Genomic DNA, 53,711 nt, shown 5'->3' with positions numbered 1-53,711 from the left:
GATTATGAAGAACAACCTGCGTTTCGTCAACAGGTCAGCGAAGTTTTTTTCGCCGCGGTCAGCGCTGAAAAACTCCTCAGCCCGACCACCCATCAACCCCGCAACCCTTGTCGCTGCTGCGTTTGCAGCGCGGTTTGTGTTGCGAGGGGGCGAATATTAAGGGAGCCAACGCAGGCTGGCAAGGGGTTTGTCATCAAAATTTCAGATTTTTCTGGAAATGACGATTACGGCACCTCAGCAGCGCGATGTCGGGCCCCTATATATAGAATCATCAATCCGGGACCGGTTCCCGCCCTCCCATCTCCAGAGGACACTCACCCATGACCATTGAAGCAACCTGGCTGGCCGCCTCGGGCGCGAGCGCCTGCGACCTGCGCAACGAGACCGCCACCTGGCGCGCGGACCTGGACGCCCCTGCAGGCGACCCGTCGCTCCCTAACCCCCATGACCTGCTCGACTCCGCGCTGGCCGCGTGCACCACGCTCACGCTCCAGGTGTACGCCAAGCGCAAGGGCTATGACCTACGCGAGGTGCACGTCTCGGTGCGGCACGAAGAGGCGCCCGGCACCTACAAGATGATCCGCACCGTCAAGATCGATGGAGAGCTGCCGCCGAACGTGCGCGAGGATCTGCTGCGCGTGGCCAACAAGTGCCCGGTGCACAAATCCCTGTCCGCCCAGATTTCGATCGAAACCACGCTGACCGCCTAAAGGCACCGCCATTCATTGACTCGACAAATGATAATGGTTATCATTTGAGTTCTCGGGTTTCTGACACGACCTGAGTCAGCAAATGGGTTACCGGACACGACTCGTGTCCGGCCTTTTTTGCTGGCGGCCCCAAAGGCCGATCCCGCCGTCATCATCCTGACCCACCGGTCGCGCAACGTTGTCCTACAGCGCGATCCACATCCCAAGCGCGAAACGCATCCCTCATACGTAGGGCTCCCTCGTCTCATTGGTTCGCTCGCCAACCAAGCCTGTGTTGTAACGCGCTCCGAACGCCACTTGGGCGCTTTCGTGGCCATGTACTGCGGCTTAACATGAAGCCAAAACAAGACATGGCAGCCAGCAGCAGGGAAGCATTGGAGCGGGGACATCTTGGCGAACTACATCGAAGAGTATTGCGCGCGAATCCGACGCGGCGGCGCGCGAGCCATTGCGGACAAACCCGTGATGGTGGATCAGGACGGGACGTACACCATGGCTTACGTGCCGTTCGAACATCGGAACGCCGATGCGCGCCTGGTGCTGGTCAGCACCACGCCGGGCCACACCCACGTGCGGCTCGCCGCATCGGTCACGGAGGAACTGCTGCTCGCGCATACGCCCGGGCGGAGCATCCAGCGCGAGAACAAGCGGCGTGTGGAACTGGGCGGCCGACTCGTGCGGCCCAACCTGATCCGCATGCTCGACCACTTCCGCGTGCCCGAGCTGATTGGGCAACCCCATGCGGCAGCCTTGTGGAACGATGGGTTCGACGCCATCCAGCCGCTTGCCCTGCTGCCCCATGCCACCACGCGACGCGGGCTCGCATTCGACGGCCCGCTCGACGAACTGCTCGATGTGCCCATGCTCCGCGCCGTCTTCGAGTCGCTGTTCCTCGCGCGGCTCGGCCAGTGCCATCGCCAGGCACTCTTTATAGGACTGGGGCGCACGGCGTGGGCGGGGCTGCGGCATGCCGCCGGGTTGGGTCTGATCGATCGGGGCCAGATGCTGGGGATGATGCCGGTGCCCGCGCGCGCCGGCAGCATGGTGCGGTATTTCCTGCGCGAGATAACCGCCAACGACCTGTCGCCCAATGATCCCGTGCGCCACCGCATCGCGTGGCTGGACGCCGCGCACGCGGAGATGGAAGCCGGCGTGCGCCGCGTGCGTGCCGCCACGGGGCCGGCCAACCAGCCGGATCGGCTGATCGCCTGATACCCGCTGCAGTGTGACGCTGGCCCCACCTAAGTAGGGATCAGCGGCGCCCCCATGTGCCGATAACACTTCTTGAGGATTCTGACCTCCTCGCATTCCCGATTTGCGGCCCCCCATGTTGGTGGAGGGCCGCTATTTTTTTGGGATGGTCCGTATCCTATGAGTGACATAAAATGTCACGCGAACATGATCTGGATCTAATGCGGCGCAAATGGGGAAATTTCACGCAGCGATTGCGGAAATTTCCCACAAATTAAGCGACGCTATCTCCATATACTGCCCAGTCAGTGATGACCCCTGGCCAGCCGCTCACGCGGCACGGCCACAAGGCAGTAACGCATGACCACCATCCTGATCGTCGACGATCACCCCGCGCTGCGGCTTGCCATGCGCGCCCATCTCTCCCAGTTGCTGGGCGTGAATGTACTGCTGGAAGCCGACAACGGCCAGAGCGCCATCGAGGCGGTGCGTCGACATAAACCCGACCTCGTCGTACTCGACCTCGACATCCCCCGCATGAGCGGGCTCGATGCCACGCCACGCATGCGCGCGCTCCATCCGGCCGTGCGTATCCTGATCCTGACCGCCCAGAATCCCACGCCGTTCGCCGCGCGCGCCTACCAGGCCGGCGCGCAGGGCTTCATCAGCAAGACGCAGGACATGGATGCCATCGTCCGCTGCGTGGAAAGCGTGCTCGGCGGCTTTACCGTGTTCCCGAACGGCGCGAGCGCCAATCCCGCCACGGCCGTCACGTTCAGCGACCCCTCGCACGAGTCCCGCATGGTCAGCGACGATGAAGGCCTGCGCAAACTGTCGGACAAGGAGGTCGTCATCCTGCGCATGCTGGCACGCGGCATGAGCAACAAGATCATCGGCAACGCGCTGTTCATCAGCAACAAGACCGTCAGCAGCTACAAGGCGCGCATCATGGCCAAGCTGCGTGCCGAATCCCTGGTCGATCTGGTCGATTTCGCCCGACGTTGCCAGCTCACCCCGTGACCCGCGCCGGGGCCCGCCGCGTGTTGCCCCGCGCCGAACGCGAAGCCATGGGCGCGGCAGTGGCCAACGCGGCGCGGGATGACCCCGTGCTCTACCGGATGCTGCTCGCCCGGCTGATCGAGACCAACGAGGCGGACATGGCCAACCTGCAGCGGACGGTGGCGATGCGGGACTGGACCGGCGTGCAGCGCACCGTGCACCGCATCAAGGGGAGCGCTGCGCTGTCCCGCTGCCCGACGCTGGTGGCGGCGGGCAAGTCGCTGGAGTCCGCGGCGCGGCAGGGCAAGCCTGCCGTGATCGACGCGCTACTGCCGCGCTATGTCGCCATCGTGACCGAATTCAACGACGCGCTGATCGCCCTGCAGGCTGCCGCGCCCGCCGCCTGCCATCCCGATCCGGCCGAAGATACGTCGCCGTCCAGCCACATTCAGTGAATTTGATGACCCTGCCTACATCATGGCAGTGCAAGGCGCCGGTGGCACTGGCACACTGTGGGTCCATCCGGCCGCCCCCTTCTTTTCGCGCCGGACCCTTTTTCTGGCGGGAGACATGTCGTGGGTGATTTGCAGGCCTTGCTGGACAGCCACGGGCTGTCCCTGGTGTTCCTGAGCGTGCTGGCCGAGCAGGCCGGCCTGCCGGTGCCGGCCTATCCGATGATGTTCGTGGCGGGTGCGCTGTCGATGCAGGAGTCTGGTCCGTCGATTGGCGCCGTGCTGTTCGCGGTGATCTCCGCCTGCCTGATCGCCGATACGGCGTGGTACTTCGCCGGCAAGCGGCTGGGCCAGCCGATGCTGCGCACGATCTGCCGCGTCTCCCTCTCCCCCGACACCTGCATCCGGCAGACCCAGTCGCTCTACCTGCGCGTAGGCCCCCGCTCGCTCGTCTTCGCCAAGCTGCTGCCCGGCGCCGGCGCGCTCTCGACGGCCATGGCCGGCATGACTTCCACGCCGTTCATGACCTTCCTGTTCTACGACGCCCTCGGGGCGCTGGTCTGGGCTGGCGGCGCGCTGCTGGCGGGCGTGGTGTTCAGCGATTTCGTCGATACGATCCTGGCCGCCTTCAGCACCTACGGGCATATCGCCGTGCTGATTGCCGGCGGCGCCTTCGCGCTGTTCATTGCCTGGCGCTTCTGGCTGCGCTGGCGCATGCTGCGCCGCACGGGCCGGATTCCGCGGATGACGGTGATGGAGCTGGAATCGCGCCGCTCGACGGGCGCGCCGCCGCTGGTGGTGGACGTCCGCGCGCATGGCGTCGCTCCCATCGAGCGCATTCCCGGCGCGCTGGTCATGGAGCTGCACGCGCCGCTGGAAACGCTGGGCGAGCATTCGCCCGAACATGACATCGTGATCTACTGCGCCTGCCCCCATGAGATGTCCGCCGCCGTGCTGGCGGAGCGGCTGCGTGTGGCGGGCTACCGCCACACCTGGGCGCTGGCGGGCGGGTTCGACGAATGGAAGCGCCTGCAGGGCGCCTTGTCGACCCCGGCCGATGAGGCCAGCAACGACGCGGCCGACCCCGCCAAGCAGGCCTCCGCGCACTAATCCACCCGCCGTACCCCCGGAGCAACCGCCGCTTCCTATACTTGGCGCAGGCCATTGTGCAGGGAGGGCGGCATGCCAGGCGAAGACCCGGGTTGGGACGATGAAGCCGCGCGCGTGGCGCACCGCCGGCGCATGCTCGATATTCCCCGGCACAGCGCCGGCCAGACCTACGCGCTCGCCCTCTCCGGCGGCGGCATCCGCAGCGCCACGTTCTGCCTCGGCGTGATGCAGGCGATGGCCGAAGCGCCGAATCCCGCCCAGACGCCCGCCCGGACGCCCCTCGACACCCCGCCCTCCCCCACTGTCGCCGGCACCCAGTCGCTGCTGGCCCAGTTCGACTATCTCTCCACCGTCAGCGGCGGCGGCTACCTTGGCGCGTTCTTCGTCAGCCTGTTCGTGCCCGGACGGCTGCGGCGCGGCACCAGCGCCGTGCAGGCCGCGCAGGATGCCTACCGGACGATGCAATACGAACCGCCGGGGCGCATCCACACCTCGGTCTCCTATGCCGAGACCCCGGGCCGGGCCGCCGTGGCGTGGCTGCGCGAGAACGGCCGCTACCTCACCCCCACCGGCGCGGGCGACAACCTCTACGCCGCCGCCGTGGTGGTGCGCAACTGGCTGGCCATGCAATATGTGATTGGCAGTGCACTGCTGGTGCTACTGGCCGCGCTGGCGCTGGGGCTGCACCTGGCCACGGGCGCATGGCACGGACTCGCCCGCAACGAGATGGACCTGCTCCACGCCGCGCGCCTGGCGTTCTACGACGAACGGCTGGCCATCTGGTGGAGCCCCTTGCTCTGGCTGCCGGTGGCCTCCGCGCTGCTGTTCGCCGTGCCCCCCGGCATCGCGTTCTGGCTGGTCTACCCGCGTTCGGACGACCCGCGCCAGCCCGTGCGGGTGCTGAACAACGCCGTGCTGCTCGCGGCGCTGATCGGCGCGGCCTTCCTGGCCACCGCGTGGTGGTTCCAGCAGCTGCAGCCGTCGCCACGGCTGGCCTACGCCTGCTTCGCCATCGGCATCCTGGCCTGGCTGGGCGTGGCGTCCTGCCTGGTCATGGTGATGCCGGCCCCGCGCTCGGTGACCATGTTCCGCGTGCGCGCCACGCGGGCGCTGCGCACGGCGATGGGGGTCACCGGCGCGCTGGCCGCGCTGGGCCTTGCCGATACCGCCGCGCGCACCTGCTATCTCTATAGCTATCTGACCGTGCATCCGTGGGGCGCGCTCGGCCCGGCCGGCACGCTGGGCGTGCTGGTCTGGCTGGTCCGCTATGGCGCCAATCTGCTCGATAACGGCCACAAGGGCGCCGGCGATTCGTCCTGGCGCGCGATGCTGAACCGCCTGCCCGTCTCGCTGCTGGCCGGGGCGCTGGCGGCCGTGCTGGCATTGCTCGTCTTCGTGCTCTGGTCGTGGATCGTGCTCTGGGTGCGGTGGGATGGCGGCGAGCCGGTCGACTGGCTCGTCTTCGGCAAGGCCTGGACCACGCCCGCGCTGGCCGTGCTGACGGGGCTCGCGCTGGTCATGGCGATGGTGGTGGGGCGCTTCGCGGGCTTCCTGAACCTGTCCACGCTCCAGTCGTTCTACGCCTCCCGGCTCACGCGCGCCTATCTGGGCGCCTCCAACGGTAACCGCTTCACCGCCACGGCGGGCAGCCCGGACGCGCGGCAGCGCTTCAGCGTGGCCGAGCCCGCCCCGGACGACGCCCTGAGCCTCAACGACTATTACGATCCCCGCGTGCTGGCGCCGCTGCACCTGATCAACGTCACGCTGAACCTGACCGTCGATCCGGCCGAGCAGCTCGTGCAGCGTGACCGCAAAGGCAAGCCGCTGTGCGTCTCGCCGGGCCCCGCGCTGGCCCAGCCGGGCGCCCCGCAGCAACTGCCCGCCGATACCTACGTGCGATTCAGCGTCGATGGGCGGCCTTGCTGCGCGATGTCGCAGGAACGCACCTTCCGCCGTCATCCCGGCGAGATGGCCCACGCACGCACCGTGGGCGACTGGGTGGCGATCTCGGGCGCCGCCATCTCCACCGGTCTCGGCCGCGCCTCCACGCTGGGCACCTCGCTGCTGATGGGGTTCGCCAACCTGCGGCTCGGCGTCTGGTGGCCATCGCGGCTGGATGCTGGCAGCGGGCACGCCCCCATGCGCCGGCGCGGCGCGGCGGGGCGCGCGCGGCCCACGCTCGGCGTGCTGACCGGCCTGTTCCGCACGCAGTACTACCTCGGGTGCGAACTCGCCGCGCGCTTTCACGGCACGCGGCGGGGCTGGCAGTACCTGTCCGATGGCGGCCATTTCGAGAACACCGCCGTCTATGAACTGCTGCGCCCGGAGCGCCGCGTAGCGCTGATCGTGCTGTGCGACTGCGGCTGCGACGCCGACTACCGCTTCAAGGATCTCGCCAACCTGATCCGGCTGGCCCGCATCGACTTCGGACTCGAAATCGTGGTGGACACCGCCGCCGCGAGCGACCCGGTGCTCAAGACCGTGTTCGGCACCATGGATGACTTTGCCGCGGACGCCAGCCCGGAGAGCCGGATGAAGGTCGGGCTGCTGCTCAATGCCTACGTGGCCGGCCAGGGCGGCGCCCCGGACGCCCCGCCAGTCACCCGCATCATCCTGCTGAAGCCGCGCCTCACGCCCCCCGCGCCGGCCGATGTGCGCCAGTACGGCGCCGTCCATCGCGACTTCCCGCAGCAAGGCACCGCCGACCAGTTCTTCGATGAAGCACAGTGGGAGAGCTACCGCGCGCTGGGGTTCGACATCGGCCGGCGCATTGCCCAGGGGCCCGTAGCGCAGCGGCTGTTCGGGTAACGCGCGTAGCCCCACGGTTAGCAGGGCTACTCGGCGGGCGCCAGCACGATTCGGCGCACGTGACTACCATAGCCCCGTTCCCGTCTCCACATGGCGCGCCGGTCACCCCGGCCGCGCCCCGCATCCATGATTCCGTATTCCCTGCTCGACCTTTCACCGATCGTGGAAGGCAGCGATGCCGGCCAGGCCATGCGCAACACGCTGGACCTGGYGCAGCACGCCGAACGCCTTGGCTATCGCCGCTTCTGGCTGGCCGAGCATCACAACATGCCCGGCATTGCCAGCGCAGCCACGTCCGTGCTGATCGGCTACGTGGCGAATGGCACGTCCACCATCCGCGTCGGCTCGGGCGGCGTGATGCTGCCGAACCACTCGCCGCTGGTGATTGCCGAGCAGTTCGGCACGCTGGCTGCGCTGTATCCGGGCCGCATCGACCTCGGGCTGGGCCGCGCGCCCGGCTCCGACCAGGCCACGGCGCGCGCGCTGCGCCGCCAGCTCAGCCACGACAGCGCCGACACCTTCCCGCAGGATGTGGAAGAACTGCAGGCCTATTTCGATGAGGTGCGCCCGGGCCAACGCCTGCGCGCGGTGCCCGGCGCGGGCCTGAAGGTGCCGCTGTGGCTGCTCGGATCGAGCCTGTTCAGCGCGCAGCTGTCCGCCGCGATGGGGCTGCCGTTTGCGTTCGCGTCGCACTTCGCGCCCGGCTTCATGCGCCAGGCCGTGGACCTGTACCGGCGCACCTTCCGCCCGTCCGAACAGCTCGATCGCCCGCACGTGATGCTCGGCGTCAACGTGTTCGCCGCCGACACCGGTGACGAGGCGCGCCGGCTGTTCTCGTCGCTCCAGCAGCAGTTCCTGGCACTGGTGCGCGGCACGCCGGGCCAGCTCAAGCCGCCCGTGGACAACATGGACCTGCTCTGGGACGCCAGCGAGGCCGACCACATCCGCCGCTCGCTGGCCGTCTCGGTCGTGGGCGACCCCGCCGCCGTGCGCGACGGCCTGCAACGTTTCGTGGATGACCTGCGCCCCGACGAACTGATGCTGACCGGCCAGATCTACGATCACGCGGCGCGGCTCAAGTCGTTCGAGATTGCCGCGAAGGCGGTGCGCGCCCTGTCGCTCTCGCCCACGCAACTGGCCTGAACCGTCAGCGCCAGAAAGCAAAAACCGCGGCCAAGGCCGCGGTTTTTGTTTGCGTACGAGCCGGATCGATCAGGCCGTCGCCAGCCGGAACGCCGACACCGCGCGCATCATCGACTGGGCCTGCTCGGCCAGCGAATGGGCGGCGGCAGCCGCTTCCTCGACCAGTGCCGCGTTCTGCTGCGTCACCGAGTCCATCTGCGTCACGGCCTGGCCCACCTGCTCGATGCCGGTGCTCTGCTCGGCGGAAGCCGCGCTGATCTCGCCCATGATGTCGGTCACGCGGCGCACCGCACCCACCACCTCGTGCATGGTCTCGCCGGCCTTGGCCACCAGCAACGAGCCGTTGTCCACCTGCGCCACCGAGTTGTCGATCAGCGTCTTGATCTCCTTCGCGGCGTTGGCGCTGCGCTGGGCCAGACTGCGCACCTCGCCCGCCACCACGGCGAAGCCCCGGCCCTGCTCGCCGGCCCGCGCCGCTTCCACGGCCGCGTTCAGGGCCAGGATGTTGGTCTGGAAGGCGATGCCTTCGATCACGCCGATGATGTCGACGATCTGGCGCGAGGCGTTGTTGATCTCGCCCATCGTCGCCACCACCTCGCTGACCACCTCGCCGCCACGATTGGCAATGTCCGAGGCATTCACGGCCAGCGCGCTGGCCTGCCGCGCGTTGTCCGCGTTCTGGCGCACGATGCCGGTCAGCTCTTCCATGCTCGACGCGGTCTGCTCAAGTGCCGAAGCCTGCTCTTCGGTGCGCTGGGAGAGATCGGTATTGCCCGCCGAGATCTGGTCCGTGGCCGTGGCGATGGAACCCGCCGCGCCGCGAATCTCGCCCAGCGTGCCCGCCAGGCGGGTCTGCATGCGCTGCATGGCGGCCAGCACGCTCTGCTCGTCGCCAGCGCGCACGGTCACCGGCACGGTCAGGTCGCCGCCGGCGATGCGCGTGACCGCTTCCACCGCGTAGGCCGGCTCGCCGCCGAGGCTGCGCTTGACGGTGCGCATCAGCCAGAGCATCACCGCCGCGATCAGCGCGCCAATCAGCAGCGTGCTGACGAGGGCGTTGATCAGGTTGGCGCGGAACGCGTCTTCCACATCGACCAGGAACACGCCGGTGGCCACGAACCAGTCCCAGTCCGCCACGTAGCGGCCGTAGGTCAGCTTGCGCTGCGGGTTTTCGGTGCCGGGCAGGCGGCCACGGTAGGTCGAGAAACCAGCCTCGGGGCCCGTGGTGCGGCGCGCGCCTTCCAGGATCGCGCGGTAGACGTAGACGCCATCCGGGTCCTTGAACTCGCCGACCTGGTTGCCTTCCGTCTGCGGCAGGCCCGGGTTCAGGATCACCTGCGGCTTGGAATCGATGATGAACAGGTAGCCGTTCTGGCCGAAACGCATCGCGCGCAGCGCGTCCTTGGCGGCGGTCTGGGCGTCTTCCTTCGACATCTGGCCCTTGGCGGCACGCGCCGCGTACAGCTTGACGATGCCCTCGCCGGTGGCGACCAGCGACTGCAGGCTCTCGCGCCGCTCGCCCATCATCACGGACCTGGTGTGGAAGGCGTTCCAGGTGCCGAGCGCGAGCAGCAGCAGCCACATGACGGCAAGCGCCGCCCAGAGTTTGGTGTTCAGAGTGAGACGGTTCATGATCGGGAGGCTGTTGGGAATTCCCTGGGATTAACGACGCCGCAGCCACATTCCCTTAGCTTCCGTTAGCACCAGGGGGCCAAGATGGGCGATGATCGGGAAAATTGCGCCGCACTGTCCACCTGGAGCCCCCTGCCATGACCGCTCAGCCATCCGCCGCCTTCTCCTTCATCGATCCAGACCCCGCCGAGGCCGATCCGCTGCAGGGCGAGCTGGCGCTGCTGGACCACGCCGCCCTGCGCGGCCCGGTGGCGCAGTTGTGGGAGGCGCCGCTGTCACTGGTGATTCCGCGCAGCTACCTGCGCCAGCCCGGCATCGAGGCCGCCCGCGCGGACTTTGCCGCCCGGGGCTGCCCGGTCTGGCTGCGCATGTCGGGCGGCGGGCTGGTGCCGCAGGGGCCGGGCATCCTGAACGTGAGCCTGGCCTACGCGGTGCCGAAGGGCGCGGCTACGTGGATGGAGCCCGTCTATATCCACCTGTGCGATGTGCTGGCGGACGGGATGCGCCAGCTGGGCGTGGAAACGCACTGGCAGGCGGTGGAGGGGTCGTTCTGCGACGGGCGCTACAACCTGGCCTGGGGGCCGGGCGATGCAGCGCGCAAGATCGCCGGCACCGCGCAGTACTGGCGCCGCGCGCCGGCCGCCGCGCAATCGGACGATGGCCAGCGCCATCTGGTGCTGGCGCACGCCATCCTGCTGGTGAGCGCGGACCCGGTCGAGATCAATGCCCGCGCCAATGCGTTCGAGGCGGCCATCGGGAGCGGCCGGCACTACGACCCGGCCAAGGTGGTCAGCGTGCGCGAGGCGGCCGGCATCGAGGACGATCCCCAACTGACGTCGCGCGTGGCCGAGGCGATCCGCGCCGCCATCGCCCGCACGCCGCCGCCGGGCGCCTAGCGCGCCGTGAAGCGGATGTCGCCGTACCAGGCGCGCGCGTTGGCGCCGGTGTTGTCGGTATCGGTCATCAGGCCATAGCCCAGCAGCTTGCCGGGCTTTTCGCGGAAGACCTTCTGGAAGTCCGCACTCACATTGCGGCGCAGCTTCTGCCATTTGCCGGCATCGGCCGCGCCGCCCACCACAATCATCTGCACCCGGTTGGTATGCGGATTGGCGATGACCGTGCCCACCGGCGCGCTGTTGGTCCAGATATACATCAGCGTGGCGTAGGGCAGCTTGTCGCCGACCGCGCCCGAGATGGCCATGCCGGCGCGCTCGCCAATCGACAGGTTGCTGCTTTCGCCGTCGAAGAAGAACACCAGCCGGGCGGGGGCGTCCTCGCGCTTGGCGTCGCGGTTGTCGGCGTCCGGGATCGGGCCGGCCACCTTCCAGCGCCATTGCACCACCGGCGTGGCCGCGAGGTCGAAGTCGCCGGCGTGGATCAGGCCGGAGGCGGCGCCGGTGGCATCGGCCTCGAGCACCGTGGTGCCCTGGTCGGCCACCAGCGCGTAGCGCGTGAGGGCCTTGCCGCTGACCACGGGCTTGTTCTGCCAGCCCTCCGGCAGCGCGCCGCCGGGCCGGCTGGCCGAGAAGGCAACGCCGGGCTCGTCGGCACGGGCCGCCGTGGCAAGGGTCATGGCCGAGGCCGCCACCATGGCGGCGAGCATCGGCAATATCGGACGAGTAAGACGAAGGACCGGGGCGCGCATCGTGACCGCCTTTTTTTTGGTGACGGGTGAAATTCAGATCATTCGCATGGACTGCTCAGTCCATTGTAGAAAGCGCCGCCGGCCCGCACCGTGCGGCGTAGGCCGAAATCGGCTTCGGACGGACGCTGACAGGATCTGGCGCGCCCTTGCCGCAAGTACCGCATCCGCCACTTCACATACCTGCTTACAAACTGGGCCACGGCCGGGCCGCAGGCCGGTGGTATCGTGCTGCCTCGCGCGGTGCGGGTCTGGCCGCGCGCCGTCATCTCCGCTCCCCTGATTCCCGCATGCGTGCTGCTGTCGTTCGATCCCTGTTGTCCGCGGTCCTGATGTTGGCCGCGCCCGTGTCCGTGCTGGCCGACGGCACCTTCCCGGCGTCCGAGACCCCGGAGCCGCCTGCCGCCGTCACGCCGGTGGCGTTCGCCAAACCCACCGCCAAGCTGCCGCCGCTGCGCTTCCTGCTGACATTCGACGATGGCCCGGACGCCGGCCCGGATGGCAGCACGCCGCTGATCCTGCGCCAGTTGGCCGACAACCCGATTGCGCCCGGCATCAAGGCCATCTTCTTCGTCCAGACCGCGCATCCGCGCCGGGGCGGCGGCGCGGCCGGGCGCGCCCAGATGCGCGACACCTGCGCCGCCGGCCACCTGCTCGCCGTGCACAGCGGCGTGGTGGAGGGCCATGTCTCCCATACCAAGCTGGCGCCGACCGAGCTGGCGGCGTCGCTGCGCGCGGGCGAGGCGGACATCGCCGCCCAGTGCCGCCACGTGGCACAACTGGTGCGGCCGCCCAACTGGGCCTATAACGATGAGACGCGGGGCGTCTACCAGGGACTGGGCCTGGGCATGCTCATGGCCGACGCCAACGCGCGCGACGGCAAGATCTACGGCTGGCACATCAGCCTGCGGCGGCGCTCCCATATGGTGAGCGAGCTGGAGCAGGTGCGCGCGGCCATCGGCGCGCGGCGGCTCCAGCCGGTGAACGGCGTGGTGCCGGTGGTGGTGAGCTTTCATGACACCAACGACTACACGGCGTCGCACATGACCGAGTACCTCCAGATCCTCGTCGATGCCGCGCGCGAGAACGGCCTGCCGCTGGCCGATCCGCCCTTCTATACCGACGCCCGCGCCGCCGAACGCGCCGCTTTGGTGCGTGCCAGGGACGGCGACTACGCGCGGCAAAGCTGGCCCTGACCGGCGCCTGCTCCGGCAGGGCCCAATCGGCCATGCGGCACCGCACGAGGAATTCGTAGAAGTGCTACGCTAACGGCCCGTGGTGCCCTAACCGGAGAATCACCGTGCCCCGCAAGACCCCCATCGAACGCTATCGCAACATCGGTATCAGCGCGCATATCGACGCCGGCAAGACGACGACGACCGAGCGCATCCTGTTCTACACCGGCGTGAACCACAAGCTGGGCGAGGTGCATGACGGGGCCGCCACCATGGATTGGATGGAGCAGGAGCAGGAGCGCGGCATCACCATCACGTCGGCCGCCACCACGGCCTTCTGGAAGGGGATGGCGGGGAACTACCCCGAGCATCGCATCAACATCATCGACACCCCCGGCCACGTGGACTTCACCATCGAGGTGGAACGCTCCATGCGCGTGCTCGACGGCGCCTGCATGGTGTACGACGCCGTGGGCGGCGTGCAGCCGCAGTCGGAAACCGTCTGGCGCCAGGCCAACAAGTACAAGGTGCCGCGCATCGCGTTCGTCAACAAGATGGACCGCGTGGGCGCCGACTTCTTCCGCGTGCAGACCCAGATCGCCGATCGCCTGAAGGGCAACGCCGTGCTGATCCAGATTCCGGTCGGCGCCGAGGATCATTTCCAGGGCGTGGTCGATCTCGTGAAAATGCGCGCCATCGTCTGGGACGATACGAGCCAGGGCGTGCACTTCGAGTACACCGACATCCCGGCCGCGCTGCAGGCCACCGCGCAGGAATGGCGCGAGAAGATGGTCGAGGCCGCCGCCGAAGCCAGCGAGGACCTGCTCGAGCGCTACCTGAGCGGCGAGCCGCTGACCGAGGAAGAGATCAAGGCCGGGCTGCGCAAACGCACCATCGCCGGTGAAATCGTGCCGATGCTATGCGGCAGCGCCTTCAAGAACAAGGGCGTGCAGGCGATGCTGGACGCGGTGATCGACTACCTGCCGTCGCCGGCGGACGTGCCCGCCATCCTCGGCCACACCGAGGACGACAAGGAAGCCGAGCGCCACCCGAACGACGACGAGCCGTTCTCGGCGCTCGCCTTCAAGATCATGACCGACCCGTTCGTCGGCCAGCTGATCTTCTTCCGCGTGTATTCGGGCGTGGTGAATTCGGGCGACACGGTCTACAACCCGGTCAAGTCCAAGCGCGAACGGCTGGGGCGCATCCTCCAGATGCACGCCAACGTCCGCAACGAGATCAAGGAAGTGCGCGCCGGCGACATCGCCGCGGCCGTGGGCCTCAAGGAGGCCACCACGGGCGACACCCTGTGCGATCCCGACAAGGTCATCATCCTCGAACGCATGACCTTCCCGGAGCCGGTGATCTCGCAGGCCGTGGAACCGAAGACCAAGGCCGACCAGGAGAAGATGGGCATCGCCCTGAACCGGCTGGCCCAGGAAGACCCGTCGTTCCGCGTGGCGACCGACGAGGAGTCCGGCCAGACCATCATCTCGGGCATGGGCGAGCTGCACCTGGAAATCCTGGTGGACCGGATGAAGCGCGAGTTTGGCGTGGAGGCCTCGGTCGGCAAGCCGCAGGTGGCCTACCGCGAGACCATCAAGAGCACCGCCAAGGACGTGGAAGGCAAGTTCATCAAGCAGTCGGGCGGGCGCGGCCAGTACGGCCACGTGGTGCTGAACCTCGAGCCGATGCCGCAGGGCGGCGGCTATGCCTTCGTCGATGCCATCAAGGGCGGCGTGGTGCCGCGCGAGTTCATCCCGGCGGTGGACAAGGGCATCAAGGAGACGCTGGAAGCCGGCGTGCTGGCCGGCTACCCGGTGGTGGACGTGAAGGCGACGCTGGTGTTCGGCTCGTACCACGATGTGGATTCGAACGAAAACGCGTTCCGCATGGCGGGTTCCATGGCGTTCAAGGAAGGCATGCGCCGCGCCAAGCCGGTGCTGCTGGAGCCGATGATGTCCGTGGAGGTGGAAACGCCCGAGGAATTCACCGGCAACGTGATGGGCGACCTCTCCTCGCGGCGCGGCATGGTGCACGGCATGGAAGACATCGCGGGCGGCGGCGGCAAGATCGTGCGCGCCGAGGTGCCGCTGGCGACGATGTTCGGCTACTCCACCTCGCTGCGCTCCCTCACCCAGGGCCGCGCCACCTTCACGATGGAGTTCAAGCACTACGCCGAAGCCCCGGCCAACGTGGCCGAGGCGGTGATCAGCTCGCGCAAGAACTGAGCACGGGTGTTCTCCCCTTCCCGGAGGGAGCGGGGAGAACACCATGCGCCACCCGCCATCGATTCATGGCATGATGCTCCGGCGGCCACACGCCGCCTCATCCACTGCTACGGGAGCGCACCATGATGGCATTCCTCGGTACTGTGCTGGTTGGACTTGTCGTGGGGCTCATCGCCCGCGCCATCAAACCTGGCGACGACAAGATGGGCTGGATCATGACGATCCTGCTGGGCGTGCTTGGCGCGCTGGCGGCCGGCTACATCGGCCGGTCGATGGGGTACTACCAGCCGGGCGAGGCCGCCGGATGGATTGCCTCGGTCATCGGTGCCATCGTGCTACTGGTGATATACGACCTGGTTCGCCGTAAGAACTGAAGCGCCTTCCTTGCCGCAACGCTGCAGCGCGGTGGTGCTGCCCGGGGCGGCCATCGCCGCGACCTGCGGCGCCACCGAGCGCAGCACGCGCACCGCCAGCGCGCTCGTGAACGCGTAGCGCGCCGCGTACGGCTCGCGCACGTGGATCGTCACCGTGCCGAAATAGCGGTCCCCCAGCAGGAACACGAAGGTGGCCGACCGGTTGACCGAGCGCGACGAAATCACGCGCCCGCCCGGACCATAGGTCTGGAAGCGCTGGTCGCCCGTACCGGTCTTGCCGCCAATCATCAGTGGCGCGCCGGGCTGCCCCGGCCGGCTGACCGGCGTGAAGGCCCCCCGGATCGACTTGGCCGTGCCACTCTCCACCACATCGAACATCGAACGCCGCACCAGCGCGGCAATCTCGGGCGCAATCAGCACCTTGCCTGGCCCCGGGCGCAGGGCGTATGTCGTGGCATAGGGGGTGTCGGCGGCAAAGGCGAGCGTGCGGATCGTGGACGGCTGGGCATCCACGCCATTGCCGAGGATGATGCCAGCCAGCTCCGACAGCGCCGCCGGGCGGTCACCCGAGGCGCCGATGGCCGTGGCGTACGACGGCGTCAGCGAATCGAACGGATAACCGAGCCGCTGCCAGCGCTTGGCCACCTTGTCGAACGCCTCCTTCTCCAGCAGCGTGCGGATGCGGGCGTCCTGCCCCAGCTTGCTGCGGGTCTTGAACAGCCACTTGTAGACGTATTGCCGCTCGTCCGCGCTGGCCTTGAGCACCTCGCTCAGCGTGGCATCCGGGTTGTTGCCGAGGTATTCCACCATCCACAGTTCCAGCGGATGGATGCGCGACAGGTAGCCCCGGTCGTTCAGGTCGAATTTGTCCTTCCCGTACTTGTCGTAGAGCTTGTGCAGGTCTTCCTCGGACGGCTGCTTCTGCTTGGGCAGCCGTGCGCGCACCAGGCCGGCGTAGGTGTCGAAATCGGTGGCCGGCCGGGCGCTCAGCAGCGTCACCGAGAGGCGCACGGCCCCAAGGTAGGGCGTCGGCTGCTTCACGCGACCTAGCAGAACGTTCAAACGCTCATCCGAAGTCTTGCCCCGGTAGCGCTGCCAGAACGCCGTCATATAGGAGCTGCCTTCCTCATCGGCAAAGCGCTCCAGGTACGGGCGGCGGCCCGGGTCGCTGCGATCCTCCATCAGCGCGGTGGCTTCCGGGTGGGCCTGGTGGACTTCGTACTTCACGATGTCGCGCATCATCCGGATGAATACGAGATTGACCGAATGCTGGAAGGCCACGCGCACCGTCATCTGGCGCTCGCCCTCCCATTTCTCGAAGTTCGTGAAGCTCTGCATGCCGCCGCCGGTGTAGAACGCCTCGCCGGCATTGCCCGAATACTTGCGCTCCATCGCGGCTTCGAGGATGGCCCCGCGCGAGCGCTCGGCCGGCGTCTTGGCCTTGATCAGCGTGTCGATCACCCAGCGGGTCAGCGCGTCCTGGCGCGGCACCTGGATCGCGGCCAGCTCGGCCCGGCTCAGGCTGACGTGGCGATCGTAGATCTCGTTGATGACTTCCAGATAGGTGACCAGCGTGCGCAGCTTGGCGGTGGAGCCCAGGTTCAGCCGCGCCCCCGCGTTGATGTCGAACGGCTGGTCGACATTGTCGGCCTGCACCCGCACCAGGCTGGCGTTGCCCACGCGCTCGAACAGCGTGAAGCTGGCCACGAGCCGCGACGGGTCGTCGCCCTCGCGCAGCAGGTTCTTGCCGTACAGGCCCATCTCGTGGGCATCGGTCTTGTTGCGGATGCGCAGCAGCGTGTCCGTGACCATGCGTTGCACTTCACGGTTGATGCTGCTGTCGACGGTCAGGTCGAGGCGGTCCAGCGCGTAGCGGCTGTCCACGCCCAGCAGGTGCGACACATCGTTACGCACCTGGTTGACCGCCTTGCGCGTCACCCAGGGCGCCGGGTCGGGCCGCTGCGGCGGGGCCGCCTTGTCCAGCGACTGCGCCAGCGCGGCGTCGCGCAACTCCGGAGTGATGGTATTGGTGGCCGCCAGCAGCCGCAGGTAGCTGCCGGTCAGCGCGTCCAGGTTGGTATCGTCGCGCCGCAGGTGATACGACGGCCGGCGCTGCGAGACGATCAGCGACAGCGCGCGCTTGTACGCCTGGGCCTCGCGCGGGGTGGGGTGGCGCGGGTCCATGTTGCGGATCAGCGCGTTGACCTCGCCGAAGTCCTCGCCGTACCAGACGTACAGCCCGTCGCCAATGCCGTTGATCTCGCCATGCCCCACGCGCGCGGAGAGCGGCACCGTGTTCAGGTAGTCGAGCACGATGTTTTCGCGGGCGCGCTGGGTGTCGGGACCGTTGACATAGGCGCGCAGCGAGGCCGAGGTCATCTGGCGGAACTTGTCTGGAATCGACTGGGTCCGCCCCTCGGGCGAATGGCGGAATTTCTCGATCTGGGTGGCGAGCGTGCTGCCGCCGGCCGAGTCGTGGTGCCGGTCGGCCAGCTTCACGGCCTGGTCGAGCACCGCGCGCGAGAACCGGCGCCAGTCCACGGCCGGATTCATCATCGGATACTCGGGATTGAGCAGGTTCTGGTTCTCGACGTAGAGCAGCGACGCCACCACCACCTTCGGCACCGCGTCGAAACTATCGTACTGGCGTTGGGGATAGCGTTCGAAGGCAAGCGTCAGCGCGTTGCAGTCGCGCACGATCAGGCCGGCCTGGTTTTTCTCTCGGTAGGGCGGAAAGATGCCCTCGTCCATCAGCCGGACGAGATCCGGCGACATGCGCACCTGCGCGCTCGTGGCAAACCCGTGCCGCAGCAGGCGCTCGCCGAACTCGGGCAGGCGCTCGTAGCCCAGGCGCTCGTCGTACGGACCGGAATGGGGATAACGGATGCTGTCGCTCGCGCCGGGCTGGATTTCGTAGGTCAACGACTTGCCCAGCCGGCTCATGTACAGAGCCTGCCATTGCGACGTGCGAACCTCGTGCGTGACGAGGGTCACAACCATGTAGGCGCCGCCACATACGGCAACCGCCAAGCCAGCGAGAATCCAGCGACGACGTGACACGTTTCGGCATCCGGTTGCGCTTGCGCCCACCAGTTCCGGGGCGCCACCAGCTTTTTCATTGCAGGCTGCCGCGCCAGCATCGGCGTGCGACGGCCTGTATTGATATTACTAGCAACCAGCGTGGAGTGGCATGCCGAAGTGGGCTGGCGCACGCTTTCAAACACGGAATTTCTTGCGGCGCCGTGCCCGGCACGCAACACGTGGCGGGCCGGCACGCCACACGGGTGCCGCGAGCCGCCCGCGCGTCACACGCGGGCGGTGCGGCCATGTCAGTTTTGCACTGACCGGCTTATGCCGATGCCGCCGCCGATGCCACCGGGCGCCCGCCGAACGGATAGCTCGGATCGGTGTAGCCGGGCGTGGAAGCATGGCCGCGCGGCACGAGCTTATCGACCAGCGCCTCTTCCTGCGCCGAAATCGCGACGTTCACTGCGCCGAAGTAGTCCTCGAACTGCGCCAGCGTGCGCGGCCCGGCGATCACGCTGCTGATGATCGGGTTGGCCAGCACCCAGGCCGTGGCGAACTGGCCCGGCGTGATGCCGCGCCCTTCGGCATGCGCCTTGAGCTGCTGGGCGATGACCAGCGACTCCTCGCGAAACTCGGTTTCCATCATGCGCCGGTCCGCCCGGCCGGCGCGGCTGTCCGCGTCCGGCTTCTGGCCCGGCAAATACTTGCCGGTCAGCACGCCGCGCGCGATCGGGCTGTAAGGCACCACGCCCAGGCCGAAATGTTCGCAGGCCGGCAGGATTTCCACCTCCGGCATCCGGTTCAGCAGGTTGTAGTACGGCTGGCAGGCCACCGGGCGCGGCACGCCCAGGCGGTCGCACAGGTTGGCGATCTCGGCGATACGCCAGCCACGGAAATTCGACACGGCCCAGTAGCGGATCTTGCCGGCGCGGATCAGGTCGCCCATGGCGCGCACCGGTTCCTCAAGATTGGCGCCAGCGAAGTCGCGGTGCAGGTAGAGGATGTCCACATAGTCGGTGGCCAGCCGGCGCAGGCTGTCTTCCACCTCGCGCAGGATCCACGTACGTGAATAGTTCGACTGGTTCGGACGGCTGCCCATCGCGTTGCCGAGCTTGGTGGCAAGCACCCAGTCGTGGCGGTCGGCGATCAGCAGGCGGCCCACCATCTGCTCGGAACCGCCCTTGCTGTAGACGTCGGCGGTGTCGATGAAATTGACGCCGTGGTCGCGTGCGCTGCCCACGATGCGGGCGGCCTCGGCCTCATCGGTCTGGTCGGCGAACATCATCGTGCCCAGGCACAGGGCGGAAACCTTCAGGTTGCTGGCGCCGAGGCGGCGGTACTGCATGGTGAAATCTGGCATGGCGAATTCCCAGGGTAGTCGAGGCCGAAGCAAAGGGTCTGGCGGCGCCTGCGCGACCGCCAGCGCGCATTGTGCGCCGATGTGGCGGGGCTTGCAGGCGACGCGCCGCTAGAGGCGCTTTCGGGCGCTTTCGGGCGCTTTCGGTCAGCTCCGCTGTGGATTCAGGCTTCCACAGGGTGGAATCCGGGCAGTGCCGGCACCCGCTCGGCCAGGAAGGCCAGCAGCGCCCGCGTGCGCGCCGGCTGGTGGCGGCGCGACGGATAGACCAGATAGGCATCCTGCGCCGGGCCCTGCCAGCCGGGCAGCACCGGGGTCAGCGCGCCGGTGTCGAGCAGGTCCTGCACGAGCCAGGCCGGCGTCAGGCCAAACCCGGCGCCCGCCAGGAAGCTCTCGCGCATGGCCAGCGAGTTGTTGGCGCGATAGCGGCACGGCGCGTCCACCTTGGCGACGTTGCCGTGGGTATCGGTCAGCACGATCTCGTCCCCGGCGGCGAGCCAGGTGAAGCGCAGCAGGTCGTGGCCGGCCAGATCGGCCGGCTGCCGCACCGGGGCATGGCGCGCGAGGCAGCCCGGGGCGGCCACGAGTCCGCGCGGCGACACCGCGATGCGCCGCGCCACCACATTGGGCGGCAGCGACGCGCCGAGCCGCACCGCCACGTCCACGCCCGCCTCCACCAGATCGACAAAACGGTCGTCGAAGACCAGTTCGACATCGACCTCCGGATACCGGGCGAGGAAATCGAGGATCAGTGCATTGAGCCGCAGCACGCCAAAGCTGACCGGCGCGCTGAGGCGCACCTTGCCCACGGGACGATCCGCCCGGCCGCGCGCATCGGCGGTGGCTTCGGCATAGGCGTCGAGCACGGTCAGGGCATGGGCATAGAAGCGACGGCCGGCCTCGGTCGGCTGCAAGTGGGTGGTGCTGCGCTCGAGCAGCCGCACACCAAGGTCCGCCTCCAGCGCGGCTACGGTCTTGCTGATGGTCGGCTGGGTGCTGTCCCGCTCACGCGCCACGGCGGAGAGGCTGCCCAGCTCCACGGCGCGGGTGAAGACGTGCATCGCCTTGAGGGTGTCCATGTCATTCTTAATTGGAATGATTGATATGCGATTCTGCCGCGTTCTCGTGCGAATCGGAATAGGTGACAGTGGGGCCATTCCCACTTTGATGAGAGTTTTCTGATGTCTGCCTATTCGCTGCTTCGCATGGTTGCCCTGACGGGCTGCATCGCCGCCGGCCCCGCCATGGCCGCCCCGCAATGGGTGCCGACCTGGGTGGCCAGCCAACAACCGGTCTGGCGACCTGATGAACTGCCCTTGCCGACTGGCTTGCCGGCCCGGCTTGATGACCGCACGGTGCGGCAGGTCGCCCGCGTCAGCATCGGCGCGAGTCGGGTGCGCGTGGTGCTATCCAATCAGTACGGCCGGGTGCCGCTGACTGTCGATGCCATCCAGCTCGCTCGTCATGCCGGCGGCGGCGTGATCGATCCGACCACCAATCATGCGGTGACCTTCGCCGGCAAACCCGCGATCTCCATCCCGCCCGGCGCCACGGCGACCAGCGACCCGGTGTCGCTGCCGGTGCCAGCACTGGCCGAGGTGGCGGTCAGCCTCCACCTGCCGGCGCCGGTGCGGATCGCCACCTTCCACTGGGATGGCCGGCAGACCGCCTATATCGCCGATGGCCACCACGTGACGGACGCCGCCCTGCCCCGGCCCGAGACCTTCCAGGCAAGGCTGCTGCTGTCCGCCATCGAGGTGGAAGCCCGCCCGCCGGCGCCCGTCATCGTCGCGCTCGGCGATTCGATCACCGAAGGCAACGGCGCCACGCCCGACGCCAACCGGCGCTGGCCTGACGTTCTCGCCGCCCGGCTGGCCGGGGACGGCATCGCGGTCCTCAACGCGGGCATCTCGGGCGGGCAACTGCTGCGCGCCGGCATGGGCGAAGCGGGCCGCGCGCGCTTCGAGCGCGACGTGCTCGATGTGCCCGGCGTGCAGGCGGTCATCGTCGCGCTGGGCATCAATGACATCGGCTGGCCCGGCTCGACCTTCCTGCCGACGACCCGCTTGCCCGCCGCCCCCGACCTGATCGCCGGCTACCAGTCCCTGATCGACCGCGCGCACCGGCGCGGGGTGCGCGTGATCGGCGCCACGATCACGCCGTTTGCAGGCGCGCTGGCTGTGGAAGGGTCGCCGATCCACGGCTACGCCAGCCCGGAGAAGGACGCGCTGCGCCAGCAGGTGAACCACTGGATCCGCACCAGCGGCGCCTTCGATGCCGTAGCGGACTTCGACGCCGCCCTGCGCGCCCCGGCCCGCCCGGACGCCCTGGAGACAGCCTTCGACAGCGGCGACCACCTCCACCCTGGCGACCGGGGCTACGCAGCGATGGCCGGCGCCATCGACCCCGCCGCGCTGTTGCCTGCGCGCCAGCCATGAAAAAAGCCGGCAAGGTTGCCCTTGCCGGCTTTTCTGGTGATGCCTGCCCGCGCTCAGTCTTCGAGCTTCGGCAGCGCGGCGCTGGTCTTGGTCGACAGCAGGCCGCTCTTCGCGTACGTCTGGAGCTTCTCGCGGGTGTCCACGATGTCCAGCGTGCGCATCGTCAGTTGGCCGATGCGGTCCAGCGGCGTGAACATCGATTCGCCCTTTTCCATCGTCAGCCGTTCCGGCTTGTAGGTCAGGTTCGGCGACGTGGTGTTCAGGATCGAGTAGTCGTTGCCACGACGCAGTTCGATGGTCACCTCGCCGGTCACGGCGCCCGCCACCCAGCGCTGGGCGGTTTCGCGCAGCATGATGGCCTGCGGGTCGAACCAGCGGCCCTGGTACAGCAAGCGGCCCAGGCGGCGGCCATTGTCGCGGTACTGCTCGATGGTGTCTTCGTTGTGGATGCCGGTGATCAGGCGCTCGTAGGCGATGAACAGCAGCGCGAGGCCCGGGGCTTCGTAGATGCCGCGGCTCTTGGCCTCGATGATCCGGTTCTCGATCTGGTCGCTCATGCCCAGGCCGTGGCGGCCGCCGATGACATTGGCTTCCATGAACAGGTCCACGCTGTTCGCGAAGGTCTTGCCGTTCAGGGCCACGGGCTGGCCTTCCTCGAAGCGCACGGTCACTTCCTCGCGCTTCACTTCCACGTCATCGCGCCAGAACTGCACGCCCATGATCGGCTGGACGATGCGGATGCCCGAGTTCAGGTGCTCGAGATCCTTGGCCTCGTGCGTGGCGCCAAGCATGTTCGAGTCCGTCGAATACGCCTTTTCGGCCGACATCTTGTAGTCATGGCCGCTCTGGCGCATGAACTCGGACATTTCGGCGCGGCCGCCCAGTTCGTCGATGAACTGCTGGTCCAGCCACGGCTTGTAGATCTGCAGGCCCGGGTTGGTCAGCAGGCCGTAGCGGTAGAAACGCTCGATGTCGTTGCCCTTGAACGTGCTGCCATCGCCCCAGATGTTGACGCCATCGTCCTTCATCGCGGCCACCAGCATCGTGCCGGTCACGGCGCGGCCGATCGGCGTGGTGTTGAAGTACGTCACGCCAGCCGTGGAAATGTGGAATGCACCGCACTGCAGCGCGGCGATCCCTTCGGACACCAGCTGCACGCGGCAATCCACCAGACGCGCTTCTTCGGCGCCGTACGCCTTGGCGCGGCGGGGAATGTCGTCGTAGTCCGGCTCGTCGGGCTGACCCAGGTTGGCCGTGTAGGCGTAGGGAATGGCGCCCTTCTGGCGCATCCAGAGGAGCGCGGCGCTGGTGTCGAGTCCGCCCGAGAAGGCGATTCCGACGCGCTGGCCGGAAGGAATGTGCTGCAGGATGGTAGTCATCGCCAGAAATCTAGGTGAATTTGTCGGCTCTTGGGGCGCTCCCGCGTGAAACCCCCACACGGCAGCCGATGCGGCGCCCGAACTCGTAACCTTGAATTGTGACACGCCCGGGCGGTAGCGCCAAACTGCGGGGCCCGGGCGGGGTTCACTCGGCGCTCAGTCGGCGTCGTCCACGAGCAGGTCCATGGGAACGCCAAGTGCCAGCGCCAGCCGCTGCAGCACGTCCACGGTGCCGTCGCGCTTGCGGTTTTCGATCTGGCTCAGGTAGGGGGTGCTGAGCCCGGCCGCCTGGGCCAATGCCTCCTGGGTCATGCGACGGTAATCGCGCCAGGCCTTGACTGGATGGTCGCCCGCCAACTCCGCGTCGACCACGGCGGCCGGAATGCGTACACCGTCATCGGCCGCCTTGGCACGGTCATACAGGGCTACATCGTCGAGATCCTCGAACAGGTGCTTCACCTTGTCCCAAACGTCGATCGGCACGACTGCAAAGGCCCGCTGGCCATCTTGCTCGATAAATTGGATGTCGGTCATTGATAGGCGCCCCCGCGCGGATTGAGACGGATTCCCCGCCAGCATGTCGATCTTGCTGCGGATCTGGGTGGCAACGTTGCGCGGCATGGCCTTCAAAGCCCGGCGCGCCTGTCTGGAAAGGTCAACTTCATGGACGTGCGTCATATTAGCTTATCGCTAAGTAATCCGCAAATAAAATTAGCAACCGAAATGGACGCTGATTTCATTGCGGTGGGAGTGACGAACGCCAGGGAAGAGGGCGGCTTGTGGACGGGAAGAAATCGGGTCGCCCTGGCATGGAGCGCCTATCCTAGCCCGGTGCCCAGCGTGAAAACGTGTCCGGCGGTGACGGACACGAAAAGTAACAATGTGGACGTTGTCCATTTTATTTGCTAGTCTCTTGTGGACGGCGTACACAAATCGCCGGCCAACGCCAAACCAGGAGATGTCGATGTCCAAGAAAGTCCAGTCCTATCTGTTCTTCGACGGTCGCGCAGAGGAAGCGGCCGAGTTCTACAAGACCGCGCTCGGTGCCAAGGTGGAAATGCTGCTGCGCTTCCGTGACAACCCCGAGCCGCAGGACGCCAGCCCCGGTTGCGGGCCCGGTGCCGGCAACGATGACAAGGTCATGCATATGGCGCTGCAGATTGGGGACACCACGATCATGGCGTCCGATGGCGACTGCAAGGGCCAGACCGCCTTCCAGGGCTTCGCGCTCTCCATCACCGTGCCGGACGCCGCGACGGTCGACAAGACGATTGGCGCGCTGAGCGCGGGCGGCAACGTGGTCATGCCGGCGATGAAGACCTTCTTCTCGGAGCGCTTCGGCATGGTGGCGGACAAGTTCGGCGTGACCTGGATGGTCCTGGTGGCGGCCGAATAGGCGCCGATGGCAGGGTCCCGGCATGGCCGTGCCGTAAAATGCGCGGCCAACCGGAGACATGCCATGGAATCCCGCCTGACCGACCTCGAGATCAAGCTCGCCTTCCAGGAAGACCTGATCGAGACGCTGAACCTGGCCGTCGCGCGCCAGCAGCAGCAACTGGACCTGCTCCAGGCCCAGTTCCGGGCGCTGTACCAGCAGGTCCGGACGAGTGCCTCGGCCGCCGCCGAGTCCAATCCGCAGCATGAGATTCCGCCGCACTATTGAGGCGGCAGCAGCCATGCGGCGCACTCATCACACAGGAACGATGCCTCCCGGGCCCGGTCTGACCGGCAACGATGCCAACCGAACCGAGCCCATGGCCCGTCCCTTGATCAATCGCTTCTTCCACGCCCGCCGCGCGCTGCTGGCCACGGCCGCAGTCGCCGCGCTGGGCAGCTTCGCCCTCGCCCACGCCGCCTACAACGTATGGACGGGCGAGTACACCTTCACCAAGGCCGAATTGCAGAGTGCCGTCGAGAAACGCTTTCCCACCACGCTGCGCTATGGCGAACTGGTGAGCGTGCAGCTGTCGCACCCGCGCCTGGTGCTGGATGAGGCCACCAACCGCATCACCACGCAGATGGATGCGGCCATCAGCAACACCATCCTGCCGTCCCCGCCGGTCAACGGCACGCTGGCGCTGAACAGCGGCGTGCGCTACGACGCCACGCAGCGTGCCGTGCTGCTCGACAATCCCACGGTCCAGCAGGTACAGGTGCAGGGCATGAGCCAGTACAACGAGCAGCTCAATGCCATCGGCGCGGTGGTGGCGCAGCAGTTGCTGAAGGACTATCCGCTCTATACGTTCAAGCCCGAGGAGCTACGCTTCAACGGCAAGGACGTGCAGCCGGGCGCGATCACCGTCGCGGCGGACGGTATCCGGGTGAAGCTCGATCTGCGTTAGTCCGAGGTAGTCCGAGCTAACCCGCGCCGGCTTCCAGCCCCAGCGCGGTGGCAAGCGCCGCCAGCGTCGGCCCGATCGGCGCGAGCACCTTCAGCGTCAGCAGGGGATCGGCCCGCGTGGTGCCAAGGTTCAGGGCGGCAATCGGCAAGCCGCGCTCGTGCGCCCAGACGCAGAAGCGATACCCCGAGAACACCGTCAGCGACGAGCCGATCACCAGCACGGCGTCCGCTGCATCGAGCGCCAGCCGCCCGGCCGCCACGCGCTCGCGCGGCACCGATTCGCCGAAGAACACCACATCGGGCTTGAGCAGCCCTTCGCAGCGCTCGCACACCGGCACCGAAAAATTGTCGAATAGCGGCGATTCCAGATGGGCGTCGCCATCGGCCGCCGGCAGGGCCGACACATCGCGGAATTCGGGATTGTGCTGCCACAGCCAGCGCTGGATGTCCGCGCGCGGGTAGCGCGTGGCACAGGACAGGCAGATGACCTGGCCGATGCTGCCGTGCAGCTCGATCACCCCCTGGCTGCCAGCGCGCTGGTGCAGGCCATCCACGTTCTGCGTGACCAGCCCGGCCACGCGCCCGGCATCGCCCAGCCGCGCCACCACGCGATGGCTCACGTTCGGCTGCGCGCCGTCCGCCACGGGCCAGCCGACCATACTGCGCGCCCAGTAGCGCTGGCGCGCCGCGTGGCCGCTCAGGAAGGCGGTGATGGTCATCGGCGCGGAGCGCTGCCACCGGCCCTGCTCGTCGCGGTAGCCCGGAATGCCGGAGTCCGTGCTGATGCCGGCGCCGGTCAGCACAAACAGGCGCGGATGGCGCTGCACGAAGTCGAGAAGGTCTTCCACCGGCCGGGGGTTACGAGGTGGACGATGTAGAAGAGGCCTCGGCGCGCGCAGCCTGGCGCGCCTCCCACGCCCTCAGTTCCCGCCGGTAGCGGTCCATTTCGTCGTTGTAGTAGTCAAAGATGCACGGATCGCAGCCGCTCTGGCAGCACTCGTTGTCGCCAGGGCGCTCGGGCGGGAGCGGACGCGGATCATCGGAAACGGGGGAAGACACGGCTCAAGACCTGAAGGAAATGTTACGGCGCCAGTATATGCCGCCTGTCCGGTTCGGTCCGCGGACCGCCCCTCCGGCGCCGGCCTGATCTGCATCGTTCCAATCCGATGTTGAATTGTTTCGAAGGTGGCCCATCGCGCACACGATTGCGGCGGCAGGCTGCTAGCCTTGTGGCAAGGTTGCCGCCGGCCACCTCTGAGGCGTGGATGATCGGATACGCTGCCATGCGCGTTGCGACGCGACTCCCTTCCCTATGCAGCCTGCTTGCCGCAATGCTGGCCACGCTGGCGGTCGCGCCGGGCCCGGCCACGGCCGAGGAGCCGCCGCCGCAGGGCGGGACCCTCCGCCTGCCCGCCTACACCCCCAGCAACATCGTCCCCGCACCCAATCCGCCGTTCCCCGCGCCCGCCCTCCTCGCCCCGGCCACGCCCGGCGGCACGGTCGAAGGGGCTGCGGCCAAGACCCACCCGGTGGGCCGCCCCAAGATCTGCCTGGTGCTGTCCGGCGGTGGCGCGCGCGGTGCCGCCCATATCGGCGTGCTGAAGGTGCTCGAGGAACTGCGTGTGCCCGTGGACTGCATCGCCGGCACCAGCATGGGCTCGCTGGTCGGCGGCGCGTATGCCAGCGGCATGAGCATCAAGGAAATGGAGGAACTGGTCGGCGGCTTGTCCACCAGCGCGCTCTTCAAGGAACGGCCACCGCGTCAGGATCTGGCCGTCCGCCGCAAGCTGGACGACCACACCAACCTGTTCACGCCCGAGATTGGCGTGCGCGGGGACGGGCTGCTGCTGCCCAAGGGTGCGGTCTCCGGCGTGCAGCTGGAAACGGTGCTGCGCAAGCTCTCCAACACCCCCGGCTATCGGAATTTCGATACCTTGCCGATTCCTTACCGCGCCGTCGCCACCGACCTTGTCGCCGGCACCGCCGTGGTGTTCACCGAGGGCGAGCTGGCGAACGTGATGCGCGCCAGCATGTCCGTGCCCGGCGCCGTGGCGCCCACCGAGTACCAGGGCAAGCTGCTCGTCGATGGCGGCCTGACCGACAACCTGCCCGTGGACGTGGCGCGCGCCATGGGGGCCGACATCGTCATCGCGGTCAACCTCGGCACGCCGCTGATGAAGCGCGAGGACCTGACCTCGCTGATCGGCGTAACCAGCCAGATGCTGAACATCCTGACCGAGCAGAACGTGCGCAGCTCGCTGGCCTCGCTGCGGCCCATGGACATCCTGATCCTGCCCGAACTCGGCGAATTCTCCGCCGGCGACTTCGACCACCTGCCCAAGACCATTCCGATTGGCGAGGAAGCCGCCCGGCGCCAGCACACCCGGCTCGCCGCGCTGGCGATTCCGCCCGACGAATACGCCACCCTGCGCGCCGCGCAGCGCAACCTGGCGCCACCGGACCTGCGCCCCGTGGACGAAATCCGCTTCGCGCCGATGGAGCGCGTGAGCCCCGGGTTTGCCGCCGCGACGATGGAAACCCACCCCGGCGAGCCGATCTCGCAGGCCACGCTGGACCGCGACATGCGCCGGCTGTTCGGCACCGGCGACTTCGAGCACGTGAACTACCGCTTCCTCGAGGAACCGGGCAAGCGCGTGCTCGGCGTGGAAGCCATCGAGAAATCGTACGGGCCCAACTACCTGCGCTTCGGGCTCGGCCTCAGTTCCGACTTCCGCGGCGACGCCTACTTCAACCTGCTGGCGAGCTACCGCCGCACGTGGATCAACTCGCTCGGCGCCGAATGGCGCACGGACGCCCAGGTGGGCCAGACCTCCAGCCTGACCAGCGAGTTCTACCAGCCGCTCGACACCCGCCAGCTGTTCTTCATCGCCCCGCGCTTCGAACTGGAACGCCGCCCCATCAATGTCTTCAGCGGCAGCCAGCGGATCGCCCAGTACGACCTGCGCCGCACGGACCTGGCGCTGGATGTAGGCACGCAGATCACCAAATATGGCGAGGGACGCCTGGGCTTCGTGCTCGGCCACCAGAACGCGTCGCTCTCCACCGGGCCGGCGTTCCTAGACCCGGGCCATGAAAGCATCGAGCGCCGTGCCTTCACGGCCCGGATACTGGTGGATCAGGTCGACAGCATCAACTTCCCGCGCTTCGGCTACGGGGCGACGATGAACGTCTACTCGTCGCAAGGCGCAATGGGCGCCACCGACACCTATACCAAGGGCGACCTGACGGCCACCTATGCGCACTCCTTCGGCAACAACACCATCAACTTTGGCGTGCGGGCCGGCTCCAACCTGGGCGGGCCGGCGCTGCCGCCGTACGCGATGTTCCAGTGGGGCGGCTTCCTGCAGCAGTCCGGCTACTCCACCGGGCAGCTGATTGGCGGCAATATCCAGTTCGCGCGGATGGTCTACTACAACAAGCTCGTGCGGCAGACCTTCCTCGAAGGGGTCTACGCCGGGTTCTCGCTGGAGGTCGGCCGCGTAGGYGATCCGCTGGTACCGGGCAACCCCACCGGGGTGCTCAAGTCGGGGGCCGCCTTCCTCGGCCTGGACAGCCCGATCGGGCCGTTCTACCTCGCCTATGGCCGCGCGGCAGGCGGTCAGTACGCGTTCTACCTGTTCCTGGGCAAGCCTTAGGGACACTCAGGGGACAAATCCTGCGGAGATGTGACGGCCCTATCGCAAAGTGCGCTACGGCCAACCCCCACCGAGGTGGCATGTCGGCAGGAAGTGCCGCTGCCTATACTGGCCTCGTCGTTGGGACCCCCGTCCCGGACGACACCCCTTACCCAGTCGCCGCCCCAATCGGCGACATTTTTTTGGGCGAATCCCGGCAGGCCCCGCCGTGGGACGTTAAGATGCGCGATTATCGAACGCCCCCCGCATCGTATTTCCTGCCGAATTCCCATATGGACGCCCCCGCCCCCATCAGCCTCAAGCCTGCACAGGCCGACTCCGTCCGCGCCGCCCGGCCGCCGGCCGACATCCTGTCCAGCTTCGCCGGCGACCCGAATTTCATGCTGTCGCTGGCGCGCGGCCTGACGGTGCTGGAGGCTTTCTCCGAACGCAAGCGCCCACTCACTATCTCGCAGGTGGCGCAGCGCACGCAGTTGTCGCGCGCCTCGGTGCGGCGCTGTCTCTATACGCTGGAGCAGTTGGGCTACGTGAGCCAGCAGGATGGGCACTTCGCGCTGCGGCCGCGCGTGCTCCATCTGGGGCACGCGTATTTCTCCTCGACGTCGCTGGTCTCGGCGGCGCAGCCCATCCTCGACAACCTGAGCACGCGCATCCACGAGACCTCGGCCCTGGCCATTCTCGACGGCACGGACATCCTCTACCTGGTGCGCTCGGAAGTGCAACGTGTGCTGACTCACGCACTTGGAATGGGGAGCCGGCTGCCGGCCTATTGCACGTCCACGGGCCGGCTGCTGCTGGCCCACCAGCCCGAGGCAGTGCTCGAGGCGTTCTTCGAACATGCCGAACTGCGTCCGCGCACCTTGCAGACCAAGATCTCGCGCACGGAACTGGAAGCAGCCTTCCGGCGCGCACGGGAACTGGAATACGTGCTGATCGACGAGGAACTGGAACCGGGTTTGCGGGCGATTGCCGTACCGGTGCGGTCGCTCTCGGGCACCGTGGTGGCGGCCATCAGCGTCAGCGTGAAGGCCACCCGGGTGTCCGAGGCGGAGATGGTGGCGCGGCTGCTGACCCCCATGCGGGAGGCCGCCGTTGCCATCGGGAAGTTGATCGGGACTTAAGCGTCCCGATCAGGGGGGCGATGCCGAAAAATCAGCCCCGGTGCGCCAGTTCGAGCTGGAACACCAGCCGCTGGAGGAAGTTCTCCATGCGGCCATCCGGGTTCAGGAAGGCGCAGCCGTAGTGGTGCACGGTGTTGTCGTCGAAGCCGACCAGCCAGTGGCCCACCACCTGCATGTCCAGTTCCAGCCGGCCCAGTTCGGCAAAATCCAGCACACACTTCTTGACGACCGTGCCCACCGGCAATTGGTCAGCGCCCACCGAGCGCGAGCGCAGGCCCGCGCCGGACAGCGACAGATCGGCAATATCGAGGTGCAGCGTGCGCTTGTCGGCCGTCTCCGGCAGATGGATCTGGCAGCGGTAGCCCTTGGTCAGCAGCGTGCGCGCGCGGAAATGGCGGCGGCGCTGGAAGTGGTAGAGCTTGTCCGGGAAATCGGCGATGAAGGCCGGCCCGCCCTCGAAGCGCGTGGCGCCGGGCACGCCGACCACGAAGTTCACAGGCACGCCGCGCAGCAGTCCCGAGAACGCATTCTTGTCCGAGGCCATCAGCGCCTGGCGCTCCGCATCCGCGCGGCACCAGTCGAAGATAAAGGTGCGGTTGGCCGGATCCACGTGCAGGATCGACGTCACGATCTCAGAGCCGCGCGCCGAACGCACGTTCAGCAGGCACTTCTGCCAGGCCAGGTCGCGCAGGACCGTGCCGATCTGCGAGCTATGCGTGAGCCGGTAGCGTTCGTCCGAATGCGAGCCTTCCTGCTCGTCAGGTTCGCCCTCGATCTGGGACCGGTTTTGGGCCTGCTCGGGCCCTCGGGAATCTTGGACACTCATGGGGAATACGCTACGTCGAAAGTGGTTACTCGCCGTCTTGCCTGGGGCGGGCAACGCTTGTGGATCTGGCGGCGGCCAGCGCCGCATGGTAAGCGCCGCCCGGGGATGGCGCAAGTCATGCCTAGGCCTTCGGCAAAATACGACGTAACTTTAGCAACCGACTTCCGGGGGGTAGCGGTTGCAAGGCCTTTTCAGCCGGATTCCATCTCCGCGCGGAGCCAGCCGTGGAGCGCCTCCAGCCGGTCATCCTGGGCGAACGGCGCCGGCGAAATCAGGTGGTAGGACGACCCGTCCGCCACAAACCCCAGCGGCGCGGCCAGCCGGCCATCGGCGAGTTCGTCGACCGCCATCAACCGCGACGCCATGGCCCAGCCCAGGCCGGCCGCAGCCGCCTGCAGGCTCAGGTAGAAGTGTTCATACCACGGGTCTGACCGGCCGATCTGGACGGTGGGACCGGTTTTTTCATCCCCTTTGAGTTGCTGCCAGCGTTGCCAGGCATCGGGCCGGGTGCGGGTGTGGAGGCGCGTGACCGCCGCCGGGTCAGCCGTGGCCAGGTCCGGCCGGCAGACCGGCCCGACGCGCTCCAGCGCCAGTTCGCGCGTGTGCCAGCGCGCATCGAACGGGAAATCGTTGCGGCGCAGCGCTACATCCACCCCGCTTCTCCGGAAATCGATCGGCCCGCCCGCCGCCATCAGGTGCAACGCGATGTCCGGATGAGCGTCGGCAAAGCGCGACAGCCTTGGAATCAGCCAGCGCATGGCGATGGTCGGCTCGCACGACAGCACCAGCGCGGCCCGGGGCGCCGGCGCGCGGATCCGGGCGACCGCCTCCGCCAGCCCGGCCAGAGATTGCGTGGCGGCAACGTGGAGCGTGCGGCCGGCCTCGGTGAGGAAGACCGCGCGGTTCCGGCGCTCGAACAGCGGCACACCCAGCGCCTCTTCCAATTGGCGGATCTGGCGGCTGATGGCGCCGTGCGTCAGGTGGAGTTCGTCAGCGGCGCGCACAAAGCTGCCAAGCCGCGCGGCGGCCTCGAAGAACCGGATCGCGCCCAGCCAGTGCATCGGCGGCAAATCGCTCATCTGTCAGATTTCCTCACCATTTTCGGCGAGTATATATCGGTTGTCTGGCTTGTTCCCTCTGGCGAGAATGGCGGCGCGATCCCCCTCCCATCGAACCGGAAAACTGACCGATATGTCACCTCTTGCCGAAGCGCTGGCCGTCGCCAGCATCACCCTCCTCGCCGTGATCAGGCCCGGCCCCGACTTCGCCATGGTCACGCGCAACAGCTACCTGTTCGGCCGGCGCACCGGGCTGCTATGCGCGCTGGGCATCGCGCTCGGGGTGCAGGTGCACGTCTGCTACACCATGTTCGGCGTGGCGATGCTGATCGAGCACGCGCACGGCTGGCTGACGGCGGTGAAGCTGCTCGGCGCGGCCTATCTGATCTGGATCGGCATCAAGACCTTGCGCAACCGCACGCCGCTGACGGTGGATACCGGGGACAACGCGCGCGAGGCGCCCAGGCTCTCCGCCTGGGCTTCGCTGCGGATGGGATTCCTGACCAATGCGCTCAATCCCAAGACCACGCTGTTCGTGGTCAGCACCTACACACAGGTGGTGGATGCCCATACCCCGTGGGCGGTGCAGCTCGGCTACGGGCTGTTCATGTCCGTGGCGCACTGGGCGTGGTTCAGCCTCGTGGCGTGGGGCTTCGGCGCGGCGCCGCTGCGCGCCGCGATGCTGCGCCGGCAGGGTTTGATCGACAAGACGCTCGGCTCGGCGCTGTGCGGGCTGGGGGTGGCGCTGGGGCTCAGCAACCTGGGGCGATAGCGGCCAGCGGGTAGGCGGCGCGCGGCACATGGCGCGCGCCCTCCGGGCTCAGAAAACTCTCAAACAGGACGAAGCGGTCGGCGGTCCACGCTGGCAGGGTCAGGTCGTGCTGCGCGGCGAGCCAGTCGCGCAGCACCGCCTCCGGCAGGCCCGGACGGCAGCGCGCCACGGTCAGGTGCGGATGGAAGCGACGGCGCTCGCGCGCGATGCCGACGTCGGCCAGCGCGGCCTCAATGTCGTCGAATAGCGCGGTCAGGTGATCATCGTGCGCCAGTCCGGCCCACAGCACGGCACCCTGCCCGCCTCGGAAGCGCCCGACGCCCTGGACCTGCATCGTCAACGGCGGCGCCTGCATGGCCTCCAACGCCTTGCCGATGCGCGCGGCACAGTCTTCGTCCTGATCGCCAAGGAATCGCAGCGTCAGGTGCAACTGCCCGGGCGGCACGGGCCGCACGCCGCGATGCACGGGCAGCGTATGCAGCAGGCCCGCCGCCACAGCGGGCGGCGTGTCGATGGCGATGAACAGCCGGGCCAAAGCCAGAAATCAGCCGAACGCCAGCGCCGACTGCAAGCCCTGCGCGCGCGGCGCCACGACGTCGAGATCCACGCCCCGGACGCCCTCCAGCCGCAGCAGCGCCCGCTTGCGGTCCACGCCGCCGGCATAGCCGGTCAGCGCGCCCGACGCACCGAGCACCCGATGGCAAGGCACGATGACCGAGAGCGGATTGCGCCCGACGGCGCCCCCCACCGCGCGCGAGTGCGCCGGTGGCAGCCCGAGGCCGGCGCCAAGCTGCCCGTACGTCGATGTATCGCCAAATTCGATGTCGCACAGCGCCTGCCAGATGCGCTGCTGAAAGGCGCTGCCGATAAAGCGGATGGGCACCGCGAAGGTCTGTAGCGCACCGTCGAAATAGGCGGCCAGCTCTTGCGCCGCCTGGTCCAGCACGCGCTGGTCGGCCGCCGATGCGATATAGGTCGCGGGCGCGCCGGCGGGGTAATACTTCTGCCCGGAGAAGAACATGCCGGTCAGCGCGCCGTCGTCGGCCCGCAATAGTATTTCCCTGAGAGGACTGTCGATGATTTGATAGCTGGTCATGCTGCCTGCTCCTTGCTGTGATCTTCGGATACTTCTTCCATGGGCTCGCCGGACGCGGGCGGCGTGCCATAGCGATGCCAGAGATGAATCGCCGCGTAGGCGCGCCATGGCGCCCAATGCGCGGTTCGATCGTGCATCGCGCGCACCGTGCTCACGGCGAGCACCTTGCGCAGCGCGTAGTCGGTGGCCGGAAAGGCGTCCGGCCAGCCCAGCGCGCGCATGGCGATGTACTGCGCGGTCCAGTCGCCGATGCCGTCGATCTCGCGCAGCCGGGCCACGGTCTCCTCGGGCGGCGCAAGCGGATCGAGCGCGATGTCGCCTGAGACGATGCTGAGCGCCAGCGCGCGGATCGTGCGCAGCTTGCCCGGCGTCACGCCGGCCTCGCGGTAGATCTCGTCGGGCAGGTCGGCCAGCGCCTGCGCGGTCGGGAAGATGTGCGTCAGCGGCGGCTGGCCGGCCAAGGCGGGCAGCCCGGCCAGCGCCTCGGGCGGCAAGGGCTCGCCGGCCAGCGCCCCCAGCCGCGTGAGAATCCGCCGCGCCTGGATCACGGAAATCACCTGGCCGACGATCGCCCGCACGGCAATCTCGAAGCCATCGAACGTGCCCGGCAGGCGCATGCCCGGCACATCGGCGGCGAGGTCGCCCAGATGGCGATCCACCACGTCCGGCCGACAACCGAGGTCGCACAGCCGCCGCACCTTGCCGAGGGATTGCGGAATCGCGTGGGCCAGCGTGCCGGAGAGCGTCACGCGCAGCACCGTGCGCTTCGGCACATGCTCCAGCCGCACCCAGCCGAGGTGGCGCTGCGCGCCCACGTCAACGGCCAGCGTGCGGAGGTAGACATCGCCTCGTACTTGTTCGACACCGTCCACGACACGCACGCCGAGGAAGGCCAGCAGCGCGGACCACGCCAGCGGCGGCCGGTAGCCCAGCTCGAACACGAGCTGGTCGGCCATGCCCTCGGCGGCGCGGCGGCGCATGGTGAGCGGCGTCAGGCCGTAGCGCTGGCGCAGCACGTCGTTGAAGCGCCGCACGCTGCCAAAACCCGCCGCCAGCGCCACTTGCGTAACGGGCAGCGTGGTGTCGGTCAGCAGCCGCTTGGCCAGCAGCAGCTTCTGCGTCTGGGCGTATTCGAGTACCGAGACGCCGAACTGCGCATCGAACAGGCGCCGTAAGTGACGCTCCGTCACCCCGATGCGCTTGGCGAGTTGCGCCACGCCGGCCTCGGCCATGAAGCCTTCGTCGATCAGCGTGGCCGCGGCCTGCGCAAGCCGGCCGGAAATATCGGCCAGCCCGTGCCCGGGTGCCAGTTCCGGCCGGCAGCGCAGGCAGGGCCGGAAGCCGTGCTTCTCGGCCGAGGCGGCGGTGTCGTAGAACGTGCAGTTCTCGCGCCGGGGCGTGCGCACCGCGCAGATCGGCCGGCAATAGATGCCCGTGGACGACACGCCGACGAAAAACCGTCCGTCGAAGCGCCGGTCGTGCGAGGCGACTGCCTTGTAGCAGGTGTCGGGATCGAGGTTCATGGGAAGCATCCTACCGCTTCCGGCGCCGGGAAATACGCTGGAATCGGACATTCGCCTGAGACAACTGTCCCCGATTCTGAAAGTGCGGCCCCACGCGTTCCGGGATGGTGCCACGGGGCTAGAATCGCATCACTGTTCATCGTCCGAGGACGTCATGCTTCGCCGTCGTGCTGCCTTTGCCGCCTTTGTCGCGGTTGCTGTCTCGCTGGCCGCCGCCCTGCCGGCCCCGCCAGCCCTTGCCGCGCCTACGCGTAGCGCCGCCCGTGCGCAGTCGCCGGCCCCCGCCACCGCGCCGGGCGCTACCCCCGTGCTCCAGGCCACGCGCGTGGCCGCCGTGGAAGGCATCACCGAGTACCGGCTGCCGAACGGCCTGCGCATCCTGCTGGCGCCGGACGCCGCGCAGCCCACCACCACGGTCAACATGACCTATCTGGTGGGCAGCCGGCACGAGAACTACGGCGAAACCGGCATGGCGCACCTGCTGGAGCACCTGCTGTTCAAGGGCACGCCATCGCTGCCGGGCCGGACGATTCCCACGGAATTCGCGCGGCGCGGCATGCAATACAACGGCACCACCTCGCAGGACCGTACCAATTACTTCCAGACCTTTGCCGCCAGCGAGGACAACCTCGACTGGGCGCTGAAGATGGAGGCGGACCGCATGGTCAACAGCTTTGTCTCGCGCACGGATCTGGATAGCGAGATGTCCGTGGTGCGCAACGAGATGGAGATCGGCGAGAACAATCCGATGCGGATGCTGCTGCAGCAGATGAACGCGGCGTCCTATCGATGGCACAACTACGGCAAGGCGCCGATCGGCGCGCGCAGCGACGTGGAGCATGTGGGCATCGAGAACCTCCAGGCGTTCTACCGCCGCTACTACCAGCCGGATAACGCCGTGCTGGTGGTGACGGGGCAATTCGACCCCGCCACCACGCTGACGCGCATCGAGCAGGCCTTCGGGCCGATTCCGCGCCCCACACGCGTGCTGCCGACCGAGTACACCGTGGAGCCGCCGCAGGAAGGCGCGCGCGAACTGACGCTGACGCGCCCCGGGGACAGCAGCATCGTCGCCGTGCAATACCACGTGGCGCCCGGCGCCCATCCCGACACCGCCGCGCTGACCCTGCTGTCCCTGGTCCTCTCCGACACGCCGGGCGGGCGGCTGCACCACGCGCTGGTGGAGACCCACAAGGCCGCATGGCAAACCAGCCGGTTCGAAGGGATGAAGGACCCCGGGCTGATCGTGTTCGCGGCCGGCACGAGCAAGGATCGCCCGCTCGACGCCGTGCGGGCCGCCCTGCTGGCCGAGGTGGAGGGGCTGGCCACGCGGCCGGTCACCCAGGAGGAACTCGACCGGGCGCGCACGCGGGTGCGCAACGGCTACGAGCAGGTGCTGAACAATCCGGCGCAGTACGGCGTGCTGCTGTCCGAAGCCATCGCCAAGGGCGACTGGCGGCTGTTCCTGCTCGATCGCGACCGCGTGGAGGCCGCCACGCTGGCGGACGTGCAGCGCGTGGCCGATTTGTACCTGCGGCCGACCAATCGCACCGTCGGACAATTCCTGCCCGGCGACAAGCCGCAGCTTGCCAACGTGCCGAAGGCGCCCGACGTGGCCGCGCTGGTGCGCGACTACGCGGGCCGCCCGGCCGCCGCGCCGGTGCCGACGTTCGACCCAAGCCCGGCCAATATCGACGCCCACACGGTGCGCCAGACGCTGCCCAACGGCATGCAGCTGGCGCTGCTGTCCAAGCCCACGCGCGGGGAGGCCGTCAACGGCACGCTGGTCCTGCGCTTTGGCAACACGCAGGCGCTGCAGGGCCAGTCCTCGGTGGGGTCGCTCGCGGCGGGCATGCTCGACCGTGGCGCCGGCGCGTTCGACCGCCAGCGCATTGCCGACCGCTTGGAGGCGCTCAAGGCCAGTGTGTCGATCTCGGGCAACGCCGAGCGGCTGACGGTGCGTTTCGAGACGCGGCGCCAGTACCTGCCGGACCTGATGGCGCTGCTCCGCACGGTGCTGCGCATGCCGACGTTCCCGGCCAGCGAGTTCGAGACGCTGCGCGCGAGCAGTGTCGCCGGCATCGAGAGCCAGCAACGCCAGCCCAACGCGCTCGCGCCGAACGCACTAGGCCGCCATGGCAACCCGTACCCGCCCGAGGACCCGCGCTACACCCCCACCTTCGACGAAAGCATCGCCGCGCTGCGCGCCGTCACCCCGGCGCAGATCCGCACGTTCCATGCGCGCTTCTACGGCGCTGAGCACGCGCAACTGGCGCTGGTCGGCGATTTCGATGCCGATGAGGCCGTGCGGCAGGCCACCTACCTGTTCGGCGACTGGCGGGCCCAGGTGCCGTACGAACGCGTGGACCGCCCCTTCTACGCGATTCCGGCCGCCAGCTTCACGCTGGAGACGCCGGGGAAGGCCAACGCAGTCTATCTGGCGTCGCTGCCGATCGATCTCGTCGATGGCTCGCCCGACTACCCGCTGCTGCTGATCGCCAGCCGGGTGCTGGGCGGCACCGGCATGCGCAGCCGGCTGGCGGACCGGCTGCGCCAGCAGGACGGCATCAGCTACGGGGCGTCGAGTTCGATCTCGGTGGGCGCGCTGGATCGGGCCGGGCGCTTCGGCCTGTGGGCGGCCTACGCCCCCCAGAACCAGGGCCGGCTGCGCAAGGCCATCGACGAGGAAATGGCACGCTTTGCGCGTGACGGTATTTCCGACGCCGAGCTGGCGGAGGCCGTGAGCGGCCTGCTCCAGCAAGGCATGATGAGCCGCACACGCGACGGCGCGCTGGCCGGCGTGCTCGCCAATCAGTTGTTCCTGGACCGCACCATGGCCCATACGGCCGAAGTGGAGGCTCGCATTCGCGCTGCCACGCCTGCCGCCGTGAACGACGCCATCCGCCGCTACCTCACGCCGGCCGGGCTGACGCAGGCCTTCGCGGGAGACTTTGGCGCCACCACGGGGGCGGCGGCGCCGGTCGGCATGCCGGCTCCGGCGGCGGCAATCGAGCCGCCAGACGCATCAAAGCCCTAGGAAGCTGGTATAAGGAAGAACGCCAATTCTGGCGAGACCGGCCCGGGGCCGGGGTTGCGGGCCGAAACGCCCGTGACTACCCCTTCCGCGTCCTTGTGACGGCCGGTCAATCACTGTATATTCGTACAGTATTCGTTGAGACAAGAGGTGTGGATGTCAATCGTGCGAGCTGGCAGCAAGTCGGAAGCGCTTCGGCTTCTGGCCTCCGAGCAGGTGCTGGCGCTTGAGCTGGATTACGAAACCGGATGGCAGGATGCCGTCGAGTTGGGCCGGCTCGGAGAAAAGCGCGGCATCAAAGTGCAATACCGCGGACAGGAAAGCATCGCTGTCCGCTCCCGCGAGGCCCTGGTCGAGGGGCTCGCCAAACCCAAAGGCACGTTCCGGCAACGGAATCTCTATTGCCAGTTCGACCTCGGCACGCTTGCCGACAATGAATTGCTGGATCTGGAAGCCAAGGCGACCCGCCTGGGCGACTACATTCTCGCCGGCCATCTGCTGCGCGACGTGGACGGCGTCTGGCCGTGACGGGCAACTGACGGCCGCACATGGCAAATGACGGCCTCGCGGGCCGTCATTGCTTTGAATCGACGTGGAAACCTGACGGGAAGCTACTGCCAGACGCGCGTCGCGCCAGCCCAACGGGCGGCTGCGGAGGCGTGCATCACAGCGTGATCGGCGTCGGCGCCTGGGGCCAGCCCCGGCTGCGCCGTGTCGATCGATGTCCGGCAAAGCACCGCCGTAACCAGCGTCTTGATATGACCACGCGCGCCACCCGCCAGGGCGGCGAGGTGTTCATGCCCGTCGAGCACGATCAGGCCGTCTCCGGCCTGTGGGCGCAGCTCCAGCGCGTAGAGATGATCACATTCGCATTGCATGCGGCCCCCCGATACCGCCACCACGATGGCATTCGGCAGCGCCAGCCCGCTCTCGCGCACGGTGTCGCGCAGCCGGTCCAGATGCGCCTGCGCGCGGTAATCACGCGCCGAGTGCGCCGGCGCGGGGCCGTTGCTCAAGGCCATGAGGTCGTCGGGCGACACCATCAGCGTGTACGCCTGCAACGCCGTGCGGTAGGTAGCCACCACCGCGCGCAGCCGATGCACATCGGCCGATTTGGTGGCCGCCACTGACGGCGCGGACGTTACGGACACGCTCGATGCCCTCGGCACCGTTGCCTGGAACTTGCTCATCCTGCCTCCCCCTGCTTATCGTCGCGGGTTTTCGTCGCGGGTTGCATGGCACCCGGCCCGGAGGCCGGGCGCTGGCCATCAGTCGCGCAGCAGTTGCTTGGCGATGATCAGTTGCTGGATCTGCGTGGTGCCTTCGTACAGGCGCAGCAGGCGCACGTCGCGGTAGAACCGTTCGGCCTTGTATTCGGCGATGTAGCCGGCGCCGCCGTGGATCTGCACGGCGCGGTCCGCCACGCGGCCCACCATTTCGGTACAGAACATCTTCGTGCACGAGGCCAGCATGCTGACTTCGGGGTCGCTCTTGCCGGCAGGCTTGGCGTCGTAGCGCTGCGCGCAGTCGCGCACCATCGACAGGCCCGCGTATAGCTCGGCCTGGCTGTCGGCCAGCATGCCCTGAATCAGCTGGAAGTCGCCGATGGGCTTGCCGAACTGCTTGCGCTCCTTCGCATAGGCCACGGCGTCGGTAATCAGCCGGTGCGCCATGCCGCAGGCCAGCGCCGAGATATGCAGGCGCCCACGGTCGAGGACCTTCATCGCGGTCTTGAAACCCACGCCCGGCACGCCGCCGATGATGTTGGCCGCCGGCACGCGCACGTTTTCCAGCACTACGTCGCAGGTCTTGGTGCCGCGCTGGCCCATCTTCTTGTCCGGCTTGCCGAGGGAGATCCCCGGCGTATCGGCGGGCACGATGAACGACGAGATGCCGGACGCGCCCGGACCGCCGGTGCGCGCCATCAGCGTGAAGGCGCCGGCGCGCGGCGCGTTGGTGATGAAGCGCTTGGTGCCGTTGATGACGTAGTGGTCGCCATCCAGCTCGGCGCGCGTTTGCAGCGAGGCGGCGTCGGAGCCGGCGTTCGGCTCGGTCAGCGCGAACGAGATGATCAGCTCGCCGCTGGCGATCTTCGGCAGGTATTCCTGCTTCTGCGCCTCGGTGCCGTCCATCAGGATGCCCTGCGAGCCGATGCCCACGTTGGTGCCGAACACCGAGCGGAACGCAAACGCCGTATGGCCGAGGTCATAGACCACATCGCATTCCTGCGACATGGCCAGGCCGATACCGCCGTAGTTCTCGGGAATGGAGATGCCGAACAGGCCCATCTCCTTCATGTCGGCGACGATCTCGGCTGGCACTTCGTCCAGTTCTTCCAGCGTGTCTTCCGCCGGCTTCAGCCGTTCGTCGATGAAACGCTGCACCGAGGCGCGCAGCAGGGAAAACGATTCGGCGTCGAGGGCCATGGCAAATCTCCGGGTCAATGCGGGTCAGACACAATGGGCGTCAATGGTACGCCGCCTGACCGATTTGACAATCCACGCAGGCTTGGACAGAAGGGATAAAACAATTTGACAATCACCGGCGTGCCTGCCGCTGGTTCGCTGTCACGCCTAGTGCGGCATGCAGAACAAACAATCCACCCTGCAGAACAATCGCCCGGAAACCCAATACCGGCAAGTGGTGATGCATTCGCCACGTGACTTATTCGCCGCTATCGGCTGGGCAACCTTGTTGCGTTCGGAGTACGCTACCCGGGCACAATCCACGGGTGTGTTCCGCGCGTCTGGCCCCCGCTTGCCAGCCTGCCGCGGCTCCGCCCGCGCCCCGATCCCAGCGGCGCCCCTCGCCGCCAAGAAAGAGAAGGTCCATGACTCAAATCGCCTCAACCGCCGATACCTCCACGGCACCCTCCCCAGAGGAAACCAGGAAACGCGTCTTCGCGATTGTTGCCGCTTCGTCCGGCAACCTCGTTGAATGGTTCGATTTCTACATCTACGCGTTCTGCGCCATCTATTTTGCGCCGTCGTTCTTCCCGAAAGCCGACCCGACTGCCCAGCTGCTGAACACGGCTGGCGTGTTTGCCGCCGGCTTCCTGATGCGACCGATCGGCGGCTGGCTGTTCGGCCGCATCGCGGACCGCAACGGGCGCAAGAACTCGATGCYGATCTCGGTGGTGATGATGTGCTTCGGCTCGCTGCTGATTGCCTGCCTGCCGACCTACGCCACCATCGGCACCCTCGCCCCGGCACTGCTGCTGCTGGCGCGACTGCTGCAAGGCCTGTCCGTGGGTGGCGAATACGGCACAACGGCAACCTATATGAGTGAAGTGGCGCTCAAGGGCCGGCGCGGGTTCTTCTCATCGTTCCAGTACGTGACGCTGATCGGCGGCCAGTTGCTGGCGGTGCTGGTGGTGGTGGTGCTCCAGCAATTGCTCGATGAAGCCGAACTCCGGGCCTGGGGCTGGCGCATTCCGTTCGTGATCGGCGCGATTACTGCCGTGGTAGCACTGCTGCTGCGCCGCACGCTGCACGAGACCTCGTCGGCACAGAGCCGCAACAGCAAGGAAGCCGGCAGCGTGGCGGAACTGTTCCGCCACCACAAGGCGGCGTTCTTCACCGTGCTGGGCTATACCGCCGGCGGTTCGCTGATTTTCTATACGTTCACCACGTACATGCAGAAGTACCTGGTCAACTCGGCCGGCATGTCGATCAAGACCGCCAGCTACGTCATGACGGGCTGCCTGTTCCTGTACATGTGCATGCAGCCGATCTTCGGCGCCTTGTCTGACCGCATCGGCCGCCGCAACAACATGCTGATGTTCGGCGCGCTGGGCGCACTGGTCACGGTGCCGGTCCTGACCGCGCTGCGCACCGTATCGAGCCCGGAACTCGCTTTTGTGCTGATCTCGGTGGCGCTGGCGATCGTGAGCTTCTACACCTCGATCAGCGGCATCGTGAAGGCCGAGATGTTCCCGCCCGAAGTGCGCGCGCTGGGGGTGGGCCTGGCCTACGCCGTGGCCAACGCCATCTTCGGCGGCTCGGCCGAGTACGTGGCGTTGGGCCTGAAGTCGATGGGCCATGAGACCACGTTCTACTGGTACGTCACGGGCATGATGGTGCTGGCGTTCTTCGTCAGCTTGCGGCTGCCGCGCCAGGCGAAGTACCTGCATCACGAGCACTGACCATCCGCCTCCGGGCGAGCATGGCAAACTAAGGGGCCTCCGGGCCCCTTTTTTCTTTGGTGGGCCTTCGGACCCTTTCTCATCTCCGCCACCCCGCCGCCATGGATCTCAACGCCTTGCGCCTGTTCGTCGACATCGTCGATGCCGGCAACCTCAGCGCCGCCGCCCGCAAGCTCAAGATGACGCGCGCCAACGTCAGCTACCACCTGAAGGCGCTCGAAGAGGAACTCGGCGTGCAACTGCTGCGGCGGACCACGCGACACGTGGAGCCGACGCCCGTGGGCGCCGGCCTGTACGAGCACGGACGCAACATCCTGGGCGAGGTGGCCGCCGCCAACGCGCTGATCAGCAGCATGGGCAAGAGCCTGCAGGGCCATGTGCGACTGTCGGTGCCCACCGGCCTCGGCCACAGCCTGCTGTCGCCGCTGCTGGTGCAGTTCAAGCAGCGTTACCCGGACATCACGCTCGACGTGGTGTTCGACAACCGCATCCACAACCTTGTGTCCGAGGACGTGGAAGTGGCGCTGCGGATCATTTCCACGCCGCCAGACTCCGTGGTGGCCACCGAGATCGGCGAGGTGGACTGGGTCGTATGCGCCGCGCCGTCCTACCTGGCGGGCCGCGCGGCGCCGGCGGCACTGGGCGACCTGACGGCCCACGCCATCGTCTGCGCCTCTCCGATAGGCCAGAAGCTCAAGGCCTCCGGCACGCGCGGCGAGGACAGCGCCCGGGAACAGGTGGTGCTCGCTCCGACGCTAAGTTCCGAGAACTTCGCCTTTCTCAAGGACGCCGTGGTCGGCGGGCTCGGCATTGGCATTTTTCCGATGTACGCAATCGGTGACGAACTGTCGCAGGGCACCCTCGTGCCCTTGCTGGATGGCTACCGCATCAGCGTCTTCGGCAGCAAGCTGTACCTCCTGACCATGCCGAACCGCTACCAGACCATGGCCACGCGCTACCTGCTGACCTTCCTGAAGACCGAACTCCAGGCGATCTGGCCCCGCATGCGCGACGCCAGAGCCTATATTGAAAAGACCTAGAACAACCGGCGCGTGCTGGCGCAGGAGGCAGGCAATCATGGCAATCGCAAACACCCTGGCTGGCCGGCTCAGCCGCATGAACAGCCAGTTCGACATCATCCGTCACCCCTACAGCCTGAGCAGCATGGCCACCGCCCAGGCCGCCCATGTACCCGGCAACCGGCTGGCCAAAACCGTCCTGCTCGAGGACCAGGCCGGCTACGTGGCCGCAGTGATTCCTTCGAGCCACCACCTCCGGCTTTCGGACATCTGCGAGCAAACCGGCCGTGACCTGGTGCTGGCCCACGAGGACGAGATCCGCGAGGTTTTCAAGGATTGCGACCTCGGCGCCATCCCGCCCGTGGCCATGTCCTACGGCATGCCGACCTATGTGGATGAATGCCTGATGGAAGAACCCGAAATCTGGTTCGAAGCCGGCGACCACGAGGAACTGGTGCACATGCAACGCGACCAGTTCATGGCGCTGATGTCGGACGCGGAACGGGGGAGGTTTTCGCATCGGATGATGTGAGGACACACTCGCATCACCTCACGTTCTCCTTGCCCACGTAATAAACCGCGAAGGCTGCGACCAGGGGTATCGCGACAAGCACGAGCACACCATCCGCCGCGACGGCAACCGGCGTCAGCAGAACCAGCGCGTTCCTGGCGCCGGCGCCGAGTTCTTCGCGGACTGGAATGGTGTAGGACTGGTTCAACGGCGTCGCCGGATCCGGGTATTTGGTATCACCGGCGGCGTACCGCTTGCCTTTGATCGTATATTGCGCGGCGCCACAGCGCTCCGTCCCGCAATTCTTCGGAAAACCAAGGGCGACGGCGAGCGCCACTTCCTCCGCCGTGAACGCGTCGGCGGCCTTCAGCGTCAAGCGTCCCATGACGTTGCCGTCAAGGTCCACGGTAAAGGTACTGAACACTGCGCGCACACGCGGATGGAGCGCGGACTGGATGACCTCGACCAGGCCCTTCGGCGCCGCCATGACATAGTGATAGCGCTTCCCGAGGACGACGAGGGACTTCTTGTCTTGTGAGATCAGGATCTGACTCGCCGTCTCCTGGTAGTCACGGAACCTCGGCTTGTCAATTTCCTTGAACAGCTTTCTCGTGGCGCAGCCGCTGGTGGCTACGGTCGATACCGCCAATGCGGCCAGAAAATGTCGTCTTTGCATGCGCGTCCGGTGAGGTTGGAAAGCAACGCCACGCATACTGCAGTGCCATGCCGGGCACTACCATCGCCATTCTCCGAAAATGTGTGCCAAATGTTCTCAGCGCCGCTGGCTTATGGCACGGGGCGCAGACCTGAAGTCTGGTTCGAAGCGGGCGACGCCGATGCGGTCGGCGCGCGATCGGCGAAGATGCGCGACGGCAACACGAATCCGCGCAATGCCAGCAGCTCCAACGGCCCTTGGCCGAGTTCGGTGCGCATCAGGTAGCGGATCGGATAGGCGATGTCCTTCGACACAGGCTGCATCGCTGCGCGGGGCATCAGGCTATCGGGTTCTGGCGGAAGATTCGAAACCAGGCTGTCCGGTGAGCCGTGCCAAGTGATCTGGAACGTCCCGCTGTCGATCGCCTCGACGCTGGCGCGCTCGAGCATCCGCACCAGCCCCCATCGCCCCGTGAACTCATAGTGCTTGTTGGTGCCGGCCGCTTCCGTACGCCATTGCAGCCGGGTGCCTGGGCTGTCCGGCGTGCTTGCGGGCCAGATCATGGCCTGCCATGTCTCGCGCTGGTTGTAGTAGTGAAGTTGCTGGCCATCGAGCGTCAGTAGCGTATCGGTCAGGCGAGGCGCGGGAATCGGCTTGAGTTCGAACTGGTAACGCGGCTCCCCCTGTGCGAGCAGGCGCACGCCTATCCGCTGCAGACGGTTGATCGCGTCCAGGAACGCCGGATCAAATGCCACCGCCTGTCCGCCCGTAGCAGCTGGCTTCCATTGATCGCCCTGCAGTTCCAGCACGCCGGCCAACTGCGCGGCGAGGAAACCCTGGATCAGGCCGCCGTCCGGCCTGAGGAAGCGCGCCAGTTCGGGCAGCGAGGCGTCGTTGGCAGTATCTGCAAACGGATAGCGACCGGTGAACGAGCGTCCCCATGCCATCGCGATGCTCTCGCGCCACGCTGCGTTGAGGCTCGTTTGGGCGGGCTGAAGCGCCGCGTGCGTCGCCTGGGCGATGGGGCGGACGAACAACGCCTCGCCCATGCCAGCCCACTCTGCGCCCAGACTGGCGGCGATCAGCCGCGCATACGCCTGGGTATCGGCCAACTCGGACGCCTTGCCCTGGAACAGCGCCTGCGCCATCTGACGAGCCTGGGCGTCGGCGTCCGGGCTGTTGCTCACTTGCTGCAGCCGCAGCCGCAATGCCGTGGCGCGCTCGAGAAAGCGTTGCAGACTCAGGTCGCCGGCGCTGGCCTGATCCTGCGCCACGAGCCGGGTGATCGGCCCGAATGATGGTCCCAAGGGACCGGCGGTGGCGGGCTTCACCCGCTTCGGCCCGGCCGGCTTCTTGCCAAGCATGTCCTGCGCCTTGGCTACAAGCGTGTCGGACAGCGAGTCAGCCCGGACTCCAGCCCGGCCCTGATATTCGAGCGAAGTCATCAGCGCAATGACCGGCGACTGGCGGGCGTCCGCCATCAGCTTCAACTGATCGATGGCGGCCGGCAGCGTAGGCGCCGGCTCCCATTGCAGGCTGTTCATGAAGCGCTGCCAGTGGTCGGCATAGTCGGCAAAGTACTGGGCTGTCAATGCGGCATGGAGGTCGGCGGGTGACGTAGGCTGCTGTGGCGCGCTAGCGCCCGAGAGCACCCAATCGCTTGTGACCTGCGTGCGCTTGGCGACGCTTTCGATTGCCTCGGCCACATGGTCTTCATAGGCTTGCCGGGTGTAGGCGCCCGGCACCAGCGCATTCGCGCGGATCAGCCCGCGCGCATCGGTGCCGAGTGTCAGCGACGCCAATGTCTGGTCGGGAAACCGGCCGCCAATCCCGTCGATCACCTGCCTGTAGAGCGTGTCCTGCGCGTTGCGCTGGTCGATCACCGCGAGCACTGTCCGGCGCGCGCCTGCCACCAACTCCGGGCGTGCGGTGATGCGCCAGTCAGGATGGGACTTGAAGTGGTCGGCGTGGAACTTGAGCAGGCGCTCGGCCAGATCGTCGCGCTCGCCCGGCGTGATGCGGGCATCGGTCTGCCAGTACTGGACGAGTTGGGTCTTGAGGAAGTCCGGCTCGACGCGTTCCGGGTTGGCGAGCATGAGATACGTCTTGAGGCTCTCTCGTCCACGGAGCGCCCAATCGCTGGCTTGCGTGTCAAGGCCAGCGGCCTGGACCTGCGCCAGCTCGGCGAGTTCATCTTCGAGATTCTGCTGGATCGGCGCGACAAGCAGTTCCCGGCTATGTTTGGCGTAGAGTTCCCACAGCGCGGAAGCGATGGCGGCGTCGCGATTGAGGCCGAGGCGGGTGGAGATCGATGCCAGGTGGCCGGCATCAGGCGCGTAGTGCGCGATTTCGTGTTGCAGGCCAAGCAGCGAACGAAGGCGCTCGGCGGTGTTGGGGGCGGCGGCGATGGCATCGACGGCTTCCTGCGCAGCATGGATGCTGCGGGCACTCTGGAAGCCGGAGAGCAACATCCCGGCGCTCCACAGACCAATGGCTACAAGCGCGATGGTCGAGAAGACGGTGACCGGATGGAAGCCGATGCGGCGACCGCCAAGACGGTTGGCACGCTCGCCGACATAGCGCCAAAGCGGCAGGACTGCAGCGGGATGGTAGCCCGATCCGCCCGACATCGCGCCTGGTCCCGGCGCAAAGACGACACCCCGGATCGGCATGAAAGTGCCGGGCCGGGCATTCATGCCGAAGATCCAGTCTGCCAGCGCCTTGCCACGGATGTCGAGGCGCTGGGATAGCTGTGCAAGGAAGCGGTCGCGGCCGTTCTCGATCAACGCTTCAATCCCGAGCGTCGCCAGGCGGCTCCGCAGTTCACCCAAGGCAACGGAAATGGCCGCCGCATTGGCTCGCGGCGGCAGTTCGCACCCGATCACAGACGTGGGCCCGTCGCCGGCCACGTCATGGATACGGGCGACGTCGAGCACGTAGACCGGCGCCGCCCAGCGTAGCGACTTCGCAATGTGGTCCAGCCGCATGCCCAGCGTGACGATTCCCCGGCGCTGGGGTCGTAAATCGGCCTCCCCATGTGTCACCAACACAATGGCGCTCACCGGCGCGGCCCGCAGCTTGCGGAGTCGATCCAGCCAGGCGCGGTCTGGTTGGCCATCCGGCCCGGTCTGATTCCACAGCAGAAGCGCTTCTTCGGTAATCTGCCAGCGGTCGTTGACGATGCCCGGCAGCAACTCGGCAATGACGGCGTCGTCGCCCGTCAGCAGCAGGCGAGGCAGATGACGGGCGCCCGGGTCCTGCAACGCTTGCTTGAGCCTGTCATATTCCGTCGATTTCAGTGCCACATCGCCGGGCTCCCGCCTGCCCCGGCGCGCTGCCGGATCGCGCTGGTGCGGCGTGTCTCGGGCCGATCGGGCGGCCAGCACCTTCCACGCCGCGGCGACCGGACCACGCATCAGGAGCACTGCGGCGCCCACGATCATCGCAATGACCGCTTGCCGCCGGGCGGCCTCGCTGCCATCGCCCATCAGGTATGCCGTGGCTGCGACCGCCGCCGTCATGGCGGAGACCACGATGGTGTACCCCCGGCTCTTTGGATGTGTCATCACGTTGTTTCCTGTTCCTTGGGGCCAGCCGGGGGGCGTACGACTGCCAGGCAAAGCGTGCTTTCCCTGCACGCAATCAATTGCGGCTCGCCACGCTGCCGGGCATTCTCTACAGCCAGTGCAGCGGCAAGCCATGGGGTGACCACGCCAGGGTTGCCCAGCGCCGCATCAATGTCATGCACGCCGGCGAATGCATCGGTCTGCACCGCGCCCAAGGCGATATCCGAGCCCTCGGTCAGCATGGCCGCCTTCTCGGCCTTCTGCAGGCCGGATTGCCACAGGTGTGTCAAGGCATCCGGCGTTATCTGGCCGAACAGCGCGGCTGTCCGGATGGTGTCGGCGAGGCCATGGGCGGCGGCCACAGGCCGATGTAGCGTGGCAATGGCGGGCAGCTCAAGCCGCTCCGCCAATGGCGCCCAGCCCAATAGCAGCGCGACGGCCGCCTCGGCGCTGTTCTGTGGCGGCGTCTCGTGCAATTGGACGGCAACGAAGAGGCGGAATCGTTCCAGCGCCGGGCCACCCGTCTCGTCTAGCCAGGCATCGAGCGCCATCAGCCCATCATTGGCTGGGAGGACCGAGGCCTCAACGTGATGGAGGCCCGTGGCTGTCCAGCATGTCTGCCAGGCGTGGCGAAGCGGCGCCGGATCGACGCCATCGGACACCTGCAACGTGACATCCAGCGGCACGCTCGGGGGCAACGCGCGTAGCGGCATTTCCAGTTGTCCGAGAATGGCTTCGAACACTTCCGCATAGCGGCCACCCGGCTCCACTTCCTCGGCCAGCGGCAGCCTGGAATGGCGAACCGGCGGCAGATGCGGGCGCGGCGAGTGGGCAACGAGAACCGAATCCCGCTCCAGGATCAGACCGGATGCGCAACCGGTCCGCATCGCGCAAAGATACGCGGCGTGGAGCACCGCTAGCGGCTCGGCGCCGAATGCCACGGCAGCTTCGAATTCGCGCTGCCGGGCGTCCGCCGTGGCGGTCAGACGGTTCATCTCATCTTCGTAGAAGTGGAGCCGGAAGCCGAATAGCACGCACCACCCGAGCAACGGAAAACCGACCAGGCACATCCAGAACCACGGTGTTCCTGTCGGTGCGGCCTTGGGCCACGCCAGCAAGGTCAAGAGGGCGCCAGCCGCCAGAAACGCGGCCAGCAAGCACAGCCACACGGCTGTTGCTGGCCGCACCGGTGGCTCGGCGTCGAGCGTTGAACGCGGCAATTCCACTGTCATCGACTGGGCCTCACAGAAGACTTGAAATCAGCTTGCACCCGCACGTGGCGCGATGGCCGTGCCGCGCGATGGGCACGCCATGGTCCAGCATGGAAGCATCGCCCTCGATGATCAGGTTGGGACGCACTTCCGGATGCCGGGGGCACGACACGCTGTCGCCCATGCGTGCCACCGCGCGGCCGTCGTAGCGCATGGTGGCGGAGGCGCTGACCACCTTGCCGCCGTGATCGTTGGCGTCGCCCAATCGGATGAGATCACTCATGTCCGTCCTCCCGATTCAGAAAACACGGCGATAGCGGAAGTAGCCGTCGGTCAGCTCCCTCGGCTCCATCATTCCGCCAATCCGGAAGCCGGCCCGCGAGTCGTGGATGTAGTCATCCATCAGGTGCTGCACGGCGGGGGGCAATGTGGCGCCAAGGCTGACCGCTTCGAGCATGCGGAGCGTCTCGGCATCCACAGGCCCGGCGCGCCGGCCTCGCGTAGTGCGAAGCACGGCGCCGGCAATGGGATTCAATCTCGCCACTCCATCGAGCGCCACTGCTGCAACCCCGGTGTCCTGGGCCCAGACGCGGAGGTCGACAAGCTGCGCGGTGAAATCCTTGAGGGCTTCCCGTAGTTGCGCCCGGTCTGTCCTCAGGTGTGCCTCTCTGAAGAAACGTCGGTTCTCCATTAGACGACCCGGCCGGAGAAGGCCGTCTCGCCATTGCAGGTATTGCAGCGTGTGGGATCGAAGGACGGCCATCACGCCATCCTTGCCCTTCGCCGACGTCTTGATCCCGCAATGGTCGAAGAAGTTGTTCACCGCGGCCGCCAGTGCCGGCGGGCAATCGAAGTCTGGGGCAATGAGGGGAGCGGCTTTGATTTCCTCCATGCTCCTGAGCGGTACACCGCCGACGAGCGCGGCATGATGCATGTCGATAAGCGGAACCTGGGACAAATGTGGCGACGACAGAGCGCCGCCGGGCATCGCCTTGCCCTGTTCCCCGGGACGATAGCCGCCACCCACGTCGGAATGCATGCCTGGATACGCTACCTGCGTGGCCCGTGCGGCAAGCTCGAGCGGAAAGCTCGCGCGCTGCTCATGCAGCGCTACGAAGTGGACGCACTGCTCCACGGCGGGATGGATATCCAGATTCGCGGGCGTCGCCCAGTCCATACGGCCATCGAAACCGGGCAGCATGTCGGCCACGCCGACCGACGCCACGGTATCGAACAAGCCCATGAAATAGATGCGCAACGGGATGCCGGCGAGGCGGTAGCCGCCATCCTCCTGCTCCAGCCACTGGAGAAGCCAGTTGGCGAACACGCGCGCTGTGGCCGCGCCACGAGAGAAGCCAAACACGGCGATGTTGATGTGCGTGACCTTGCGCTCGCGGTCCTTTACGACCGCTTCCAGTCGCTTCTCCCAGGTGTCCAGGACTCGACGGCGATACCATGCTTCTAAACCACTTTTGCTCGCAGCATTGACTGTGTGCCCGGCGTGCTCGCCCTCGAGCATGGGACTTCTGGCCAAATAAGCGTGTACAGAATTTATGACGCTCAGTATCGCCCAGTTGATCCTGTCCGCTCCCATGTGGGCTGCCGCAAGACCAAGAGTCCCGCCGGTGTCTCGGATCTCAGGGAAAGGGGTCCCAACGCCCGGTATGTAATGGGAGAAGAATCCGCTCTCCGGGTCATCGATCCCGGCCTTATACAAGCGAGCGATGTTGCTATGTTTTCCGGCGGCCATCTGAGTGGTGCCGAGGCCTGGCTCTTCCCAGTCCATATTGTTGCCCGTGCCGTCGAAGAAGAGGCTCACATATATCTGGCCACCGCACTGGGCAGGATCTTTTTTTCGGATGCAGGCCATTGCCCTGGCTCGCTGTATAGTCTCCCGTGGTGTAAGGTCGCGCACGCCACTTGCGGGCATGTTCGGCGGCGGCGTGATGCTGTAAGGCATGTCGTTCTCTCCAATAGGTTTGGCTACAATCGAGCTTCATCGCCCTTCAAGGGATAGTCGGGGTGGTGGAGACTCATCATCGTCACGAACACCTTGACATTGCCGTCGCGCAGAAAATGCACGGCAAACCGTCCCAGTTCGTCTGGCCGATAGGGAGGCACGGAGACGAATCGCACCTGTGGAACATCGTCGATGCGATTGACCCATCTGACCTTTACCGTCATACCGGGCTCGTGGACCAAGGGCACCATGACACAACACGTGCGATTGCCACCGCCCTCGTGCGGCCAGATATTCGGTCCGCCATGACCGTTGACCTCAAACGCGTAGATCCCCACGTCCGTGTGGTTGTAGCCAACCATTGACACCGCGATGGGCTTGTCGCCGCAACCGGACATGGCCAGTGACAATGCTGCTAGCAGGCCGGCTATCCACGCCCGTGGGCGCGCTACTGTGTAAGGCATGACTCTCCTCGTGGAACTGTGGTTACTTGCGCGCCTCGTCGCCCTTCAAGGGATAGTCGGGATGTCCAAGACCCATCATGGTCACGAACACCTTGACATTGCCGTCGCGCAGGAAGTGGACGGCGAACATTCCGCCATCCCTTGGTCCATAAGGAGGTACCGGGACGATCCGCTCCTGCGGCACATCGTCGATGCGATGGACCCATCTGACCTTCGCCGTCATGCCAGGCTTGTGGATCCGTGGCACCGTGACGCAGCATGTAAAACTGCCACCGCCCTTATGCGCGCCAATATTCGGGCCGCCATGACCGTTGACCTCGAACGCGTAGATGCCTACATCGGTGTGGTTGTAGCCAACCATCGACACTGAGATTGGCTCGTCGCCGCAACCGGACACTGCCAGTGACAATGCTGCTAGCAGGCCGACTGCCCACGCCCGTGGGCGCGCTAGATTGAAAGGCATAGCTTTCCTCTTTGAACAATTTTTACTTGCGCGCCTCGTCGCCCTTCAAGGGATAGTCGGAATGTCCAAGACCCATCATGGTCACGAACACCTTGACATTGCCGTCGCGCAGGAAGTGGACGGCGAACATTCCTCCGTCCCTCGGGCCATAAGGAGGTACCGGCACGATCCGCTCCTGCGGCACATCGTCGATGCGATTGACCCATCGAACCTTCACCGTCGTGCCAGGCTTGTAGATCCGTGGCACCGTGACGCAACAAGTGAACTTTCCGCCGCCCTCGTGCGGCCAGATATTCGGTCCGCCATGACCGTTGACCTCAAACGCGTAGATCCCCACGTCCGTGTGGTTGTAGCCAACCATTGACACCGCGATGGGCTTGTCGCCGCAACCGGACATGGCCAGTGGCAATGCTGCTAGCAGGCCGGCTATCCACGCCCGTGGGCGCGCTACTGTGTAAGGCATGACTCTCCTCGTGGAACTGTGGTTACTTGCGCGCCTCGTCGCCCTTCAAGGGATAGTCAGGATGACGGAGCGCCATCATGGTCACGAAGACCTTGACGTTGCCGTCTCGCAGAAAATGCACCGCGACCCTTCCAATTTCCTCCGGCCCATAGGGCGGCAC

General features: G+C 67.0%; 47 protein-coding genes. 23 read left to right on the top strand and 24 right to left on the bottom strand.

The window, feature by feature from the left end; translation table 11 throughout:
• The first annotated feature begins 320 nt into the window (after positions 1-320).
• The 7 genes from AC1DEL_RS26475 (at position 321) to AC1DEL_RS26445 (ending at position 8,413) form a co-directional block, all read left to right on the top strand.
• The gene (locus AC1DEL_RS26475; protein WP_092301581.1) at positions 321-710 is read left to right on the top strand and encodes an OsmC family protein; all 390 of its coding nucleotides are present in this window, start codon (positions 321-323) and stop codon (positions 708-710) included.
• A 390-nt stretch (positions 711-1,100) separates the two neighbouring features.
• Positions 1,101-1,922: a hypothetical protein gene (locus tag AC1DEL_RS26470; protein WP_092301584.1), complete on the top strand. Its 822-nt coding sequence runs from the start codon at positions 1,101-1,103 to the stop codon at positions 1,920-1,922.
• Between the two features lie 339 nt (positions 1,923-2,261).
• On the top strand, positions 2,262-2,921 hold the full coding sequence (locus AC1DEL_RS26465; protein ID WP_092301587.1) for a response regulator transcription factor: 660 nt from the start codon (positions 2,262-2,264) through the stop codon (positions 2,919-2,921).
• A 20-nt stretch (positions 2,922-2,941) separates the two neighbouring features.
• Positions 2,942-3,355: an Hpt domain-containing protein gene (locus AC1DEL_RS26460; RefSeq protein WP_441645531.1), complete on the top strand. Its 414-nt coding sequence runs from the start codon at positions 2,942-2,944 to the stop codon at positions 3,353-3,355.
• Between the two features lie 120 nt (positions 3,356-3,475).
• Positions 3,476-4,462: a DedA family protein/thiosulfate sulfurtransferase GlpE gene (locus AC1DEL_RS26455; RefSeq protein ID WP_092301593.1), complete on the top strand. Its 987-nt coding sequence runs from the start codon at positions 3,476-3,478 to the stop codon at positions 4,460-4,462.
• A gap of 72 nt (positions 4,463-4,534) precedes the next feature.
• A complete protein-coding gene (locus tag AC1DEL_RS26450) occupies positions 4,535-7,270 on the top strand; it encodes a hypothetical protein (protein WP_477126427.1) in 2,736 nt (911 codons plus the stop codon).
• Positions 7,271-7,396: 126 nt separating this feature from the next.
• Positions 7,397-8,413, top strand: a complete 1,017-nt coding sequence (locus AC1DEL_RS26445) for an LLM class flavin-dependent oxidoreductase (RefSeq protein WP_477159220.1) — start codon at positions 7,397-7,399, stop codon at positions 8,411-8,413.
• A gap of 69 nt (positions 8,414-8,482) precedes the next feature.
• On the opposite strand, the gene AC1DEL_RS26440 is transcribed toward AC1DEL_RS26445, so the two are convergent.
• Positions 8,483-10,045 (bottom strand): methyl-accepting chemotaxis protein, encoded by a 1,563-nt coding sequence (locus AC1DEL_RS26440; RefSeq protein ID WP_092301602.1) that lies wholly within the window; start codon positions 10,043-10,045, stop codon positions 8,483-8,485.
• Positions 10,046-10,182: 137 nt separating this feature from the next.
• Here AC1DEL_RS26440 and AC1DEL_RS26435 point away from each other — a divergent pair, with 137 nt between their 5' ends.
• Positions 10,183-10,941 (top strand): lipoate--protein ligase family protein, encoded by a 759-nt coding sequence (locus tag AC1DEL_RS26435; RefSeq protein ID WP_441593703.1) that lies wholly within the window; start codon positions 10,183-10,185, stop codon positions 10,939-10,941.
• Here AC1DEL_RS26435 and AC1DEL_RS26430 read toward each other — a convergent pair.
• On the bottom strand, positions 10,938-11,648 hold the full coding sequence (locus tag AC1DEL_RS26430; RefSeq protein WP_477126426.1) for a DUF3047 domain-containing protein: 711 nt from the start codon (positions 11,646-11,648) through the stop codon (positions 10,938-10,940). The genes AC1DEL_RS26435 and AC1DEL_RS26430 overlap by 4 nt on opposite strands.
• Before the next feature lie 371 nt (positions 11,649-12,019).
• Here AC1DEL_RS26430 and AC1DEL_RS26425 point away from each other — a divergent pair, with 371 nt between their 5' ends.
• The 3 genes from AC1DEL_RS26425 to AC1DEL_RS26415 all read left to right on the top strand — a co-directional run bounded on the left by AC1DEL_RS26425 (position 12,020) and on the right by AC1DEL_RS26415 (position 15,467).
• A complete protein-coding gene (locus tag AC1DEL_RS26425; protein WP_255371001.1) occupies positions 12,020-12,883 on the top strand; it encodes a polysaccharide deacetylase family protein in 864 nt (287 codons plus the stop codon).
• Positions 12,884-12,987: 104 nt separating this feature from the next.
• Positions 12,988-15,093 carry an elongation factor G gene (gene fusA, locus AC1DEL_RS26420; RefSeq protein ID WP_092301611.1) on the top strand — a complete coding sequence of 702 codons (2,106 nt, stop codon included), beginning with the start codon at positions 12,988-12,990 and terminating at the stop codon, positions 15,091-15,093.
• A 122-nt stretch (positions 15,094-15,215) separates the two neighbouring features.
• Positions 15,216-15,467 carry a GlsB/YeaQ/YmgE family stress response membrane protein gene (locus AC1DEL_RS26415; RefSeq protein WP_092301614.1) on the top strand — a complete coding sequence of 84 codons (252 nt, stop codon included), beginning with the start codon at positions 15,216-15,218 and terminating at the stop codon, positions 15,465-15,467.
• Here the strand turns inward: AC1DEL_RS26415 and AC1DEL_RS26410 are convergent.
• The 3 genes from AC1DEL_RS26410 to AC1DEL_RS26400 form a co-directional block, all read right to left on the bottom strand.
• The gene (locus AC1DEL_RS26410) at positions 15,429-18,467 is read right to left on the bottom strand and encodes a transglycosylase domain-containing protein (RefSeq protein ID WP_477108977.1); all 3,039 of its coding nucleotides are present in this window, start codon (positions 18,465-18,467) and stop codon (positions 15,429-15,431) included. The two genes, AC1DEL_RS26415 and AC1DEL_RS26410, sit on opposite strands and share 39 nt — an antisense overlap.
• 349 nt (positions 18,468-18,816) lie before the next feature.
• The gene (locus AC1DEL_RS26405) at positions 18,817-19,854 is read right to left on the bottom strand and encodes an aldo/keto reductase (protein WP_477126425.1); all 1,038 of its coding nucleotides are present in this window, start codon (positions 19,852-19,854) and stop codon (positions 18,817-18,819) included.
• Positions 19,855-20,015: 161 nt separating this feature from the next.
• Positions 20,016-20,930 (bottom strand): LysR family transcriptional regulator, encoded by a 915-nt coding sequence (locus tag AC1DEL_RS26400; protein WP_477126424.1) that lies wholly within the window; start codon positions 20,928-20,930, stop codon positions 20,016-20,018.
• 102 nt (positions 20,931-21,032) lie between these two features.
• On the opposite strand from AC1DEL_RS26400, the gene AC1DEL_RS26395 reads away from it, so the two are divergent.
• Entirely contained in the window at positions 21,033-22,289 is a 1,257-nt protein-coding gene (locus AC1DEL_RS26395) for an SGNH/GDSL hydrolase family protein (protein ID WP_477126423.1), read from the top strand.
• Positions 22,290-22,342: 53 nt separating this feature from the next.
• Here the strand turns inward: AC1DEL_RS26395 and argG are convergent, their stop codons facing one another.
• Both argG and AC1DEL_RS26385 read right to left on the bottom strand, forming a co-directional pair.
• Positions 22,343-23,668: an argininosuccinate synthase gene (gene argG / locus AC1DEL_RS26390; protein WP_092301629.1), complete on the bottom strand. Its 1,326-nt coding sequence runs from the start codon at positions 23,666-23,668 to the stop codon at positions 22,343-22,345.
• Positions 23,669-23,824: 156 nt separating this feature from the next.
• Positions 23,825-24,346, bottom strand: coding sequence for a helix-turn-helix domain-containing protein (locus tag AC1DEL_RS26385; RefSeq protein WP_255371003.1), 522 nt, complete (start codon positions 24,344-24,346; stop codon positions 23,825-23,827).
• A gap of 286 nt (positions 24,347-24,632) precedes the next feature.
• Between AC1DEL_RS26385 and AC1DEL_RS26380 the strand changes: the two genes are divergently transcribed.
• From AC1DEL_RS26380 to AC1DEL_RS26370, 3 genes are all read left to right on the top strand, one after another.
• Positions 24,633-25,064, top strand: a complete 432-nt coding sequence (locus AC1DEL_RS26380; RefSeq protein ID WP_092301632.1) for a VOC family protein — start codon at positions 24,633-24,635, stop codon at positions 25,062-25,064.
• A 63-nt stretch (positions 25,065-25,127) separates the two neighbouring features.
• Complete coding sequence (locus AC1DEL_RS26375; RefSeq protein WP_092301635.1) at positions 25,128-25,331, top strand: SlyX family protein; 204 nt, start codon at positions 25,128-25,130, stop codon at positions 25,329-25,331.
• A 91-nt stretch (positions 25,332-25,422) separates the two neighbouring features.
• Positions 25,423-26,010: a DUF1439 domain-containing protein gene (locus tag AC1DEL_RS26370; RefSeq protein ID WP_092301687.1), complete on the top strand. Its 588-nt coding sequence runs from the start codon at positions 25,423-25,425 to the stop codon at positions 26,008-26,010.
• 16 nt (positions 26,011-26,026) lie between these two features.
• On the opposite strand, the gene AC1DEL_RS26365 is transcribed toward AC1DEL_RS26370, so the two are convergent.
• Together AC1DEL_RS26365 and AC1DEL_RS26360 are read right to left on the bottom strand one after the other, a co-directional pair.
• Positions 26,027-26,857: an NAD-dependent protein deacetylase gene (locus AC1DEL_RS26365; RefSeq protein WP_477126422.1), complete on the bottom strand. Its 831-nt coding sequence runs from the start codon at positions 26,855-26,857 to the stop codon at positions 26,027-26,029.
• 10 nt (positions 26,858-26,867) lie between these two features.
• On the bottom strand, positions 26,868-27,068 hold the full coding sequence (locus tag AC1DEL_RS26360; RefSeq protein WP_477110845.1) for an oxidoreductase-like domain-containing protein: 201 nt from the start codon (positions 27,066-27,068) through the stop codon (positions 26,868-26,870).
• A gap of 224 nt (positions 27,069-27,292) precedes the next feature.
• Between AC1DEL_RS26360 and AC1DEL_RS26355 the strand changes: the two genes are divergently transcribed.
• On the top strand, positions 27,293-29,665 hold the full coding sequence (locus AC1DEL_RS26355; protein WP_255371004.1) for a patatin-like phospholipase family protein: 2,373 nt from the start codon (positions 27,293-27,295) through the stop codon (positions 29,663-29,665).
• Positions 29,666-29,937: 272 nt separating this feature from the next.
• Positions 29,938-30,786, top strand: a complete 849-nt coding sequence (locus AC1DEL_RS26350) for an IclR family transcriptional regulator domain-containing protein (protein WP_092301644.1) — start codon at positions 29,938-29,940, stop codon at positions 30,784-30,786.
• 31 nt (positions 30,787-30,817) lie between these two features.
• On the opposite strand, the gene AC1DEL_RS26345 is transcribed toward AC1DEL_RS26350, so the two are convergent.
• Both AC1DEL_RS26345 and AC1DEL_RS26340 read right to left on the bottom strand, forming a co-directional pair.
• Positions 30,818-31,612, bottom strand: a complete 795-nt coding sequence (locus AC1DEL_RS26345) for a flagellar brake protein (RefSeq protein WP_092301647.1) — start codon at positions 31,610-31,612, stop codon at positions 30,818-30,820.
• Between the two features lie 191 nt (positions 31,613-31,803).
• Positions 31,804-32,673 carry a LysR substrate-binding domain-containing protein gene (locus AC1DEL_RS26340; RefSeq protein WP_477126428.1) on the bottom strand — a complete coding sequence of 290 codons (870 nt, stop codon included), beginning with the start codon at positions 32,671-32,673 and terminating at the stop codon, positions 31,804-31,806.
• Between the two features lie 130 nt (positions 32,674-32,803).
• Between AC1DEL_RS26340 and AC1DEL_RS26335 the strand changes: the two genes are divergently transcribed.
• Complete coding sequence (locus AC1DEL_RS26335) at positions 32,804-33,442, top strand: LysE family translocator (protein ID WP_477126421.1); 639 nt, start codon at positions 32,804-32,806, stop codon at positions 33,440-33,442.
• Here AC1DEL_RS26335 and thpR read toward each other — a convergent pair.
• From thpR to AC1DEL_RS26320, 3 genes are read right to left on the bottom strand one after another with little or no spacing between them, the layout of a single operon-like run.
• Positions 33,423-33,977 (bottom strand): RNA 2',3'-cyclic phosphodiesterase, encoded by a 555-nt coding sequence (thpR, locus tag AC1DEL_RS26330; protein ID WP_092301653.1) that lies wholly within the window; start codon positions 33,975-33,977, stop codon positions 33,423-33,425. The two genes, AC1DEL_RS26335 and thpR, sit on opposite strands and share 20 nt — an antisense overlap.
• A 9-nt stretch (positions 33,978-33,986) precedes the next feature.
• Positions 33,987-34,538: a methylated-DNA--[protein]-cysteine S-methyltransferase gene (locus tag AC1DEL_RS26325; protein WP_441593708.1), complete on the bottom strand. Its 552-nt coding sequence runs from the start codon at positions 34,536-34,538 to the stop codon at positions 33,987-33,989.
• The gene (locus tag AC1DEL_RS26320) at positions 34,535-36,061 is read right to left on the bottom strand and encodes a DNA-3-methyladenine glycosylase 2 family protein (RefSeq protein WP_477126420.1); all 1,527 of its coding nucleotides are present in this window, start codon (positions 36,059-36,061) and stop codon (positions 34,535-34,537) included. Before AC1DEL_RS26320 ends, AC1DEL_RS26325 begins: the two co-directional genes overlap by 4 nt.
• Positions 36,062-36,215: 154 nt before the next feature.
• Here AC1DEL_RS26320 and AC1DEL_RS26315 point away from each other — a divergent pair, with 154 nt between their 5' ends.
• Positions 36,216-39,098 carry a M16 family metallopeptidase gene (locus AC1DEL_RS26315; protein ID WP_477126419.1) on the top strand — a complete coding sequence of 961 codons (2,883 nt, stop codon included), beginning with the start codon at positions 36,216-36,218 and terminating at the stop codon, positions 39,096-39,098.
• Positions 39,099-39,251: 153 nt separating this feature from the next.
• Positions 39,252-39,623: a PHA-granule associated protein 4 gene (locus tag AC1DEL_RS26310; protein ID WP_092301661.1), complete on the top strand. Its 372-nt coding sequence runs from the start codon at positions 39,252-39,254 to the stop codon at positions 39,621-39,623.
• Between the two features lie 83 nt (positions 39,624-39,706).
• Here AC1DEL_RS26310 and AC1DEL_RS26305 read toward each other — a convergent pair whose 3' ends face one another.
• Together AC1DEL_RS26305 and AC1DEL_RS26300 are read right to left on the bottom strand one after the other, a co-directional pair.
• Positions 39,707-40,285, bottom strand: a complete 579-nt coding sequence (locus AC1DEL_RS26305; protein ID WP_255371005.1) for a hypothetical protein — start codon at positions 40,283-40,285, stop codon at positions 39,707-39,709.
• 78 nt (positions 40,286-40,363) lie between these two features.
• Positions 40,364-41,521, bottom strand: coding sequence for an acyl-CoA dehydrogenase family protein (locus AC1DEL_RS26300; RefSeq protein ID WP_441593711.1), 1,158 nt, complete (start codon positions 41,519-41,521; stop codon positions 40,364-40,366).
• Between the two features lie 404 nt (positions 41,522-41,925).
• Here AC1DEL_RS26300 and AC1DEL_RS26295 point away from each other — a divergent pair, with 404 nt between their 5' ends.
• The 3 genes from AC1DEL_RS26295 (at position 41,926) to AC1DEL_RS26285 (ending at position 44,790) form a co-directional block, all read left to right on the top strand.
• On the top strand, positions 41,926-43,239 hold the full coding sequence (locus AC1DEL_RS26295) for an MFS family transporter (protein WP_477159219.1): 1,314 nt from the start codon (positions 41,926-41,928) through the stop codon (positions 43,237-43,239).
• A gap of 101 nt (positions 43,240-43,340) precedes the next feature.
• Positions 43,341-44,279, top strand: coding sequence for a LysR family transcriptional regulator (locus tag AC1DEL_RS26290; RefSeq protein ID WP_477106216.1), 939 nt, complete (start codon positions 43,341-43,343; stop codon positions 44,277-44,279).
• A gap of 37 nt (positions 44,280-44,316) precedes the next feature.
• Positions 44,317-44,790 carry an aminoacyl-tRNA deacylase gene (locus tag AC1DEL_RS26285; protein ID WP_092301669.1) on the top strand — a complete coding sequence of 158 codons (474 nt, stop codon included), beginning with the start codon at positions 44,317-44,319 and terminating at the stop codon, positions 44,788-44,790.
• Positions 44,791-44,803: 13 nt separating this feature from the next.
• Here the strand turns inward: AC1DEL_RS26285 and AC1DEL_RS26280 are convergent, their stop codons facing one another.
• The 8 genes from AC1DEL_RS26280 to AC1DEL_RS26245 all read right to left on the bottom strand — a co-directional run bounded on the left by AC1DEL_RS26280 (position 44,804) and on the right by AC1DEL_RS26245 (position 53,551).
• The gene (locus AC1DEL_RS26280; RefSeq protein WP_477113833.1) at positions 44,804-45,445 is read right to left on the bottom strand and encodes a hypothetical protein; all 642 of its coding nucleotides are present in this window, start codon (positions 45,443-45,445) and stop codon (positions 44,804-44,806) included.
• Positions 45,446-45,555: 110 nt separating this feature from the next.
• Complete coding sequence (locus AC1DEL_RS26275; protein WP_477126418.1) at positions 45,556-48,990, bottom strand: ImcF-related family protein; 3,435 nt, start codon at positions 48,988-48,990, stop codon at positions 45,556-45,558.
• Positions 48,990-50,222 (bottom strand): hypothetical protein, encoded by a 1,233-nt coding sequence (locus tag AC1DEL_RS26270; protein WP_477126417.1) that lies wholly within the window; start codon positions 50,220-50,222, stop codon positions 48,990-48,992. The genes AC1DEL_RS26275 and AC1DEL_RS26270 overlap by 1 nt, the downstream gene beginning before the upstream one ends.
• A 10-nt stretch (positions 50,223-50,232) precedes the next feature.
• Positions 50,233-50,484, bottom strand: coding sequence for a PAAR domain-containing protein (locus AC1DEL_RS26265; RefSeq protein ID WP_477126416.1), 252 nt, complete (start codon positions 50,482-50,484; stop codon positions 50,233-50,235).
• 15 nt (positions 50,485-50,499) lie between these two features.
• Complete coding sequence (locus AC1DEL_RS26260) at positions 50,500-52,161, bottom strand: T6SS phospholipase effector Tle1-like catalytic domain-containing protein (RefSeq protein WP_477126415.1); 1,662 nt, start codon at positions 52,159-52,161, stop codon at positions 50,500-50,502.
• 23 nt (positions 52,162-52,184) lie between these two features.
• Entirely contained in the window at positions 52,185-52,625 is a 441-nt protein-coding gene (locus tag AC1DEL_RS26255; RefSeq protein WP_477126414.1) for a DUF3304 domain-containing protein, read from the bottom strand.
• Positions 52,626-52,647: 22 nt separating this feature from the next.
• Positions 52,648-52,986: a DUF3304 domain-containing protein gene (locus AC1DEL_RS26250; protein ID WP_477126413.1), complete on the bottom strand. Its 339-nt coding sequence runs from the start codon at positions 52,984-52,986 to the stop codon at positions 52,648-52,650.
• 124 nt (positions 52,987-53,110) lie between these two features.
• Positions 53,111-53,551 carry a DUF3304 domain-containing protein gene (locus AC1DEL_RS26245; RefSeq protein WP_477126412.1) on the bottom strand — a complete coding sequence of 147 codons (441 nt, stop codon included), beginning with the start codon at positions 53,549-53,551 and terminating at the stop codon, positions 53,111-53,113.
• Positions 53,552-53,711: the final 160 nt, after the last annotated feature.

Source organism: Cupriavidus sp. 10L43_2, from assembly GCF_056395265.1.
The sequence above is the reverse complement of the archived record's forward strand: the minus strand, read 5'-3'. Positions and strand labels throughout refer to the sequence as shown.

Coding starts and splice junctions, on each gene's coding strand:
- AC1DEL_RS26350 (WP_092301644.1), top strand. CDS start 29,938: ATGGACGCCCCCGCCCCCATCAGCCTCAAGCCTGCACAGGCCGACTCC.
- AC1DEL_RS26305 (WP_255371005.1), bottom strand. CDS start 40,285: ATGAGCAAGTTCCAGGCAACGGTGCCGAGGGCATCGAGCGTGTCCGTA.
- AC1DEL_RS26395 (WP_477126423.1), top strand. CDS start 21,033: ATGTCTGCCTATTCGCTGCTTCGCATGGTTGCCCTGACGGGCTGCATC.
- AC1DEL_RS26405 (WP_477126425.1), bottom strand. CDS start 19,854: ATGCCAGATTTCACCATGCAGTACCGCCGCCTCGGCGCCAGCAACCTG.
- AC1DEL_RS26325 (WP_441593708.1), bottom strand. CDS start 34,538: ATGACCAGCTATCAAATCATCGACAGTCCTCTCAGGGAAATACTATTG.
- AC1DEL_RS26310 (WP_092301661.1), top strand. CDS start 39,252: ATGTCAATCGTGCGAGCTGGCAGCAAGTCGGAAGCGCTTCGGCTTCTG.
- AC1DEL_RS26475 (WP_092301581.1), top strand. CDS start 321: ATGACCATTGAAGCAACCTGGCTGGCCGCCTCGGGCGCGAGCGCCTGC.
- AC1DEL_RS26425 (WP_255371001.1), top strand. CDS start 12,020: ATGTTGGCCGCGCCCGTGTCCGTGCTGGCCGACGGCACCTTCCCGGCG.
- AC1DEL_RS26440 (WP_092301602.1), bottom strand. CDS start 10,045: ATGAACCGTCTCACTCTGAACACCAAACTCTGGGCGGCGCTTGCCGTC.
- AC1DEL_RS26385 (WP_255371003.1), bottom strand. CDS start 24,346: ATGACGCACGTCCATGAAGTTGACCTTTCCAGACAGGCGCGCCGGGCT.
- AC1DEL_RS26340 (WP_477126428.1), bottom strand. CDS start 32,673: ATGCACTGGCTGGGCGCGATCCGGTTCTTCGAGGCCGCCGCGCGGCTT.
- AC1DEL_RS26255 (WP_477126414.1), bottom strand. CDS start 52,625: ATGCCTTACACAGTAGCGCGCCCACGGGCGTGGATAGCCGGCCTGCTA.
- AC1DEL_RS26430 (WP_477126426.1), bottom strand. CDS start 11,648: ATGCTCGCCGCCATGGTGGCGGCCTCGGCCATGACCCTTGCCACGGCG.
- AC1DEL_RS26320 (WP_477126420.1), bottom strand. CDS start 36,061: ATGAACCTCGATCCCGACACCTGCTACAAGGCAGTCGCCTCGCACGAC.
- AC1DEL_RS26465 (WP_092301587.1), top strand. CDS start 2,262: ATGACCACCATCCTGATCGTCGACGATCACCCCGCGCTGCGGCTTGCC.
- AC1DEL_RS26270 (WP_477126417.1), bottom strand. CDS start 50,222: ATGACAGTGGAATTGCCGCGTTCAACGCTCGACGCCGAGCCACCGGTG.
- AC1DEL_RS26450 (WP_477126427.1), top strand. CDS start 4,535: ATGCCAGGCGAAGACCCGGGTTGGGACGATGAAGCCGCGCGCGTGGCG.
- AC1DEL_RS26380 (WP_092301632.1), top strand. CDS start 24,633: ATGTCCAAGAAAGTCCAGTCCTATCTGTTCTTCGACGGTCGCGCAGAG.
- AC1DEL_RS26280 (WP_477113833.1), bottom strand. CDS start 45,445: ATGCAAAGACGACATTTTCTGGCCGCATTGGCGGTATCGACCGTAGCC.
- AC1DEL_RS26300 (WP_441593711.1), bottom strand. CDS start 41,521: ATGGCCCTCGACGCCGAATCGTTTTCCCTGCTGCGCGCCTCGGTGCAG.
- AC1DEL_RS26285 (WP_092301669.1), top strand. CDS start 44,317: ATGGCAATCGCAAACACCCTGGCTGGCCGGCTCAGCCGCATGAACAGC.
- AC1DEL_RS26245 (WP_477126412.1), bottom strand. CDS start 53,551: ATGCCTTACACAGTAGCGCGCCCACGGGCGTGGATAGCCGGCCTGCTA.
- AC1DEL_RS26370 (WP_092301687.1), top strand. CDS start 25,423: ATGGCCCGTCCCTTGATCAATCGCTTCTTCCACGCCCGCCGCGCGCTG.
- AC1DEL_RS26400 (WP_477126424.1), bottom strand. CDS start 20,930: ATGGACACCCTCAAGGCGATGCACGTCTTCACCCGCGCCGTGGAGCTG.
- AC1DEL_RS26260 (WP_477126415.1), bottom strand. CDS start 52,161: ATGCCTTACAGCATCACGCCGCCGCCGAACATGCCCGCAAGTGGCGTG.
- AC1DEL_RS26315 (WP_477126419.1), top strand. CDS start 36,216: ATGCTTCGCCGTCGTGCTGCCTTTGCCGCCTTTGTCGCGGTTGCTGTC.
- AC1DEL_RS26250 (WP_477126413.1), bottom strand. CDS start 52,986: ATGGTTGGCTACAACCACACCGATGTAGGCATCTACGCGTTCGAGGTC.
- AC1DEL_RS26335 (WP_477126421.1), top strand. CDS start 32,804: ATGTCACCTCTTGCCGAAGCGCTGGCCGTCGCCAGCATCACCCTCCTC.
- AC1DEL_RS26345 (WP_092301647.1), bottom strand. CDS start 31,612: ATGAGTGTCCAAGATTCCCGAGGGCCCGAGCAGGCCCAAAACCGGTCC.
- argG (WP_092301629.1), bottom strand. CDS start 23,668: ATGACTACCATCCTGCAGCACATTCCTTCCGGCCAGCGCGTCGGAATC.
- AC1DEL_RS26415 (WP_092301614.1), top strand. CDS start 15,216: ATGATGGCATTCCTCGGTACTGTGCTGGTTGGACTTGTCGTGGGGCTC.
- AC1DEL_RS26435 (WP_441593703.1), top strand. CDS start 10,183: ATGACCGCTCAGCCATCCGCCGCCTTCTCCTTCATCGATCCAGACCCC.
- AC1DEL_RS26275 (WP_477126418.1), bottom strand. CDS start 48,990: ATGACACATCCAAAGAGCCGGGGGTACACCATCGTGGTCTCCGCCATG.
- AC1DEL_RS26410 (WP_477108977.1), bottom strand. CDS start 18,467: ATGGTTGTGACCCTCGTCACGCACGAGGTTCGCACGTCGCAATGGCAG.
- AC1DEL_RS26375 (WP_092301635.1), top strand. CDS start 25,128: ATGGAATCCCGCCTGACCGACCTCGAGATCAAGCTCGCCTTCCAGGAA.
- AC1DEL_RS26265 (WP_477126416.1), bottom strand. CDS start 50,484: ATGAGTGATCTCATCCGATTGGGCGACGCCAACGATCACGGCGGCAAG.
- AC1DEL_RS26290 (WP_477106216.1), top strand. CDS start 43,341: ATGGATCTCAACGCCTTGCGCCTGTTCGTCGACATCGTCGATGCCGGC.